The sequence below is a fragment of the Pseudovibrio sp. FO-BEG1 genome (assembly GCF_000236645.1).
In the GTDB taxonomy this organism is placed as follows: domain Bacteria; phylum Pseudomonadota; class Alphaproteobacteria; order Rhizobiales; family Stappiaceae; genus Pseudovibrio.
Genome location: NC_016642.1, coordinates 1,840,012 through 1,896,812, shown reverse-complemented (window position 1 = coordinate 1,896,812; position 56,801 = coordinate 1,840,012). Strand labels below are relative to the sequence as shown.

Genomic DNA, 56,801 nt, shown 5'->3' with positions numbered 1-56,801 from the left:
GCACAGTCAACCGCAATATTCAGGCGCTGGAGGCGAGCTATGGGGTGGCGTTGTTTGTGCGTTCCACCAAGGGCTTCAAGCTGACGGAGGCTGGCGAGGCTGTGCTGCCGTTCGCCGAACAGGCTGAGCAGGTGATCATCAATGCGCGCAAACGGGTTGAAGGGCTGGACAAGACCGAGGCAGGAACGCTTCGCTTTTCCGTTACGCCTACATTTGCCTATGATGTGATTACGCCGATCATCAGTCGCTTTCAGGAAGCTTATCCGGATATTCAGGTGGCGCTGCGATTGACCTCTGCGGTTGAGAACATCAACAAGGACGAGACGGATGTATCACTGCGGGCCGCCTATGATGTGAGCGGGGATGTGGTTGCGCGCAAGCTCTATCCGATGGCGATGGGCATTTATGCCAGCAAGGCTTACATCGACACTACGTTTGCAAAGGCTGGTCCGCAAGGCGCAGGTCTGTCGTGGATCGGATGGCCGGAGAATGGTCCATTCAGCAACTGGATCTCACAGTCTGCCTTTCCTCAGGCAGATGTGCGGCATAGCGTTTCTGATGGATACATGCGGCTACAGATGCTTCGGGAAGGCTGTGGCATCTCACCAATGCCGGTGGTGTTTGAGAAGTACTTTCCAGACCTGTGCCGTGTGCCCGGTACGCCGCTGGAGTTTGGGCAGACACTCTGGATCGTGCTGCATGCTGATTTGCGCAAGACCGTGCGGATCCGCCGCTTTGTAGATTTTCTGGCAGATGCGCTTATGGATCTGCGGCCAGATATGCAGGGCGAGCTTTATCGGCGCTAGAGCAGGTTGCGTTCATCTGCATTCACGCATCCAGCTCTAACCTTTTGTTTTAACGCGTATTCTTATCCGAAAACCGGAACCACTTTTCGGGAATACGCTCTAAAGGATGCCAGCTTAAGTGCTGGTCACAATAACCTCAATTGCAGGTTGGGGATGCTACGTATAGTGTGCAAGCATCCTATCATTTCAGCCAAGCAAGTGATCTATGAAACTGTTTTACGCTCCCGGCACCATCTCGATTGCCGTTGCCATTGCCCTCGAAGAATCCGGCGTGCCGTACACCACGCACAAAATCGACTTCAAGAACCCAGAGGTCAGCCGTCCACAGCTGTTGGAGGTAAACCCGAAAGGCCGTGTGCCTGTTCTGGTGACAGACCACGGTATTCTGACGGAAGCCGGAGCTCTGCTGGATTACGTTGCCGACCTTGCACCAGATGCGAGCCTGAAGCCCTCTGATCCTTACAAGGCCGCCAAGATGCGCGAGGCTATGTACTATCTGGCGTCCACCATGCACGTGAACCACGCTCACAAGCTGCGTGGTGCCCGTTGGGCGGATAAGGAAGCCAGCTGGGATGACATGCGCGCCAAAGTGCCGGAAACCATGACAGCCTGCTGCGCGTATGTGGAAGAGAACATCGTCACCGGCCCTTACGTGCTTGGCGAGACCTTCAGCATCGCCGACGCCTACCTTTACGTGGTCAGCACCTGGCTCAAAGGCGATCAGGTCGACATCACGCCGTTTCCAAAATTCCACGCTTTCCAGAAACTGATGGAAGAACGCGATTCCGTGAAGGCGGTGAAAGCAGCCGGGATGCTGGGGTAGACGATAAGTTATCCGTTTTGGACAAAACACCCGCTGATGAACGTCATCAGCGGGTGTTTTGTCATCTTTTTAGTTCCCTAAAAGAATTTAGTCCCTTGACCGCCTTAAGAAACTTGTCAGCATCACGTTTTGAGTTCAAATAAAGCAACTTAGAAAATACCAACACAAATCGAGATAATGACCACTCTTCGATTGCTTGCTCTATTATTAATCCTAGCGTCCCCCCATAAAGCGTTTGCGGGTGTAAACACTAATATTTATAAGAAAAATAACGAAGTAAGGATCACAAAAGTACAAGATCTCTTGCTAGAAAATTTCTCTTCAAAACAATATCTAGCTGCACTGTTTGTATACTTTGAGCAATACGCTTATCCAAATCCAGTTCCAAATGAGATAAGAGACCTTTTACATTTTATAGGCCCACTCAACAATATGAATGTATTTTTCGGATTTGCTAAGGAAGATGCAAATTTCATTATTGAGTTCACTAATGGCAAAACCTGCCATTTGCATATCGAGAAGTATCATGCCCGCTTAACTCTGACCAAGCAAAACACCTATGCTGAAAACATTCAATGTATGAAAGACAGCTACCTCGTTGTTTCTGGTATACCGAACTCCCTTGATGCCAATTATGAGGAACTTAAAACGGCATTGGCCATCAAAAAACTCTGTAAAACAGGACATCTCGATGATGAAAATGTCTCCTCGTGCATAGATAAGCAGTTAGCCAAAATTCCTGAGTTTAAGTAAGTGTCTTCGACCTAAGAAAGCGCTCCCCGCTAGTAGGCTATGTCAGCGGGTGCTTTTGTTATGAAAATAGCCACCGTGAATGCCAGAGAGGGCCATACGGTTGACGTAGGTGGGTAGTTGGTCTCATAAGCCCTCCCTGTCCTTGTACTTGTCTATCTTCAGGGTGCCTGAGATTGAGAACAGCTTTATGAGGTCCGGTTTATCGGCGGGTGTTGGTTTGGCGAGGATGCAGCGGGGTGTTTGGATGGTTGTTTCCAGCATTCCCATTTTCTCCCTCATGGCCCAATGTAGCGCCGATTGCATGCGAGACATCTCAGATCAGATGCAAACTTGAATCGATAGTCGTTGTGCGCGTTATCGGGCTGATAACAATAGATAATGTTCCTTGGTTTTATTATTTCTGCAGTGAGCGCTGCGAGTCATAATTGGTCAGTTGATTAAGATTGTCGGCAAGAAGGGCAAGCTTATGGCTCCTGGCAACAATAACGAACAACAGCCCAATGAAAATCCTGCTCCGGATCATGAAAACTGGATACAGGCCATGGGGCAGGAGTTGAACCTGCAGTTTGATCCAGCGGATCTGGCTGGAGAGAGACCCGTTGGACAACCAGAGAACCAGGCTCCGCCAGAGGTGCGGGTCAACGATGCTGATGCCCAGCAGCCTCCTCAACCGGGCCAGCCCATGATGCCGCCGCTGGCTGTTCCGATGCAGAACCGCCCCAATGAGCAGCCTAAGGCAGGTAGCCGGATGCAAGTGGAGTACAAGGACAATGGCACCATGGTCATTGACCCCTACTCCGTGCCCCGCACCATCGCGACAGCTCATGGCGCTGGACTGGATGGCGTGCGCCACGCCGTTTACGCGCCGACCAGATATTCAACCGATGTGGAAGGCAAAATCACACCGCCGCTTCAAGGGGATGCTCTGGCACAGCAAGCTCTTGGCCGTGGTGGTACGGGATACCTGCAGACCTACCCCGACATGGAAGATGCCGTCATCAAACGCCCTTACAGCTATGGTGAGGGAGAGGACCAGCAGTTTCTGGGGATGGAGTCGATCATTCACGAAACAACCATTCTGTCCGCTCTTGGCGAGTTTGAAGGTGCCAAAGGCGTTGAGAACATCATCAAGGTGAAAGGTTCTGGCGTGACTGGCAGCGGCGAACCTTTCGTGATCATGGAGAACCTGAAGGGCGGTACGCTGGATGATCGTATTGCCAATGAGGGGCTGCCTCCAGAACAGCTGGATCAGTTTGCGGAGGGGTTGCTCTCTGGCATTTCCTTCCTGCAGAACCGCAATGTGATCCATCAGGATCTGAAGATCGACAATATCATGTTCCGTGATCAGGGCAGTGTTGAGCCGGTGATCATCGACTTCAACGCAGCCTCTGCCACAGAGGGGATTGCGGCGGCAACGGATGATTATGAAGAGTTCCGCTACGAGCGGGATGGCGAACCGAACATCCAGCCCCCGGAAAAGCAAGGCCAGCAGATCAATCTGGCCAAGATCACGCCAAAGGCAGATTCATGGACTGGCGGGCTTTGTCTGGCAGCGGCAGTGATTGGCAAGCAAAGCCAGCAGGCGTTGGTGCAGGAAGCCAGACAGGCCGAGGGAAATCAGGCTGTTGTTGATGAGGCGCTGGATCGTCGGTTAGGCACTGCGCCTGAGCACATCAAAATGGCCATCAAAGGCATGATGCGGGTTGAGGTGGGCGAGCGCCTGACAGCTGAGCAGGCTCTTGCGCTGATGCAGCAGAACAACCCGAACTTTGTGCCGGAAGAGCAGCCTCAGGTACAGGAACCAGAGCCACAGCCGCAAGAGCCGGAGCCACAGGAGCCGGAACCGGTCTATAGCGACGAGCCCAAGGAAGGCAGCCCTATTCGCGTTCAGAGAAAACGCAATGGCACTCTGGTGATTGAACCGGACAGTGTGCCAACAGGCATCGAAATGGTGCCTCAACGCGGACGAGACGCCCGCCAGTATGGCAACCGCTATCGCGCAACACGGCACAGCCTGCGCATGAACCAACATGTTCCGCCCCCTATCGTCGATGGAGAACACGATCAGCCGGGTGTTCTTGCCCATGGTGCAACAGGTGTGCTTCAGGACTTCCCGGAGATGGAAAATGCGGTTTTGAAGCGACCCAATGCGGTGCAGGTGGAAGCGGGAGAGCCGTTGACCTATATCGGCATTCCGCAGCTTTTACATGAAGCGAAGATCCTGACGGCACTAGCCGACTTTGACGAGGCGAAGGGTTACGAGAACATTCCGCAGATCAAAGGCACCGGCATCACCGAACAGGAAGAGCCTTACATGGTGATGGAGAAGCTGAAGGGCGGAAACCTGACAGAGCGTATCCCAGAGGAACGTGGTATGCCTGACGAACAGGCCGAAGCGTTCGCTAATGGGCTGCTGAACGGCCTGTCCTTCCTACACAAGCGCAACATCATCCATCAGGACCTGAAGCCCGACAACATCATGTTCCGCGAGGAAGGTGATGAGGTGCCGGTGATCATCGACTATGACCTTGCCACCGCCCATGAAGGTGTAGCAACGGGCACAGGTGAAGGCGAGCCCGACGGGTTCGACCTGAGCGGCACCCCGGACATCATGCCGCCGGAAGCCAAGAACCCCGGCCCCAACAAGGAAAATCTAAGCGAAAAGATCGATGCATGGTCAGCCGGTATTTTGCTGGTGACAGCTGTTGCCGGGAGCCGCACTGCAAATCTTCTCAAAGAGGATCTGACGGACTTCCGCAATGGTGCCAACACGGATTCCAACCAGCTGCGCATTCTGCTGGAACGACATCTGGCAGGTGTTCCACAAAACATGAAGGAAGCCATCATCGGCCTGCTCAAACTCAACCCCACCACCCGCCTCTCCGCAGATCAGGCCCTAACCCTGATCAACTACGCGAAGGGTGGCCCGGGCGGTACCGGGTAGGTTGTAGCTGGTATCAAGTTAGGTATTCGAACTTAAGGGCCTCGCATTTAGCTGCTTGCTTGCGGGGTCTTTGCCTATGCATGGTACTTCTAATTTATTATGCTTGGATGTTTACTCTGCAAAACTTCCGGTCCAAAACTGAGCAACTTCCCAATGCTCAAGGTCACCAAGTTTTCCTAGATAGCTCCTTGCGAGTTCCAGATCTTTCTCAACATAGATACCTAGCCCATACATTACGCCTAACATCAGATTTGCTCGTTTAGGGCTATCCAAGAGACTTGGAACACTTCCACGTATTTTCTGGATATAAAGCGCAGGGCTTCCGAAAGGAGGGTTTGGGGGAAAAGAGAGTTTCTTCGCTTTTCCGCACTCAATCAAAAAATTCAGACTTTCTCTCAACACTCCAGTATCAGTAGCCTCAAGAAATGACGCCATCTGGTTATCTGAAGAGTTGAGAAATGCAGATGGCTTCATTTGAGAGATGAGTTTTCTCATAGGCCCAAAGCCAGTTAAGCCTGCTTTACAAACTGCAGCAATTCTTCCCTTCTTTGCAGCTATACGTGTCCACTCAGCTTTAGGATACTCCAGTAGATCTGCACGACTTACTGGATAATCCCAATCTCTTATGTTTCTAACGCTACCCAGCCGTTCCGCTGCGACTATGGATCCGCGCTGATATGCTCGCTTATACATTTTGATTGCATTGGCAATCATTGCGGCATCCTCAAGCACGAAACCCTGAACTTCCAGTTCTTCAGCATACTGGCGCAAATAGTCCGGATCATCGGTATCAGCCGCAACTTTCAGAACTTCCAATTTCTTCTGTTTGTGGTTTGCCAGTATCTTCTCCACCCTCACAAAATACAAAGTATCAGCAAGAAGTAGATGTGAGGGGATATCTCCCAAACTCACATTTGCCAAAAGGAGATGAACTTTCTCACGAAGGATATGTTCTGGAGTTTTAGAACGCGATGGAAGGGTCTTCGCTAAGTTGAACCTTGCAACGACGTGACCTCGAGCTTCTGCTTTTGCCAAATAGTACTGCGCAGTTTGGCGGCTCCGCTTAACTCCAAGCCCGCGGATGTAAAGCACACCCAAATTATTCAGCGCATCCAGATTATTGAAGACACTCAAATACCGGAAAACGTAAAACGGTACCGTGTAGTTTCCGTTTGTTACGCTTCTCGCAGCCAACGTGTTCACATGGCGTGCGCCGTAGGGCGTTGTAATGAAAATGGGAACCGCAATTACTAGAAATATAATTGCGATCCCAAAACGGGAGAGTTTTGACATGCGTAAACCCAAAATAACTTAATAAACAATTTTAGGTTTATGCCAGATGTCTTAAAGTAAACAGGCTAGAAAGCTCTCGCGCTTAATTTTCCATGAACAGCATGATCAGGGATACCTTTATCCCCCTACACTCCCAGCTTCACGACTACGTTGAGGAGGGTGTCGCGGAGGGATTGGACTTCTTCTTTGGTGAGGTTCTGGTAGATCACGCGGCGGTCGCCGGCCATGACGCTTTCCATGGCTTTTTCGACGGTGGCTTTGCCTGCTTCTGTCAGTCGTACGATCTTGCTGCGTTTGTCGGTGTCGTGGTCGATGCGCGTGACGAGGCCATCTGCTTCCAATTGCTTAAGAATTTTGGTCATGCCGCCTGATGTCATCAGCAGTGCGCGGTACAGATCACTGGGGGACATTTCCCAGGGCTCTGGACGGCCACGCAAAGCCACCAGCACCTCAAAGGCGCCATTGGTCAAGCCATAGACTTCCAACTCTTTGGTGCAGTTCTGGTCGAGGATTTCGGCGAACCGGTTCATGCTGAGAAACAGCTCGGTTTCAACGGAGACGGCTTCCGGCCAGTTCTGGCGCATTAGCTCAAGGGCTTTGCCCATTGGGTAGGCTTTTGACATGAGATCCTCATCACAACTCTACCGGTTTTCTAAATTAAACCTTGCTAGAAAGATAGTTTGAATATATCTATCTAGAAAGCTACTTAGATAGATAGGTGTGACATGAGAAGTTTCTGGGACAGAGTTCGGCACTCCGTGCTGTTTGAAGGGATCGCCCTTTCAATCGTCGCAGTGTTCGGAAGCTGGATTACGGGTCATTCCCTCGCAGAGATCGGTGTTCTCGGACTGATCATGTCCCTGATCGCCATGGGTTGGAACTTTGTTTACAACTGGCTCTTCGACAATTGGTATGTGGCCAACCGTGGTACCCAGCCAAGAACTATCGCCTTGCGCGTTGTGCATGCGATCCTGTTTGAAGCCGGACTGCTCGGCTTCGGCATCGTTGCAATCATGTGGTGGTTGCAGATGAATTTCATTCAGGCATTGCTGCTTGATATCGGCTTTGCGATGTTCTTTCTGGTTTACGCCTTCATCTACAACTGGGCTTACGATCTGGTGTTCCCGGTTCCGACGACAGAGGCGGCCTGAAAGCGCGACGCTGACATATAAACGCAAGAAAAGCCGGAATTACGCAAATTCCGGCTTTTCCTTTCAAACCAACGCAAACAGGTGGTTTGTCTGATCAGATGTCGTCGTAATCGACTGTAACATCATCTGTTTTTGGTCTGGATTGGCAGGTGAGCACGTAGCCTGCTTCGACTTCCCATGGTTCCAGTGAATAGTTGACGGCCATGTCCACTTCGCCGGAGACGACCTTCGCACGGCAGGTGCAGCACATTCCGCCCTTACAGGAGAATGGTGCCTCAATGCCTGCGCGCAGAGCGCCATCGATGATGGTCTCACCCGGCTCCAACGTGATGTCGTGACGGGCTCCGTCGACGATCATGGAGACTTTGGCGTTGTGGTCTACAGCGCTGGAATCCTTAGCTTTATGGGCTGCATGCGGATCACCGCCGTCTGCTGGAACGAACAGCTCGTTATGAATGTGTTCCAGCGGGATGCCGTGGTTCTGGCAGGTCTGCTTGGCTACTTCAATCATGTCGCCGGGACCGCAGAGGAAGATATGGTCGATACTGTTTTCACCGACAGTCTTGGTGATGAATTCCTCAATCTTTTCAGATGTTAAGCGACCATTGAAGAGGCTCAGTTCCTGCTCTTCACGGGACAGAACATGGTAGACACTCAAGCGATCGAGGAAACGGTCCTTCAGGTCATCCAGCTGGTCCTTGAAAATCACACTCTGAGAGTTCTTGTTGCCATAGAACAGGAAGAAATGACTGTTCGGCTCATCTTCCAGTACTGCCTGCACCATGGACATGATCGGCGTGATGCCGGACCCTGCAGCAAAAGCGGCGTAAACCCTTGCATCTTCAGTGGTTCCTCGTGGCAGATTGAAGCGGCCCATTGGGGTCATCACGTCAATCTCGTTGCCAACAGCCACGTGGTCGAGCGCGAAGCTTGAGAAGCGCCCCCCCTCCACTTTCTTGATCGCAACGCGGATATCATCATCCTTCGGAGAGGAGCAAATAGAGTAAGAGCGGCGGGTGTCTTCACCGTTGATAAATTCGCGCAGTGTGAGGTACTGCCCTGGAATAAAAGAATAATCTTCCTTCAGATCCGCAGGTATCTCGAAGGCGATGGAGACAGCCTCCTCCGTTTCCTGATGGACTGACTTGATCTTCAATCTATGAAACCGTGGCGACATGGTTTCCTCCCTTGCACCTGAACCGGTCAGATGCACTTGAAATAATCAAAAGGCTCAGAGCAATCATTGCAGCGGTACAGCGCCTTGCAAGCGGTTGAGCCAAACTCGGAAATACGACTGGTGTTGGCAGAGTTGCACTTGGGGCAACGGACTTGCTCCTCCCCGAACAAAGCTCGACGCGAGGCCTTGCCATTGGGTGGCGCAATTCCGTAAGCCCTTAGCTTTTCACGCGCTTTTTCTGAGAGCCAATCTGTGGTCCAGGCCGGATTGAGGACGGTTTTCACCTCCACCTTGTCAAATCCAGCGTTGAGCAGAGCTGCTTCGATGTCGAAGGCGAACATGCTCATGGCCGGACAACCGGTGTAGGTTGGTGTGATGGTCACTTGCACAGAGCCATCCGCCTGCACGTGCACATCGCGCAGAACACCAAGGTCCTCAATGGTCAGAACCGGCACCTCGGGATCCGGTACATCGCACACCGCATCCCAGGCTTTTTGGTCCAGTTCAGATCTCAGAATTTTCGCTGCAACTGCCATGGGTTAGCTCCCGATCACCACTGGGCCTGCGGGAACGAGCGCTGCAGGTACTGCATTGGCGACAGGATATGTCCCAGATGCTCACTGTGTTCGCCCTTGCGGCCACCGGTTTGCATCCAGCTTTCCGTTGGACGTTCCAGATTGGCCCGGACCAGCACCGTGTTCACTGTCTCATCCCATAAGTGCTTGATAGACATGTGATCTACGGCAATGCCTTTTGCAACAAGAGATGATACAACCTCGTCACACTCGAACATCTCTCCGGTGTACATCCAGAGGAACTCCAACGCATCACTGATGCGGTTGTGGCTTTCCTCGGTGCCGTCACCCAGACGGATCACCCACTCAGCAGAATGGCGCAGATGGTAGGCAGCTTCTTTTTCTGCCTTGGCTGCCAGACCGGCCAACAGCTCGTCTTCCGATTTCATCATGGCTTCCCAGAAAGGATGCATGAACGCGGAGAACAGGAACTGACGCATGATGGCATAAGCGAAATCATCATTGGGCTGTTCGACAAGCAGAAGGTTGGTGAACTCGCGCTCAACCCTATGGAAACACAGGGCATCTTCATCGCGGCCTTTGCCTTCAATCTGACCTGCGTAGGTGTACAACTCGCGGGCATGACCAATCAGATCAAGTGCAACGTTGGTGAGTGCGATGTCTTCTTCCAGGTGGGAAGCATGGCCACACCATTCGCTCAAACGCTGGCTTAGGATTGCGGAATCGTCTGCCAGTCGCATGCAGTATGTAAATAGTGCCGGATCTTTCATCATGGCCTCCTTACATATTCGCGACTTCGTCAGGGAGCTCATAGAAGGTTGGGTGGCGATAGATCTTCGAGGCTGTTGGCTCAAACATCTCGCCCTTCTCATCCGGATCGTTTGCTACAATCGCTGCAGACGGCACAACCCAGATGGAGAGGCCTTCTCCGCGGCGGGTGTATACATCCCGCGCCGCCTGAAGCGCCATCTCTGCATCAGCTGCGTGGACTGAGCCCGCATGACGGTGAGACATGCCATTGCGTGCTCTGATAAATACTTCCCAAAGTGGTGTTGCTTGTTCGCTCATGTTCCGCCCTCCCTTAAGCAGCTGATTTCTTTGCGGCTTGCTTTGCAGCGTACGCCTGCGCAGCCTCGCGCACCCAAGCACCGTCCTCATGCGCCTTGATGCGGTCTTTCATCCGCTGCTTGTTGCAGATGCCATTGCCTTGAATGGTGTTGTAAAACTCGTCCCAATCCGGTTGGCCGTGTTCCCAGTGGCCTGTTTCCTCATTGAACTTGAGGTCCGGATCCGGCAGCGTGATGCCAAGAACCTTTGCCTGTGGCACGGTCGCGTCCACGAACTTCTGGCGAAGTTCATCGTTGGTGAAACGCTTGATTTTCCACTTCATGCTGGCTGCAGAGTGCTTGCTGTCCTTGTCGGAAGGGCCAAACATCATTAGCGCTGGCCACCACAGGCGATTGACGGCGTCTTGCACCATCTCCTGCTGTTCTGCAGTGCCTTTCATCATGGCCACGAGAAGGTCGTAGCCCTGACGCTGGTGGAAGCTTTCTTCCTTACAAATGCGGATCATCGCACGGGAATAAGGGCCGAAAGAGCAACGACAGAGCGGGATCTGATTCATGATGGCCGCGCCATCCACCAGCCAGCCAACAGCCCCAACATCCGCCCAGTTGAGAGTTGGGTAATTGAAGATGGAAGAGTATTTGGCCTTACCGCTGAGCAACTGATCCACCAGCTCCTCGCGTGAAACACCCAGAGTTTCTGCGGCGGAATAGAGGTAAAGGCCGTGGCCACCCTCGTCCTGAATCTTGGCAAGCAGGATGGCTTTGCGCTTCAGGGATGGAGCGCGGGTGACCCAGTTTCCTTCCGGCAACATGCCAACCACTTCAGAATGCGCGTGCTGAGAGATCTGGCGGACCAGCGTCTTGCGGTAGGCTGCTGGCATCCAGTCGTTGGGTTCAATCTTCTCTTCGCGATCAATACGGGCTTGAAAAGCAGCAAGCTTCTCTTCGTCCTCAACACCAGCTTCGATAGCTGGGTTGTTCAATGCTTGCGTGTACATAGGTTACGTCCCTCCCAAGAGCACACCAATGTTCGTCTCCGCTTCAATATGTCACAGAATATCATTCTCACAAGTTTTTTCTGTAACATTTAAGGGCGCATTTTAGGACAATTCTAAATTCGCTAATGATTACAAAGGTTGGAACCGTTCAAAAAAAGCAGGCTCAGGAGGCGGCAAAGTGCCCTCTGCATTCTTGGCGTAAGAATCAAGCCAAATCTCACCGCGGTCTCTCAATGCGCTGTAGATGCCTGCCGCCAGCTCCCGAGCGATGCTTCCTGCCCAGTTGCCTGGCAAGGCCTGAAGAGGCAGCTCTGGATCTCTCAAAACGAGCCTTCGCAGGTCGTGGATGAGCATGATGCGGATGACCAGCGCATCTTCCGGTGAGATGACCGGCTCGCTCTCTGAAGCTTCTGAAAGGCATGCGTGGAGACCGTGGTAGTTCTCGATGAACTCGCTGTAGCCTTGTTGCAGACTATCCAGGTTCCAGGCTTGTCGTGCCAATTGGAGCGCTTTGTCTGCCGGAGCCTTAGACTGCATGTAGACGATCTTGCCAGAGGACCTGGGAGTGCCCTGCCCGTTGTCTGGCTTGATCAGCACATTGGGCGCGATGACGCCGTAGCCTTGCTCCATCAGTTGCTCGCGGCGGTCTGCCCGGTCGTCGCCCTCGCTCAGGATCGCGGTGATCCAGCTGCCATTCCCCTTGGCCGGGCCTCGGGCATAAATGCGCGGGGTGGCTTGACCGAAGGCTTCACGGCCCATCTTGGTGAGGCGGTAGAAAGAGTTGCGGCCTATGCGGGTGCGTTCCAGCCAGCCATCAGAGGCAAGGCGTGACATAGCAGTGCGGACGACACCTGAGTTGATGCCGATCATCTGCATGATCTCGGTGATGTTGCCCATCCAGAGCTCTCCGCCGCGCTGCGCAACGCAGTCACCAAAGATGGAGATGATCATAGACCATGAGCGGATTGGCTTTTGCGCATGGAACCTGTCGATGAGCTTTTGCTGCTCTTGCTCTAGATTGCCCACGTCCACGCGCCTCTTGAGATTTGGAACCCACATAGTTGTAAGGGCTTCTCACTGCCTCATGCAAGTCCCTGTTTGCAAAGAACAATAGGAACGGCAGCAGAGGATGATGGTTTTGGTGCCAGAGAGGATGGCATGAAAAAAGCCGGAGGCAGAACCTCCGGCTTCAAATCATCTGCTAAGCAAGATCTGCTTATTTTGCAGTAACTTCGGTGATGCGACCATCAACGTATGGCTTGTATGCGCCACCCTGTGCTTTCAGGTAGTCCGCAACAACAACTTCAAGGCCTGGACCGTAGTCGTATGCGTTCATGCCTTTTTCAGCGAAGATCTTGTAACCGTCGCCGCCGCCGCGCATGTAGTTGTTGGTTGCTACTTTGTAGACCTTGTCTGCATCAACTGCAGAACCGTCTGTCAGTGTCAGTTCAACAACGCGCTCACCAGCTGGCTTGGATGCATCGAAGGAGTACTTCAGACCACCGACCTGAGGGAAGCGACCAGCGCCTTCTTCAAGCTTGGACAGACCGTTTTCAAGCGCTTCTTTGATGTACTTACCTTCCATTTCGAAGGTAGCCAGAGTGTTTTTGAATGGCAGTACGGTCAGTACTTCGCCCATGGTTACGTCGCCAGCATCGATAGATGCACGCAGACCACCACCGTTCTGGATCACGATCTCGATGCCCTGATCTTTGGTAGCAGCGAAGATTGCGTCTGCAACGAGGTTACCCATCTGACATTCCTGCGCGCGGCAGGTGGTGCGGGAACCGTCGATTGCTTCAGCAGAAGAACCGATCACAGCGTTGCGGATTTCATCAAGCGGAACAGCCAGTTCTTGCACGCGAGCTTTGATTTCTGGATCTTCAGCTACGCTTGCGTCGAGCAGGATTGGCTCACCAACTGCTTCAAGCAGGTTACCATCGTCGTCAAACTTAACTTTCAGCTCACCAAGGAACTTGCCGTATGCGTATGCCTGAACGATTGGAGTTGGCTTACCGTCTGGACCGTCGATCCATGTTGGGTAAGGACCCTTCGCACGCTTCTGAGTGTTGGACAGCAGAGTGTGTGAGTGACCACCAACAATCACGTCAACGCCAGGAACTTTAGCAGCAAGCACTTTATCCTGTGTCACACCAACGTGAGACAGAAGGATGATTTTGTTGATGCCTTCAGCTTCCAGCTTTGCAACTTCAGCTTTTGCAGCTTCAACAGTGGATGTGAAGTGAACGTTGTCACCTGGGCTGGAGGTTTCGTCGGTGTCTTCAGCCAGAACGCCGATAACGCCAACTTTTTCACCAGCAACTTCGATGATGGTTGTGGAGATCAGCTGACCTGCCAGGTGTTCGTCTTTGGAAACTTCAGCGTTTGCCAGCAGAACAGGCAGATTGGTTGCATCCATGAACTTACGAAGAGCTTCTGGGCCATCGTCAAATTCGTGGTTGCCAACAGCCATTGCTTCGTAACCAAGAGCGTTTACGAACTCAGCAGCAGCCTGACCTTTGTAGTAGGAATAGAACAGAGAACCCTGGAACTGGTCACCAGCGTCCAGAAGGATTGTGTTTTCATGTGCTGCACGGCGATCTTTAATTGCCGTCGCAACGCGGGCGATACCCCCAAAGCACTTGCCTGCCGCGTTGTCTTCTTCTTTACAGCCAGAGTCATACTTGGTGATTGGCTCAATGCGCGAATGAATGTCATTCGTATGCAAAATTGTAAGATCAAATTCTGCCATAGCCGGCGCAGAAACGCCAAAAGACAACAAAAGCGCAGTTGCGCCCAAGAGATGCTTTTTCATAGGTCTTGCCTTTTTTCAATTGCCCCAAGCAATTTAACGAGACGGCTACGCGAGAATCTCTATATCCGCGCAAACCTCCCAAGAACACGCTCGGTACAATTGCCCATAACTGTGACAGGCACAAGACTAAAGCAGATATATTTCGCCATCTAATTGAAAAAAAATTCAGAGCCTGACTTTTTTATCGCTTACCTATCCGGCACCTGTTGCAAGGGGTAAGATTGTTGAGAATCCTTTTAATATATCAACTTCTTGGCTCAACAAATCAGAGGTAGAAAACACCGAAAATACGTAAAAATTGTCGAAAAAATCTTCAATTTTTCGAAATATTTATCCCCAAATGCTCAGTGCAGAATACGTGGATCTTCTAGGTCAGAGATATCAGATTCACTGAACTCTTCCTCAACTGCAGGTACGGAATAATGACCACTCAACCACTTGTTGAGATCCACTTGCTTACACCTGTCTGAGCAAAACGGCTTTGTCGCTTCCTGCGTCGGCTTTTCGCAGATCGGGCATTTTGCGGATGGCTTCTTCATCATCTCTCTCAACTGCTGGTTTGGGTCTTCGCAGATATGGCTGTTTACCTCTCCGGCTCAGCGGAGCATCTGCCAGATGCCTCTAGCCAGAATTCGCGAGGACATCAAGAGATAAACTCAGGCCACTTCCGAGGTTTTGTCGATTTCGGAATAAAGACAGCCTCGCGACCTCTTCACAACTGCAAATTATCTCCTAAATTTAAGGTGTTAATCAGTTTAGGTGCAAACAACTTTGCAGCTGCTAAAGTTCGGACTAAGATTACTCATAGGCAGGCACTTTTAAGTATGCGCGTATCCTTGCCCAACAACCGGAAGCACTTTGTCGGGATACGCCATGAGTTCTTTATCTATTTGAAAGTATCTCGCGAAAACCGGGGAAGCGTATAATGAATAACGAAGTTTCTTGGATCCTTACAGCGCGCCTGGCCACTGCAGAACCAAAGGTCTTTGAAGGACTGATGGTTGAGATGGTGAAATCCGTCCAGCAGATGCAAGGTGATACTACAGCCTATGTCTGGTACCTGTGTGAGGACGGGCAATCCTGCGAGATCTTTACAAGCTTCAAGGACAGCAACTCTGCCCTGCTGCATCTGACGTGGTTTTCTAACACCTATGCCAAGCAGTTCATGGATACGCTGCATCCAACAGGCATGACCGTCTATGGCAAGCCAACACAGGAGCTGCGAAACGCTCTTGCGAGCCTTTCACCTCGATATGTGCAGACTGTCGGAGGGTTTGCGCGTTAGCCCTGCTTTAAGCAGCAGGTACGGCGTCTTCGTCCCAGGTCTTCTGCGTCGGGTAGCCAGCGGACTGCAGAAGGTTTGCGGTCTCCAGCAGCGGCAATCCTACCACGCTGGGGTAAGACCCAATCACACGGGCGATAAACGAACCGGCAAGGCCCTGAATGGCGTAACCACCGGCTTTACCACGCCACTCACCGGAGGCGAGGTACTTGTCCGTATCATTTGCAGACAGACGACGGAAACGAACACGAGTTTCGACCAGCTTGGTGCGCACCACACCATCCGGCATGTTTACGCATACGCCGGTGTAAACCTTGTGCATACGGCCAGACAGCAACTGGAGGCAGACACTGGCCTGCTCTTTGCTCTCGGCTTTAGGAAGGATGCGGCGCCCGACTGCAACTACTGTGTCAGACCCCAGGATGATGGAATGTGCTTTTTCTTCATCCCGGTCGATCAGGACACGAGCAGCGGCGGCTTTGCCGCGTGCAAGTCTTTGCGCCAGCGCGCGCGGGCTTTCCCCACGCACAGGCGTCTCATCAATGTCTGCAGGTAGAAGGAAATCCGGTTCAATACCAATCTGCTGAAGTAACGCCAGACGACGTGGTGACCCGGAGGCCAATACTAGCGGCAGTTCTTTGGTCATATGCCAGTTCCCCGATAGAATTACAGACCAGAGCTCAACCAAGGCAGGTTCATCATGAACCCGCGCTCAGTGGATCGCTTACTTGTAGCGATAGGTGATACGACCCTTTGTCAGGTCATATGGTGTCATTTCCACGAGCACTTTATCGCCAGCCAGAACGCGGATACGGTTTTTGCGCATACGACCAGCAGTGTGAGCGATAATTTCGTGATCGTTTTCAAGTTTCACACGAAAAGTCGCATTAGGAAGGAGTTCGACGACGACGCCTGGAAACTCCAGCATTTCTTCTTTAGCCATTAGGATTCCTGATTTGTTAAATGGAATTTTCGCGGAACCTACCGGATAACTCGTCAAAAGTGAACAGGCTACCTCCATTTCTTGGAGGGCAGTTTCACGAGTTTTACCGCATATTTCTTGTTTTTGGGTGGAAAACACATGCAAAGGCCACGCGTAGAGCGTTTTCAGCAGCTTATTGCATGCGCTGTTCGATCTTCCGCTTCAGTGTGTCACGCACTGCACGATAGGCATCCATGATCTGTGCGCGGCTGCCTGTTGCCACTGTGGGATCGATTGTGGGCCAGTACTCAACATCGACGTGCTGCGTGCGTGTCAGCTCCAATGCCATGTGGTGAGCCTCTGGTGCGAGGGTTACAATGAGGTCGAACCCCTCCTCCGCCAAGTCCTCGAAGGTCTTGGGATGGTGGTTGCTCAGATCCATACCCAACTCATCCATCACGGAGTCTACGAAGGGATCTCGTTCGCCAGCAAAGACGCCGCAAGAGCGCGTGTAGACCTGTTTTGGATACAACAGCTTGGTCAGCCCCTCTGCCATCGGGGAGCGTACGGCGTTCATTCTGCAGATAAACAGGATCGAACTTGGCCGTGACATAAACTCGGCCATCCTTACCCCCGATGCTGCAAGGCGCAAATAAGCGTAAACAGACGTCGGGCGGTTTGATGGTCGATGGTGATTTTCCCCTTCAGGCGCTCTTCCAATATGCAGGCACCGTCGTCATGCAGTCCGCGGCGCCCCATATCGATGGCTTCAATCTGCTTGGGAGAGGCACTTCGAATGGCATCGTAGTAGCTCTCGCAAATCATAAAGTAGTCTTTGATAATCTTCCGGAAAGGTGTGAGCGAGAGGATATGAGTTGCGATTTCGCTGCCCATTTCATCTCGAATTCCAAGCACAAGCTTACGCTTGATCATCGCAAGATCCAGTCGGTACGGGCCCAGATCGGGCCCGACCGGAGAAAACATGTTTTCCTCTACCAGATCAAAGATCGCAATTTTCCGCTCGCGCTCAACGTCTTTGTCGGCGCGCACAATCGAATCCCGGTCGAGAACCACCTCAAAGAGGCGTTCTCCTCCTTGTTGTCTCTGTTCTTCGTTTACAGGGACTTCCTTGTTCATCGAGCGATCTTTTCCCTACTGGATCAAGTGACTAGTGATTTAAGCGAATTGAGACTGAACGTCCATGTGCCTGCAAGCCCTCCACCTCTGCAAGGGTGACGGCTGCCGGGCCAATCTGCGCCAGATTTTCCGGATTACAGCGCAGGAGCGATGTTCGTTTCACAAACTCCAGCGTGGAAAGACCAGAGGAGAAGCGAGCAGAGCGTGCCGTTGGCAACACGTGGTTGGAGCCGCCGACATAATCGCCGATTGCTTCTGGTGTGTAGCGACCAACAAACACAGCGCCAGCGTTTCTCATCTTCGGCAGAAGCGCATCTGGATCATCAACGCAGAGCTCAAGGTGCTCTGGAGCGAAGCGGTTGGACAGCACCATGGCATCGTCCAGATTATCGACGGTGATGATGGCGCCGAAGTCATTCCAGCTTTGACGGGCTACATCTGCCCGTGGCAGTGTGGTCAGCTGACGCTCAACAGCTTCTTCAACGGCTTGTGCCAGTTCTTCACTGTCTGTGATGAGAATGGACTGCGCGACCGGATCATGTTCAGCCTGAGACAATAGATCGACAGCGACCCAATCCGGGTTATTGTCTTTGTCTGCTACGACGAGGATCTCGGAAGGGCCAGCGATCATATCGATGCCAACAGTGCCAAACACACGGCGCTTTGCTGCGGAAACGAATGCGTTGCCTGGGCCAACGATCTTGGAGACCGGCGCGATTGTTTCCGTGCCATATGCCAGCGCACCAACAGCCTGAGCACCACCGATGCGGTAAATCTCAGAGACGCCAGACATTTTGGCAGCGGCCAGCACAAGTGGGTTCAGCACATTGTCTGGGCTTGGAACCACCATCACGATGCGCTCAACGCCCGCCACCTTTGCAGGAACAACGTTCATGAGAACGGAGGATGGATAGCTTGCAAGGCCGCCTGGTACGTACACGCCAACAGCTTCCACTGCAGTCCAGATGGCACCTAGCTCTACGCCGATTGCGTCTTTATAGGTGTAGCTTTCCGGCAGCTGCTTTTGATGGTGGGAACGAATACGATCATGGGCAAGCTGCAATGCTTCCAGTGTTTCAGCAGGGATCTGAGCAACAGCTGCTTCGATCTCCGCTTCAGTTACTTTTAGCTCGTCCATTGATTTGGCCGACATACGGTCAAACTTGTTGGTGTACTCGAGCACGGCCGCATCACCGCGCGTTTCGACATCATGTAGGATGTCGCGCACGATATGATCCACATCCTCTGAAGTTTCCCGCTTGCTTCCAAGCAGGGCACGAATTTCTTCTTCGAAACCTTCAGACTTTGAGGAGAGCTTTATCGCCACGTTATCGTTCCCAATTTACTTTTGTTCTCAGAGAACTACTGCCTCTGAGGTGATGTTCCATTTTTTCGAATTACGGTCCAAGCCTTTAAGTTGTGTCGGGATTTTACGAAACTATCCCGCGCTTTCCAACTAGCCTTCCAGATGATGTTCGGGTCTGTTATCGGTTTCCCAGACAGAGCCCAGATCAGCAAGCTGTGCTTCGATGCATTCGATGTTTGCTGCAATAGCAGCCCCACCGGAAAACTCAAGCTTCAACTGACCAGCCGGCGCATTTGTCTCTTCAAACAACACACAGAGCAAAGACAGGACCATGTCTTTGTTTGTCTGGTTGATTTTTTGTGCTTTGACAGCATCAACGCGAGAGATGGAGAGCACAGAACGTGCGCGCATGCGTCTCTTCTGGTTATTTGCGTCTGTTTCCCAAAGGTATCGATTCATTGTGAGAACCAGACGACGTTCGCCAGGTAAGTACTTGATATCCGCGAGTTTCAGAACACTGTCCTGCACCATGGAAGAGATGACTTGCAAGTCTTCCTGATCCAGTGCCATCAGCTTCATCGGTTTTACCTGTTCCATATCGATCCCTTGCAGAATTTCCTACGCCCGCGCACCGTACATAAGCGCGAGACATCCTTACTATTACAACAATTTACAGAAAAACATCTATGAATGAACGCAGCAGATTTCAAGCTTGAAGGTACGGTCCGTCTTCTTTGAGAAATTCTCCATGAAAAAACCCGGCCTGAAACAGACCGGGTTCACATCTTTTGCGCTCTGACGATTAAGCAGAGATGCGCTCAATGACTGCGCCGCAACGAGAGAGCTTGTCTTCCAGACGCTCAAAGCCACGATCAAGGTGATAGACACGGCTGACCGTGGTCTCACCTTCAGCTGCAAGGCCTGCGATCACGAGAGAAACGGAGGCACGCAGATCGGTTGCCATCACTTGCGCACCGCGCAGAGTTTCTACGCCCTCGATGGAAGCGACCTGCCCGTCCAGAGTGATCTTGGCACCAAGGCGTGCCAGCTCCTGAACGTGCATGAAGCGGTTTTCGAAGATGTTCTCTGTGATCTTGCTCACGCCTTTGGAGCGTGTCATGAGCGCCATGAACTGTGCCTGCAGGTCCGTTGGGAAGCCTGGGAACGGTTCTGTGGAGATATCAACCGGGCTGATACCTGCACCGTTGCGGCGTACTTTGAGACCCATGTTGGTTTCAGTGATCTCAGTACCGGTCTGACGCAGAACGTCCAGCGCGCTTTCCAGCAAATCGCCGCGTGCACCTTCCAGCGTGACTTCACCACCGGTCATCGCAACAGCCATTGCGTAGGTGCCGGTCTCAATGCGGTCAGGAATAACCGGGTGACGATGTGCGCCGAGGCTATCCACGCCCTGAATATGAATGGTGTCTGTTCCAGCGCCTTCGATCTTAGCGCCCATACCAATCAGGCAGTTTGCTAGATCTGTAATTTCTGGCTCCTGAGCCGCGTTTTCGATCACGCTCTCGCCTTTTGCCAGTGTCGCAGCCATCATAACTGTGTGGGTTGCGCCAACAGACACTTTAGGGAAGACAACACGGCCACCCTTCAGGCCGCCTTTTGCTTCTGCCTGAACATAACCACGGTCCATTTCAATATCCGCGCCGAGTGCTTTCAGGCCATCGATAAAGAAGTCTACCGGACGAGTACCAATTGCACAGCCACCTGGCAGAGAAACGCGCGCGCTGTGCATGCGGGCGAGCAATGGACCGATGACCCAGAAGCTTGCGCGCATTTTAGAAACCAGCTCGTAAGGAGCCGTGGTGTCGACAATGTTGCTTGCATTCAGATGAATGGTCTGGCCGGTCATTGTGTCCTGACCAGCGCGCTTGCCATCTACAGAGTAATCAACGCCATGGTTGGAAAGAATCTGTGTGAGGAGCGCGACATCGCGCAGGCGGGGCACATTCTCGAGTGTCAGTGTATCTTCGCAGAGCAGTGACGCGATCATCAAAGGCAGCGCAGCATTCTTCGCGCCTGAGATCGGAATAACACCATTTAGCTGATTACCACCAACAATACGAATTTTGTCCATATTTCATAACCCCAATAAAGCCCGCAGAGGGAAACGCAAATTTGAAGAGGAATTGATTGTGCCCACTAACATCAGCGCTATGGCATAAACAAGGCGTCACTTTCGCCCTGCTGCTTCCCCAACGGTTTTCCCCAATAGATCCTACTGATATTTCGCAATTAGCAGGATATACGAAGTCCGCAGCGTCTTACCTCGTCAAAACCCTTCAGTTTCTGACGAGTTTTACATGTATTTCTAATTTAGCGAAAAATGCTAGATTTTTGCTTAACGCCCTTTTTCACGCCCAACGGGCATGGCAAGCAAGCTCAATCTTCGTCAGCGCTTCGCTTTGCAGCTTGTTTTCTGCGGCGCAGATTTGCGCGTAAGGCTTCAGCCAACCGATCAGCCTTCGGATCGTTTTTTGGCTTGGATGCAGACTTTACCGCCTTATCCTCGCCTTCTGTTTTCTTTGAATCTGTCATGCGCAACAGGTACACGAGGTCGGGAATGAAGCCAAGTGCCCTAATATACGACAAGTACATGGCAATGCTCTCATTTCGCTGTGTTATTCAGTTTCCACAGAACTGCCAATAAAACCTCTTGCAGGTTTAAAAAGGTTATGACATAAGCCTCCTCGTTCCGAGGGCAGCGCCCACGGAGCACTTACCTCGTTGCAAAAACGCTGGTTTGGAAGATACAAGAAGCGCTTAACAGCTTCATATTTATGCGATGCTGCCGTAGCTCAGGGGTAGAGCACTCCCTTGGTAAGGGAGAGGTCGAGAGTTCAAATCTCTCCGGCAGCACCATTCTTCTAAAGGCGATGCACACATTCGGCGCGCTGCCGTAGCTCAGGGGTAGAGCACTCCCTTGGTAAGGGAGAGGTCGAGAGTTCAAATCTCTCCGGCAGCACCATTCTTCTTCTACATTGTTAGATTTTACGTGCTGAAGTCGCTACGCCTTGATTTTGCATTTCCCCAAAACGAGAAATTAGATTTTAAAAAATCACAGATTTTTAGAACAGCTTGCAACTCTGCCGTGAGCAAATGCTGCTGACCGCATAAGTCTTCCAGATACGTGCTAGCACTTATCAACGCTAATCCATCGATAATCCAAAGGCCCTGCGAAATATTTGAACTTTGCAGGAGACTTAAATATCACCGTATGGAAATAAAATTCCACCGCGCACAGCTGTACCCTGACTGCCTCAACGGCACTGTGTCTCAGATACAACGTGCCACAATTCTACCAAATTTCATCTTGGGGTTGGTTTACATATGGCGGCGGTCCTGCGACGTTTCTGTGGTCTTGGGGGCGTATTGGGGTAGTTTTCCAACATCCGTTTTTGCGGAACCGGGGAAGAGGATATGCCTCCCAAGCGCACTTGCGCGAGCTCTTGTGCGAGTGTCCACTGATTTTCATTTTGTTGGAGTTTCAGGAGGTGAAAATGGATCAGGCAGTCATCGAAGCGGATGTTCCCGCAGCTGCAACCGGCAAGTTTACTGAGGCAGAGCTGCAGATGCTCCGCTACCAGCTCGAAGAAGCAGAGTTTGCGCAACTTATTCGACTGGTTTCTAGCCTACCCTCAGAAAAATGGGAAAAGGCAGTCGAGGCCCTCTCCTCACTTTAATGCCCTTCGCGTTTATCTCTTTACACGCGCTGCACATCCGGCCTTAGCACCCACCTATCCCTCTCCGAATATCGGAGTTGCTGTCAGGGGTATATGGATCGCATTACAGGCTACCTACCTTGGAGGCAGGCTGACGCCTCCGAGGAGGCACTTCAAATCTCATAGATTTTTGGAAAAGCTGATCAGACCATTGCAGAGTTGGCGTCTGTCAGAACCTTGTTTCCATCCCAATTCTTCTTGTGCCCGCGGATTTCGCGCGGAGCTGGACCGAAGTAACCAGCTGTTTTCACAAAGTCTCTTGGCTGCAGGATGATTGAAGCGATGCGCTGGTAGAGTGCTTTTGCCGAGATCGGCTTGCAAAGCAGCTCATGTATACCCAGTTTTCTAGCTTCAATAATACGGCTGCGCTCTGTGTGCGCGGTCACCATAATGATTGGGATATAGGCGTATGGATTGTTCTGGGTACGGATCATACGAACCATATCTGCACCATCGAGGATTGGCATAACCCAGTCGAGAATCAGGATATCCGGGTTCGCGCGATCCATCGCCTCAAGGCCTGATGCACCGTCTTCCGCCTCTACGATCTTACGGGCACCAAACCCCTGAAGCATTGTCCGCAGAATCGTGCGCATGTACGCACTATCTTCAACCACCAGAAATGATAAGGATGAAAGGTCTATACTCACGCAGTCATGCCCCGGTCACTTGACGCAACCCAATTTAATTAGAACAGAAATTCAGTTATTAGTTACAAGGTGTGGCAGAGAACATAACAAATTGCAAGACTGCCCAATTATAGTTCTATGTCAAAGACTGTCTCTGCGATATAGATAGGCTGATATGCGTTAGGTGAAAATATCCTTTGATAAATCCGCATTTCCATGGACCGCGTCAATGTGTCCTTCGACAGGGATAAGGATTATCGCTAAGTTTAGGCTAACTCTAAAGTATCGCCGAATAATACCGCCGCAATATAAGGGGCAAAAAATGGACTACCAAAATATCTTCAATGAGGCGATTGCTTCTTTGAAGGATGAAAAACGGTACCGCGTATTTGCTAATCTCGAGCGCATTGCAGGGCGTCACCCACACGCACTCTGGCGTAAAGAAAATCAAAACCTCCGTGAAATCGTCATTTGGTGTTCGAACGACTACCTGGGTATGGGTCAACACCCTAAAGTGATTGAAGCCATGACAGAAACCGTTCAGCGCATGGGAGCAGGCGCAGGCGGTACGCGTAACATCTCGGGCACGAACTACCCTCTGGTACAGCTTGAGGAAGAACTCGCTGACCTGCACGGCAAAGAAGGCGCTCTGGTGTTTTCAAGTGGTTTCGTTTCCAACGAAGCATCCATCTCCACCATTGCAAAACTTCTGCCTGATTGTCTGATCCTGTCCGACCAGCTGAACCACGCTTCCATGATTGCGGGTGTTCGCGGCGCAGGTACGTCCAAAAAGGTATGGCGCCACAATGATCTTGAGCACCTTGAAGACCTGCTCAAGGCTGCTGGCAACGACCGCGCAAAACTGATCGTGTTCGAATCCGTGTACTCCATGGATGGCGATATCGCACCGATCGAGCGCATCTGTGACCTTGCAGACAAGTACAATGCGATGACTTACATCGACGAAGTGCATGCTGTTGGCATGTACGGTCCACGCGGGGCAGGTATTGCTGAGCGTGATGGTGTGATGGATCGTATCGACATCATCGAAGGTACTCTGGCAAAAGCATTTGGTGTGATGGGTGGTTACATCACCGCTTCTCAGACCATCATTGATGCGGTTCGCTCTTATGCTCCGGGCTTTATCTTTACCACTGCTATTCCTCCAGGACTTGCGGCAGCTGCAACAGCTTCCATCAAGCACCTGAAAGAATCTGGTGTTGAGCGTGAAGGCCAGCAGCGTCAAGCACAGCGCACCAAGGACGTACTGAAAGCAGCAGGCCTTCCTGTGATGCCTTCTGACACGCACATCATTCCGGTCCTCGTGGCTGATCCTGATCTGTGTAAGCAGGCAACCGACCTTCTTCTTGATAAGCATGGCATCTACATTCAGCCAATCAACTATCCAACCGTTCCACGCGGCACAGAACGTCTGCGTATCACTCCAGGTCCTGTCCATAACGACGCCCTGATTGATCACCTGCGCGACGCCCTGGTTGATGTATGGCAGACCCTTGAGTTGCCATTCACTGACGCTCCAGCGGAAGAAGAGCTGGATGCTGCACAAGGTCAGGCCGTTTATCAGTTTGCTGGCGGCTAAGCGCCAACGCATAGAAACATCAAAAGGCCGGCGCTTTCGCCGGCCTTTTTTGTTGCCCTCACCCACCAATAAAAAGAGGCCTGAAGCGGATCGCTCACAAGCCTCTCATTGATCTGTTCTTTTTGCTAAATGCAAGCTGATTACTGATCAGGATGCCTTGCGCTTGGCAGCTTCAACAGGTGTGCTGTTTTCCTGCAGATCACCATCATCAAGAATGCGCCACTTCGGCCCTTCCATATCATCGTACTGCCCTGCACGCAGAGACCATAGGAACGCTACCAAACCTGCGCCACCAAGAACCAACGCAACCGGGATAAGGTAGATTAAGACTTCCATAGTGCTGCTTAGGCCTCCTGGCTTGGCTGGGATGATGTGCCTGCAATCATTCTCAGGCGTACTGCATTTAGCGTCACGATAATCGAAGAACCCGACATAGCCAAGGCTGCAACGAGAGGTGTGACAAAACCTAGCACCGCAAACGGCACTGCGATCAGGTTATAGATGACAGAGATGGCAAGATTCTGGTTCATTACCCAGCGCGCTTTCTGGGAATTTTTCAGAGCGCTCATGACGGGTGCAAGACTATCCCCCAGGAACACAGCATCAGCTGCGGCCTGACTGACATGGACAGCAGATACCGGTGAGATAGAGACATTTGCAGCTGCCAGGGATGGCGCGTCGTTAAGGCCATCACCAACCATCAGCACTTTCTTGCCTTGCGCTTTCAGCTCTTCAATGCGGTCAATCTTTTCCTGAGGTTTCAGACCTGCTTTCCAGCTCTCAACGTCGAGTAGATCAGCAGCGTGTTTTACTGCACCTGCATGGTCACCGCTGAGGATCTCAATCGCAAAGCCAGCTTCTTTCAGCTTCTGAATGGTCTCAACGGCCCCTTCCCGCATGAACTGGCCAACAGGGAGAAGATGAGCTGTTTCATCTCCCCTCTGGAACGCAACGAAGGATGCATCCGGATGTTGCTCTTTCGCCCGTGCAAGCTGTTCTTCCGAAACATTGCAGAATGCCGGAGAACCTAACTTCACCTGCAGGCCGTCGATCTGTGCTTCAACACCTTTACCCGCGAGCTCTTTTGCATCTGGCAAGCTTTGCTGTGCGCTGGTGGCTCTTGCAATGGCCTGAGACAGTGGATGTGAAGAAGACAATGCCAGACGACCTGCCAGCTTCAACTGCTCTGCTGAGAGCCCATGCTTTTGTGAGAGCGATGCTTCCGGGAGGGTTAGCGTGCCTGTCTTGTCGAACACGATGGTGTCGACACTTGCGAGGCGCTCGATGGCATCGCCAGCATTCAGCAAGACGCGCTCGTTAAAGAACAATCCGCTGGCAACAACTTGCACCGCAGGGATCGCAAGGCCAAGAGCACACGGGCATGTAATGATCAGAACCGAGATGGCGATGACCAGTGCTGGCTGCCACGCCATGCCGAGCATGATCCAGCCGATCAGCGTCAACAATGCGGCTGCATGAACCACAGGCGCATAGAGCTGAGAGGCACGGTCAGCGATGTGAACGTACTTGGAACGGCCTTCCATGGCTGTTTCGAGAAGTTTGTTCACCTCATCCAGCAATGTGCCTTTGGCAGCTGCGGTGACTTCAATCTCCAGAACACCATATGTGTTCATGGTACCTGCGTAGACGAGATCCCCTCCCCCGACTGCTTGCAGCAGAGTCTCACCTGTTACGAGGCTCTGGTCCACTTCAGACGTGCCTGTCGCAATCCGGCCATCTACGGAGATGCGCTCACCAGCGCGGACAAGTACACGATCGCCAACAGCCAGTTTGGATAGTGGTACGTCGAGCGTGCTGCCATCCTCTTGGATCTTCGCTGCGCTCTCTGCTTTCAGAGTCGCGAGATTTTCTGCAAAAGAACGCGTTTTTCTGCGCATCAAATGATCGCAGTAACGGCCCACCAACAGGAAGAACAGGAGCATTACTGCGCTATCGAAATAGGCGTGCTCAGCCTCCGAAATGGTTTGCCAGACTGAAAGGCCTGTTGCGAGCAGCACTCCGATCGTGATCGGCACGTCCATGTTCAGGCGGCTGGTCTTGATTGCCATATATGCACTGCGGAAGAAGATGCGTCCGGAGTAGACCACCGTTGGCAGTGCGATCAGAGCTGAGATCCAGTGAAAGAATGCGCGGGTCTCATGATCGATATCAGAGGCATTACCGGACCAGACGGAGATCGACAGCAGCATGATGTTCATCGCGGCAAAGCCGGAGACCGCAAGGGCTCGCAGAATCTCTTTACCAACAGCATCGCCGCGGGATTTCACCTGTGCCGGATCAAAGGGATATGCCTTGTACCCGAGCTTCTGCAGCATATCGACGATGGGAGACGGGTTTGTCTTTTCCTCATCCCAATCAACGGAGAGCCGGTGGGATGACAGGTTTATGCGTGCTTTTTCAACGCCATCCAGCTTCTGGAGGCCGCGTTCAATTTCGTACATACATGCAGCACACGTAATACCGTCGACAGCAAGGTCCATATGAGCCTTGCCATCGTCCGTATTTGTTACGAATGCAGCCCAATCCCTCTCAGGCGCAGACATAGCAATACCGCCTTACTCAGCGAAGAAAGTCTTGTTTTTGGAACGGAAAATCGGCAGAGCCTTATCGTTTCGGTCTGCGATTTCTACGATGACGTTCCAATGGCCAGCACCTACACCAGATGCATTGGCGACATATTCACCCGCTGAACGCTCTGACAAAACGAGATCCTGATCAGCAGCGGTGATTGTTGGGCGATGCAGTTTTACGGTAACGGCTTCACCGGTAATTGGTGCACCAGCCTTGTCTTTTGCAATTACCCGAATGTGTGCGGAGCCATCACCATTGCGTTCAATGACGGCATCTACGCTCCAGTTGAGTGCGGCCTGAGCTTTCGCCTTGGCAATCTCTTTATTGTAGCGTTGGCTTACTTTGTAGGAGCTATCTACTTCCAGCCCAGGAAATGTATCGATCGCGATATAGATCATCACGGCATTCATAGCAGCAATTGCACCGAAGAATGCGATGAGGCTGAACAGAACCGTGCGGCCAGTAATCTGCCGAGGTTTGCGTGGAGACTTTTGGTCTACAGCCATTGTCATATCCTAGCTCCTTCTTGGCGGCTCTTATGATGGGGAGAGTCTCGCCATTATGACCATTTAAGTGATAAGGGGCGTACCCCTCATCACGCAAGTTTAAATAGGTAGTTTTACCTCAAAGGACTTCTATTTGCCCGGAGCCCGGAAAAAGTCGCTCACAACAGTGGTTTCACCGGTTTCGCTGTCGATCAACTTGAAGCTCATCGGCTTGGAACCTGGGAGCTCAACACCTGCAGGTGAGAACACAAGAGCACGAACAGAACGCGTAGTATCCGCATCCACCGTAAGGGTTATCTGCGTGTCCTTGGTAAGGTCCGCAGCACTCTTGTGAATGCCAACAACTTCAAGTGTTGTACCTGCTGGCATGCCTTCAACGCTCAGAGTGAACGCCTGTTCCTTGTTGTGCTTGTTCAGGAGACGGAGTGCATAGCCGTTTCTGAAGCCGCCATCACTCTGCTGAACGTAGAGCGGGTTACGATCGTGCACGACGGACAGGTCTGTCATAGAGCGGTTGAGCTGCATGTACAGCATCACACCAGCGATCGCAGCAATGATTGCAGTGTAGATCACGGTACGTGGACGGATCAGGCGATAGACTGCCTCTTCACCTTTCTCACGGCGCTCAATGTTGATGTCAGTGTCATACGCAATCAGGCCAGTTGGTTTGCCAACCTTGGTCATGATCGAGTCACAGGCATCGATACACAGGCCGCACTGAATACAGTCGAGCTGCGCACCCTTACGAATGTCAACACCGGTTGGGCAAGCGTAGAAGCACTGGTTACAGTCGATACAGTCACCAGCTGGCAAACCTTCTGCCAGACGCTTCTTGCTTTCTTTGAGGTGTCCACGTGGCTCACCACGGTCGTAACGATAAGTTACGTTCAGCGCATGCTCATCAGTCAGAGCGGCCTGAATACGTGGCCAAGGGCACATGTAAACACAAACCTGCTCGCGCATGTGACCTGCCAGCGAATAGGTGGTGAAGGTCAGAATTCCGATCCAGACATATGCAGACATTGCTGCCTGTCCGGTTGCCAGGTCATAAACAAGGGTTGGTGCGTCAGCAAAATAAAGAACCCACGCCCCGCCGGTCCACCAGGCAATCATCAGCCAGATAAAATGCTTTGTCCCCTTTTTGAGAATCTTTTCAGCATTCCAAGGCTGCTTGTCCAGTGCGATCCGTTTGCGGCGATCGCCTTCAATCATGCTTTCTACGCGGAAGAAAAGGTCGGTCCAGACCGTCTGCGGGCAGAGGTAGCCACACCAGAGACGACCTGCGATTGCGTTCATCAGAAACAAGGCAACAGATGCAATGATGAGCAATCCGGCAAGGTAATAGACTTCCTGAGGCCAGATTTCGAGAAAGAAAAAGTAACCTCTTTTACGTTCGAAATCGACCAGAACAGCCTGATCCGGGAGCAAAGGTCCCCGGTCCCAACGAATGAAGGGGGTAAAGTAATAAATTCCAAGGGTAATAAAGAGAATTGCCCATTTGATCTTACGAAAACGGCCTTTTACCTCCATAGGGTAAACTTTGGCAGCTGACGCAAACCAGGACTCATCCTCTTCGTTATCGATGGGTTCAACTTGGCTAGACATAACGTCTTCCTCAGTTGGCGATGTATTTGTGCAAGTGAAGCGAGGGCACTTGCGCGTCCTCGCTTGTTTTTTATTTTAGTAAGTAAAGAGAGTTTACTGACCGCCGCCGAGAGAGTGAACGTACACAGCCAGAGACTTGACTGTTGTTTCACCCAGACGATCGATCCATGCAGGCATCACACCGTGGCGCGGTGCATTTACCTGCGCAATGATGTCATCTACAGATTTGCCATAGAGATAAGTAGGTGCCGTCAGGTTTGGAGATCCTGTTTCTATATCACCCTTAAGATTATCCATATGACAAGCTGCACAGTTCTCTTCATAGATAACTTTACCAGCTTCCAGATCTACGCCGTCTTGCGTTGGAAGACCTGCAACTGAACCAACATAGTTGGCAACCTGAACGATCTCTTCTTTTTCGAGCAGTTCATCACGACCGAATGCAGGCATTTCTGCAAAGCGGGATTCGTCATGTTCTGAACGAACACCGTAAGAGATGGTGGTTGCCAGAGTGTCCAGATCGCCACCCCAGATCCAGCTGTCGTCCTGAAGGTTTGGATAGCCTTCAAAGCCAGTTGCGCCGGTGCCATGACAAGGTGCGCAGTTGTCACCGAATGCCACTTTACCCTGAGCGCTCGCATACTCGAGCAGTTCTGGTGTGTTGAGGATCTCATCCAGAGACGCTTCAAGAAGCATCTTACCGGTTTCGGCACGTTCTGCAGCAGCTACATTGAACTCTTCAGTCGCAACAGCACGCTGGCTGTAATCCAGAAGACCCTTTGTGTAACCGTTGACCAGTGGCCAGCTCGGCATCAGGACCCAGTAGATCACTGACCATACGATGCTGCCGTAGAACATGTAGAGCCACCACTTCGGAAGCGGGTTGTTCAGCTCTTTCAGGCCATCCCATTCGTGACCAGTGGTTTCGACACCCGATACCTGGTCAATTTCCTTTTTATGTTCAGCCATTAGTCGTCCTCCCGAAGCGGGATCTGTGAAGCATCGTTAAAGCGCTCCCCATTGCTTGGCCAGCAAGCGTAAAGAATTACGCCTGCGAAAATGGCCATGAAATAGAGGAGACCACCAGTTTGCGCGAAGTGTGCGAGGGCGGTGTAAGTCGCGTCCATCATCGCCTCCTTAGCGCAAGTTTGCTTTTTCGTCGTAGAGGCTAAAGTCTACGAGTGTGCCAAGCATCTGAAGGTAAGCCACCAGTGCGTCCATCTCAGTCACTTCTTTAGCATTGCCATCGAAGTCACGGATGAGAGCACCTGGGTAACGCTCTTCGAAGCCTTCTGCCGCATCGCTGTCAGGCTGAGCCTGAGCCATGAGGTCTACTTTAGCGCTTGCGATCTGCTCTTCAGTGTAAGGAACACCGTAGAGTGCATTCACTTTGAGGTGGTTTTCGATCTCGATTGTAGAAAGCTTAGCGTCCATCAGGAATGGGTAGCCAGGCATTACAGAAGTCGGAGATACAGAACGTGGATCAACCAGGTGATCACGCTGCCACTCATCAGAGTACTTGCCACCTACGCGAGCGAGGTCAGGACCAGTACGCTTAGAACCCCACTGGAATGGGCGATCGTACATGGATTCCGCTGCCAGGGAGTAGTTGCCGTAACGCTGCAGCTCATCACGCATTGGACGGATCTGCTGTGAGTGACAAGCGTAGCAGCCTTCACGCACGTAGATATTACGTCCAACAAGCTCAAGCGGGGTGTAAGGGCGCATACCCTCAGTTTTTTCGATCGTGCTCTTCAGGTAGTAAAGAGGAACGATTTCAACGAGACCGCCGATTGAGATCATGATGACGATGCCAATAATCAGGATCAGCGAGTTTTTCTCGAAGATTTGGTGTTTTTTCCAAGCAGACATTCGTGATCTCCCGATTATTCCGCTGGCGCCATTGCAGGCTGGCCTGCAGCTTCGGTTTCAACTTCTTCGCCTGCACGAACTGTCATCACGAGGTTGTAAACCATGATGAGAGCACCAGAGAGGAAGAGAAGACCACCGAATGCACGCATGACGTAGAACGGATACATCGCATCCACTGTTTCGATGAAGGAGTACTCAAGGAAGCCCAGCTCATCGTACGCACGCCACATCAGGCCCTGCATGATACCGGATACCCACATGGAGCAGATGTAGAACACGATGCCCAGAGTAGAGATCCAGAAGTGCCAGTTAACGAGACGCAGAGAGTACAGAGCCTTCTTGTTGTAGAGCCAAGGAACCAGGCAGTACAGAGCACCGAAGGAGATGTAGCCAACCCAGCCGAGCGCACCAGCGTGTACGTGACCAACAGTCCAGTCAGTGTAGTGTGACAGACCGTTCACAGCGCGGATGGACATGAGAGGACCTTCGAAGGTCGCCATGCCGTAGAACGCTACAGACACAACCATCATACGCAGAACAGGGTCAGTACGCAGTTTGTCCCAAGCACCGGACAGGGTCATCAGACCGTTGATCATACCACCCCAGGACGGCATCCAGAGGATGATGGAGAAGGTCATACCAAGAGTAGACGCCCACTGTGGCAGTGAGGTGTAGTGCAAGTGGTGAGGACCAGCCCAGATGTACAGGAAGATCAGTGCCCAGAAGTGAACGATGGACAGACGGTAAGAGTATACCGGACGCTCAGCACGCTTCGGAATGAAGTAGTACATGATCGCCAGGAAGCCAGCTGTCAGGAAGAAGCCCACTGCGTTGTGGCCGTACCACCACTGAACCATCGCATCCTGAACACCAGCCCAAACGATGTAGGACTTAGTGGAGTAGATGCTTACTGGCAGGGATGCGTTGTTGAACAGGTGCAGAACTGCAATTGTTACGATGAACGCAAGGTAGAACCAGTTCGCCACATAGATGTGGGACTCTTTACGACGCCAGATGGAGCCGAGGAAGGTGAGCAGATAGCCGACCCAAACGATGGTCAGCAGCCAGTCTGCATACCACTCTGGCTCAGCGTATTCTTTACCCTGAGTTACGCCGAGGAGGTAACCGGTACCTGCAACAACGATAAAGAGGTTGTAACCGAGGACTACAAACCATGGGGCGATTGTACCAGGCAAACGGGCCTGACAGGTGCGCTGCACAACGTAGAATGAAGACGCGATAAGAACGTTACCGCCGAATGCAAAAATAACAGCTGAAGTATGCAGCGGACGAAGACGCCCGAAATTGATCCATGGCAGGTCAAAGTTCAAAGCTGGGAATGCCAGCTGAGATGCAATGATCACACCTACCAGGAAGCCCGCGATACCCCAGAAAACAGATGCCCACGTTGCAAATTTAACAGGAGCCATATTGTAGTTTGGCTTACCGTTAATTTCCAGCGGTGCAGGCGTGTTGTTTCCGTCGAAGTATCGGCGAAAAATGAAGAAAATACCGGCCAATGATGCTAGTGCAATCAATGCGGTATGAAATGCCAAGACCTGATCCCAGGTTTTCCCTGCAATGACCAGACAGAAAATCGCTACCGCGAGAAGAAGGAGGGAAAATCCGCCTTCCTCGAGCGACAGATATCTGACTTTCCGCTCACCCATGATGTTCGCCCCATATAAAGTAAACAAGTTCGTCCAGATAGGACTACCTGACCGTAGTTCTATGGGTGGCAAATTGCCCCGCCCTTGATACATGTCAAAAAGAACTCGAACAAAAAAATAAAATTACTCTAATTCGCAAGTACACCCCTTATTTTGGGGTTTTCGTCATATATTACATATAATTAGCCCAAGATGCGTTGTTTTGGCGCAGCTTGAAGCGTGTTTTGGCGGGCTCGGTATAAATTAGCGTATTTTGATAGGTAAATCAGCGTAGGCACGCATACATAGAATCATGGTGAGCTGGATAAGTTCCTCGCGATATTCTGCAGCGCACAAAAGCACCGCTGCGATATGCGTCTTAGGTCGCACTCTGCGCCCTCGCCTCATCTGCCTGACCAGCAGAAACAGGCCCCAGCACATATCTTGTGACGATCGGCATGAAGGCCAGAAGCCCCATAAAGCGAGCCAACTGATGGGTGGCCACAAACACCGGATCGATATCCAGCAAGATCGAGATGAGAAGCATGGCCTCCATGCCTCCGGGCGCAAAGGAGAGAAAGACCTTATCGAAGGAAATCTCCAGCGCCCATGAGGTGACTACAGCTCCACCCAAAGCGACTGAGAGGCTGATAGCGAACACGACAAGTGAGGTGCCGAGCATTGGCTTTAAGGTGTTGCGGTCCATCTTGCCGATGTAGAGACCTACGTTAGTTCCCATTAATACATAGCAGGGCGTCGCCAGCCATACTGGAAGCGCGAACTCCAACATACCTGTTGAATTGAGAGCAGCACTGGCGAAGAAGGCGCCGGTCAGCATTCCCGCTGGCGCTTTTAGCTTAAGAGCAGCATACCCGCAGACTGCGCAGATCAGCAATGCGAGGACGAGTTGGAGCCCGTCTATCAAGCTCATTGCATCATTTGCCTCAGTGAAGACGACCTCCTTGCCCTCGACAACACTGGAGATGATCAGAGGCATAACTGCGATCAGGAGAAAAAGGCGCACGAGTTGGACGATCATGATGCGATCCATGGGTGCTCCCCTTTCCTGTGCAAGAGCGGCAGTCATTCCCAGTGCACCCGGCAGACCTGCAAAGAAGGCTTCATCCCGACCCCAGCTACATTTTTTATAGGTGTAGAGGTAAACGCAGGACGTAATGCCACTCACGACAGCAACCAGTGCCAACATGGAGAGCGGCCATAAGGCAGCACCTGCCCAGAAGTCAGGTGAGACAGCGGATCCCATCGCCGCACCGATGAAGATGTAATTGGCAGAGATCAGGCCGCTTGGGAATGTGAAGCTGTTGTCTTTGAGCAAGGGAAGAGAAATAGATTTGGCGAGAACAACAGCTACCATCGGTCCAGCGAGAAAACCGGCAGGTAGTGACAGTGCCTCAAACGCAGCAGCCCCTGCTCCGCCGAGCGCCAAAACTCCTAGTAATGTCAGAATGTCGTTTTTACTCACTAGCTTACCTCTCTGCACGGATCATTACAGCAGAGGTACAAAGCGAAATTCATATGATCAATCTTGATTCAATCAATCAATATATCATTTCAATCATAGAGTTTAGAACTGTTCGCAAACAGCTGCGAATTGCTTGAAGGGACTTGAGTTTTTTAAAAACTCAGTGTTGTTGACAGGGATCAAAGTTCAATTAGTCCATTTGCGTATGGTAGCGTCATGACCGATCTAGAGCAAAAATATGCGTCTTTGAACGTACCTCGTTATACCTCCTATCCAACTGCCCCTCACTTCAGTGAAGCAGTGACGCCATCTCTCTATGGAGAATGGCTGGAGAGTATTCCTCGTGACACCCCACTGTCGCTGTATCTGCACGTGCCGTTTTGTCAGGAAATGTGCCATTACTGCGGATGTAACACCAAGGCGACGCGCAAGATGGCGCCGGTGCTTGCGTATGTGGAGTTGATGCTCAAAGAGATCGACCTTGTGCTGAAGCGCTTGGGCACAGGTCGTGAGGTTCACCATATCCATTGGGGGGGCGGCACTCCAAGCCTTGTCCCTCGTGAAGCTTTTCTGAAGATCGTCGACAAGCTGAAAGCCAACTTTGTCTTCTCAGAGGATATTGAGCACGCAATCGAGCTCGACCCAAGAACAGTTGGCGACTATCTAGCTGAAACCCTCAAGATGGCTGGCATCACACGCACCAGTCTGGGTGTTCAGGACTTCGATGAAGACGTCCAGAAACAGATTGGTCGTATCCAGCCCTACAACACAGTGAAGAAGGCCGTGACTGCCCTTCGCAATGTTGGGCTGCACGATATCAACTTCGACCTGATGTATGGTCTGCCAGGACAGTCTGAAAAGACGATCCGCGAGACTGTTGAATACACCAAGGAACTCGCACCTGGCCGTGTTGCTCTGTTCGGTTATGCGCACGTTCCGTGGTTCAAGAAGCATCAGCAGCTGATCAAAGAAGAAAACCTGCCGGGTGCCAATGAACGCATCCGCCTTTCTGACGTTTCCCGCGATGCACTCGTTGAAGCTGGCTATGAAGTGATCGGTCTGGACCACTTTGCTCTACCAACTGACGAAATGGCTATCGCTCTGAAGGAAGGCCGTCTGCGCCGTAACTTCCAAGGCTACACAACAGATACGGCTGACACTTTGATCGGTTTTGGCTGCAGCTCCATTGGCTTCCTGCCACAGGGCTACATTCAGACAACTCCATCTGCTCGCGAATGGGAGCGTATGGTGGTTGATGATGTTCTGCCGATCAAGAAGGGCATTGCTGTCGATAAGGTCGATCTGTGCCGCGCAGAGATCATCATGCAGCTGATGACCTACTATGAGGTCGATTATGCAGCCACTGCTGAAAAGCATGGCCTGCCAGTTAGCGAGTTCGCTAGCATTCCAGCGGATATGCAGGAGATGATTGCGGACGGTGTGGCGACGTTGGAAGGCACTGTTGTGACTGTGACAGATGCAGGCCGGCGGTATGTGCGCGTGGTTGCCGCCGCGTTTGACACTTACCTAGCCACCCAGCAGGCACGGCACTCTGTCGCAGTTTAAAAGCGACGACATACCGGAATGAAAGAAGCGGCCTTAACGGGCCGCTTTTCTTTTATGCAGACATGCTGACAACAAAAAAGGCGCTGAGAGTGCAGCGCCTGTTTCCTTATCTTATTATCGATGCTCTATAGTGAGCGCCCTGCACCTAAGCTCAGCTTAGTGCATACCGGTCAGCTGACAGATGCCACAAATGTTGGTGATGTGGATGCTGTCCTGCTTTTCAACTTTGATCAGACCGCGACGCTTCAGCTGAGAAATCACACGACTGACGGTTTCGATGGTCAGGCCAAGGTAGTCTGCAATTTCCTGACGGGTCATGGACAGAGCAACGGTTTTGGTATCTGGCTTACCTTCTTCATTCGGGCCTGTGCAGCCGTGTCCACCACGGTTTGGCACCAAGCTCATCAGGAAGGTAGAAACGCGCTCCAGAGCAGACTTACGGCCCAGCAGAACAGTATGCTCGTGGAGGATTTCCATCTGAGAGAGCAGACAACGGTTTACGTAGTGCTGCATCATCGGAGAAGTAGATATCTCACGACTTTCAAAGACCTGAAGCTCAACTTCAGTCAAAGCTTCTGCAGTGCAATCAAAGAAGTCACGGTTGGAGAAACCGAGCATATCCCCTTCGCGCAGAATGTAGACCACCTGGCGGCGACCATCTGGGAGCAGTTTGTAGAGCATCATCACTCCACGAACGACTTCATAGAGGCGCTCTGCCTTATCACCTTCATAGAAAAGTACATCGTGCGCGGACAAGCGCTGCTTACGACCCAAGTGCTTTTCCATTACTTCTGACTGCCTGAAGTTTTCCTGACAACCGTTGAATGGTGCCTGGCCATCAAGGTCGCTAAGCTTTGTCAATGTGGCCGATACCATAATCCCTCCTCGCGGATACCTCCGCAAACATCGTGCCTGGGCAAGTAGCGAGAACTATTCGTTTATTCTCTAAATGCCTCTTGGCCATGACAAGCATCCGTCATTGCTTGCCTGACCTGTTGATGCAGATTTACTGATTAGAATGCAACGCCTAAATACGCATTAAAACTTATGGAGCAGGTTCATATTTCAGTAATTTGATCTGAAACAAATGAATTTTTGCGTTAGATCAAGTTTACACGTAATCCAATAAATCCTGTTCTTTCAATGGCTTACGAACAACTGGTGTTGAGCTTATTTTTGGCAGTTCCCGCGTGATCTTCCAAAGAGGCTGACCGCTGATTGCGACAATTTGTGGCGCCTCATCCAAAGCGGCAACCTTCTCAATCAGGTCAGATCCGGCCAGTCCAGGCAGGTGTAGGTCAACGAAAACGGTGTCATCCACACGCGGTGATGCATCTGAGAGAAACGATTCTCCGTCTGCAAACGCGGTGCATGTGAGATCAAGGCTCTCAAACATTTCCGCAATTGCATCGCGTACAGATACATCATCTTCAACGATATAGATCACAACAAACCCCAGCGTTGTTCTCGTAGCTCGAGAGACAAAGCACAATAGGTGCAGCACTTTGTCTCACCAGCCACCATAAACAAGCGCCGGGGTCTTGTAATGCGTAGTAACACGCGGGAATAACAAGATTGGCCGAAAGTATAGCCGATCATTCCCTATTAGTTTGCGCTACATCAAGCAGCTGGAGGCTCACCTGTGAGGACGATGCGAACGAGGTCCGCAGCATTACGTGCACCAAGTTTTTCCATGATGCGTGCACGGTGAACTTCAACAGTACGTGGAGAAATCTTGAGGTTTCTGCCAGCTTCCTTGTTGGAAGATCCTGCTGTGATTTCGGTCAGAACCTGACGCTCACGAGGTGTCAGGGTTTCTGCACCCGGGAAGGTCATTGTGTTCGCACCACTCGCCTGTGCAGTTCTGGAAACTGCTTCACGAACGCGAGAGATGATGGATTCTACGTCGAATGGCTTTTCAATAAAGTCGTAGGCGCCAGACTTGATCGCCTCAACAGCCATTGGAATATCGCCCTGACCGGAAATAATAAAGATCGGTGCCGGGAAGTTCTCGCCGTTCAGGCTTTTCAGAATATCAATACCTGACCGTCCTGGCATATGAACATCAAGAAGTACGCAGTTTGGCGTCTCTTCTTCTACCCCACCAAGAAACTCTTCAGCGTTCGCAAAGGATTTTACGCGAAACCCTTCTGTTTCAAACAGTAGAGAAAGCGCGTCGCGAACCGCTGGGTCATCGTCAACAATATGGATCACAGACGGCATTGTCATGATTGCTCAGGTCCTTATTCTTGTTGTTCTAAACAACAGCTTCAGCTCAGCTCGTTGCTTTTGAGTTTACCGGGAGCCGCAAAGTGAAGGTTGCACCTTTACCTTCCTCATATGGTTCTACAAGTAAATCGCCACCATGGTTTTGGGCTATACTACGAGAAATCGCAAGTCCAATACCCAAACCGCGCCGCTTTGTCCCAGTAAAGGCCTTGAAAAGGTGCGACACTGCTTCCTCATCCAGGCCTGGTCCAGTATCCGTAACCTTAACAAACACATTGTCCTCGTCCCGTTCGACAGAGACAACTACTTGCTTAACAGGTTGATCCTTTACGGCTTCCCCTGCATTTCGGATCAAGTTTACAAGAATCTGTTGTATTTGTACGGAGTCCAACTCAAGCTGGTAATCGTAGTCCACGAAAGTAGAGATGAACTCGACATCATCAGCTTCGTGGCCCACGCGAACCAACTCAAGACAATCATCAATCAGTGTTGCCAGCCCGGTTCCGATGCATTGCGGCGCCTGCCGTTCAACAAAGTTGCGCATGCGCTGAATGATCTGCCCTGCCCGCTCTGCTTCAACGACTGCCTTGTCCATCAAACTGATCATGGCATCATCTGGTTGCTCTGCTGCGCGCGCTCTGCGAGCGGCGGTTTGCAGATAGAGCATCAGAGCTGTGAGAGGCTGGTTGACTTCGTGCGCAATTGCAGCGCCCATTTCGTCGAGGGCGTTCACACGGGTCATTGTCACCAGGTTGGACTGAAGCACGCGAAGGCGTTCTTCATATTCCTTCGTGGCGCGAAGATCCTTCAAAACACCAATGAACTGGTGCCCGCTTTCCGTCTGCGCTTCGCCAACAGAAAGCTCTATTGGAATTTCGGTGCCGTCCTTATGGCGACCGACAACTTCACGACCAATACCAACAACCTTCGCATCACCGGATTTCAGGTAATTCTGGATGTACTGGTCATGCTGCTCAGCAACGGCGCTCGGCATCAGCGTATTGACGTTCTTGCCAACCACTTCGGCGCTCTTGTAGCCAAACATGTTCTCGCAAGCACGGTTATAGATCAGGATCGTTCCGTTATCATCAATGACAATGATGCCATTAACGGCTGTATCCAGAACACTGTGCAAGCATGAAGAGGAGACCATAGTAGTTTCCTAGTTGTTGTAAGCGTACCCGCACGCTTATCTAAACGGGTATCTAGATGGGTATTTTGACTAATCAGCTATCCCATGGCCTAAGCTAGGTCAATCACCTAGCCTGCGACTGATTTAACGATTAATTCCCTTAAATTTGTTGATATATTAAGTAGGAGACATGCGTTCTCTAAACCTAGGCGTGCAAACTTAGAGCTGTAAGAGGTCTCAAACACAGCACGCATGCCTACCGATTGACCGCGTAAGCGCTACAAAACCCTGAGAACCCTTAGGTTAGTTTATGGAAAATATTATTTTACAATTCTCAGGTGCTCACGCAAAATCATTGCCAAATTTGGAATAAGACTAAATAGAGTAAACCAAAAGTAGTAAGCGTGTTCACCTATACGGCGCGTATATGTCGCAGGATATATCTTCCCCAAAGCCTAGGTTTTCCACCGATGCAGGCGGTTTTCATTCCAAAACACACGGTATCGAAGGCAGTAGTTTGAGTCGTCAGCGCTGTTTGAAATAATATTTCGCTGATCATAAATCGGGATCTGGAGAGCGCATCTGATGGTTTTTTGCCAGTTCTGAAAGCGCCTTGCAATTTGCGCGGATAGAAAACTCATGTTGCAGCTGTAGCAGGTTCAAACGCAGACCATTCAACAGCAGCAGCTCGTCGTGACCGTGCAGCCGTTTATGGATCGGAAGACTGCAGAAAATCTTCGAGACATGCATGGCCGCAATGTCCGCAACGTTTCTGGATGGCACTAGGGCGTCTGTTCGCATTTTGGTTTGCATGTTGAGTGCTGCTGCATTCCACTCCTGCGATGAGCAAACTGAGGCTTCCTGATGCTCAACGATGATCTCTTTGAGCAACTGACCGATCATTCCTGCCAAATCCTGAGGATCTATTCTGGTTTTCTGGCGCAGCACGATGAGTGCCATCTCACCAACCAGCTCGACAGTGATTGAAAACGAGTTCCAGCGGGAACTTTCCAAGGCTTGTTGGAACTCTTCCTCATCCAACAAAGCCTTCCAATGAACACCGGCGCGAGAACGTGAATATTCCTGAACATTCTTATGTGTGAGGTAGGCCGCGCTGCGCCCTAAATACCCCTTTAATTTATCGAGGGTATCAAGGTCGGATCTATAAAAGAAGAACGCATAAAGGCGCTTCAGCCAGCTTGGACTATCGAGAGAAACTTTCTCAATATTTTCAAAGGCCCCTTGCCTGTTCTCTTTTGTAGAATTGCGTTGTTGTCCCAACTCATAGCCTTTCGTCGAGGTCAGAAAATTCTACAGTTACAAAGACGCAATAACTCGTATTGAACTCTTGCCTTTCGCAAAAGATCGGTCAACTGTGCAATATTGAGAGACAAAAAACATTTAATGGAAGTAACGGACGCACCAGTCCGGCGGGGGAAGCATGCTTCAAGGTTGGATCGTAGTCCTTGTCGCTTTGGCATACATACTGCTCTTATTTGTTATCGCGAGCTACGGTGATAAAGTCGCAAAAACCCGCGTTAAGAAGACCAGAGGGCGGCCACTGATCTATGCCCTCTCGCTGTCGGTCTACTGTACATCATGGACATTTTTTGGATCCGTCGGATCTGCTTCCTGAAATGGTTTCGAGTTTATTGCTATCTACCTCGGCCCCATTTTGATGTTTGCTTTTGGGTACCCGTTGATCCTGCGGGTCATCCAGCTGGCAAAGGCAGAAAAGATCACTTCCGTTGCTGACTTCATCGCTGCTCGTTATGGCAAGAACCCGATGGTTGGTGCGATCGTTACGCTGATCGCTTTCATCGGCATGATCCCCTACATCGCGTTGCAGCTGAAAGCACTGGACCTTTCTGTGGGCACTATTGTTCTGCACCCGTTGCTGTCGCTAGATGATGCTGAGATCTCGATTTTTGGCGATGAGACACTGATGATCGCCATCTTCATGGCGGTGTTCACCTGGTTGTTTGGTACTCGCCATATCGATGCGACAGAGCACCAGGAAGGCCTGATGCTTTCCATTGCAACGGAAGCGGTCGTCAAGCTTGTGGCCTTCCTCGCAATCGGTATCTGGGTCACCTTCATGCTCTTTGATGGCCCGTGGGATCTGCTGCACGCCTCCTTTGCCAACACCAACAGCTCGCAGGATCTGTTCACAAACATCAATGCTAGCAAGTGGGCAGTGATCACACTGCTCTCTTTGTTCTCAATAGTTCTGCTGCCACGCCAGTTCCATGTGACGGTTACTGAGTACAACAGCGAAGCGGAACTGAAGCGGGCAACGTGGCTGTTTCCAAGCTACCTGATCGCCATCAACCTGTTTGTTGTTCCTATCGCTCTTGCTGGCCTGACCATTCTGGGCAACACAGTTGATCCGGACATGTTCGTGTTGGCCCTGCCTCGTGCATATGATGCTGACTGGCTGACCCTTCTTGTGTTCATCGGTGGTCTATCAGCCGCAACGGCTATGGTGATCGTGACCACTGTTGCGCTGTCGATTATGGTTTCCAATGACCTTGTGATGCCGATCATTCTGCGGCGGCGCAGTGAAGATGAGATCATCTCCACCTCTGGCGAGGATATGAGCCAGTTGGTTCTGGGCATTCGACGCATGTCCATCTTCCTCGTCATTCTGGGAAGCTATGTTTACTACCGTGTTGCTGGTGACAGTGCCGCTCTTTCCAGCATTGGTTTACTTTCGTTCGCAGCCATTGCGCAGTTCGCACCGTCCTTCATTGGTGGACTGATCTGGCGCAGAGCAAATGCACGTGGTGCAATCGCAAGTATGATCGCTGGCTTCACAGTTTGGTTTTACACCTTGCTGCTACCGGTATTTGCACGGGAGAACATCTTTGGCGCCACCATTTTGAACAACGGCCCATTTGGCATTGAGATCCTCAAGCCAGAAGCGCTGCTTTATCTGGATGTAGATCCATTCGTTCATGGTGTGCTGTGGAGCATTGTCGCCGGTCTTGTATTTTATGTGGTCTTCTCTCTTACACGTCAGCCAACCGCCATTGAGCGCATTCAGGCAAACACTTTTGTGCCAACCGGCATCACACAGGCCCCTGCCCTACGGAAGCTGCGCACGACTATCACTGTAGGTGATCTTCAGGCGACCATCTCCCGCTATGTGGGCGAAGAACGGACGCAGCGCTCTTTTGATACGTATGCTGCTGAGCACCGCATCACGATCGACAGTAAAGAAGAAGCCGATGCTGTCATTTTGAGGTTCTCAGAGCAACTGCTCGCTAGTGCGATCGGTTCGGCCTCTGCCCGCCTCGTCTTATCTTTGCTGTTGAAACGCCGAGATCCGGGTACTCAAGAAGCAATCAAGCTGCTCGATGATGCGACTGAAGCCATTCAATATAACCGCGACCTTCTGCAAATCGCGTTGGATCAGGTTCGTCAGGGTATCTCTGTTTACGACAAGGATCTCCGGCTGATCTGTTGGAACCGGCAGTATCGCGAAATGCTCATGTTGCCAGCCAAATTTGGGCAAGTGGGGACATCGCTTGAAGAGATGATCCGACATATCGCTGAAGCTGGTGAGTTTGGGGACGGTGACGTCGATGAAATCGTCGGCCTGCGCATGCACAACTTCATCAACCGACAGGAGACTTATCAGGAGCATCTAGTGAGTGCTGGTACGGTTCTGGAAGTTCGGACAAGCCCAATGCCCTATGGCGGATTGGTGACCAGCTACACGGACATTACAGAACGCGTGTTGGCAGAAGAAGCATTGGCACGTGCGAATGAGAACCTGGAGCAGCGCGTTCGGGATCGTACCGAAGAGCTGACCAAGGTTAATGAGCAACTGGAGGCAGCCAAAAAGACGGCAGAGCTGGCCTATCAGGACAAAACCCGCTTCCTCGCTTCTGCCAGCCACGATATTCTTCAACCGCTCAATGCTGCGCGACTCTATTCTTCTACCCTTACCGACCGTTTCACGGATGGCGATCCTGAGGACCGGAAGCTCGTAAGCAATATTGAGGCCTCTCTTGAGTCCGTGGAAGAGATCATCGGTGCTGTGCTGGATATCTCACGGCTTGATACGCGAGCCTTCAAGCCTGAGATTTCAACTTTCCGTCTTGATGACATACTAAATCCGCTGCGGGTTGAGTTCACGCCGATTGCTAAAGAGAAAGGTCTGAAGCTCAAGATCCGGAGTACAGATGTCTGCGTCCGTTCTGATCGACGCCTGTTGCGCCGGTTGCTGCAGAACCTCATCTCCAACGGCCTGAAGTACTCCACGAAAGGCGGCGTTGTTGTTGGGGTTCGTAAGACCAAGAACAACATGGCGAACATCGAGGTCTATGACAGCGGCATCGGCATTCCGGAGAAACAGCAGGAGCTGATTTTCAAAGAATTCCGCCGTCTTGATGATGGTGCTCGCATTGCATCCGGCCTCGGCCTTGGCCTCTCCATTGTTGAGCGGATCAGCAAGGTGCTGGGTTTGAACGTTGCGCTCAAGTCACAGGATGGCAAGGGCTCCCGTTTCTCTGTCGCCATTAAAGAAGCGATGAGTGTGCCAGTGGCTGAGAAGCAGGCACAGCCGCGGGCTATCGTCAGCCAGCTGGCCGGACTCAATGTTCTGGCCATCGATAACGAGCCGCAAATTCTGGAAGGCATGGAGTCGCTGCTGCGCACATGGAAGTGTAATGTGGTGACGGCTCCGAATGCGCAGGAAGCGGCTAAAGTGATCTACTCCAGCAAAACACAGCCGGATATCATTCTAGCGGATTACCACCTGGATCAGGGCACCGGCATTGAAGCAGTGGTGCATTTGCGCTGGAAGTTTGGTGTCCACTTCCCTGCTATGCTGATCACAGCTGACAGAACAGCTGAGGTTCGCGCGGAAGCAACGGACAAAGATATGGAGATGATCCATAAGCCATTGAAACCAGCAGTCCTCCGCGCGCATCTGATGCGCTGCAAGGCGGCGCTTGGAGATAGCTGATCAGCGATCGTTTCCATCATCAGCTCAACAAAAAAGGCGCTCAGGGGAGCGCCTTTTTTCGTAATTCATATCAAAGCCTGATCAGCCAGCAATACTTTGCCACTGACCAGCTTCAATCTTCGCCGCTGCGATCACTGCCTGCGTACGGCTTTCAACGCCCAGCTTCTGCAAGATCGCAGAAACGTGTGCTTTGACAGTCGCTTCAGATACGGACAGTTCGTAGGCGATCTGCTTGTTCAGCAAACCTTGCGAAAGCATCATCAACACGCGCACCTGCTGCGGTGTCAGCGATGCAAGACGCTGAGCCATTTTGGTTGCTTCATCAACGGTGTTCAGGTCGATGTCCGGTGGAATCCAAACGCCTCCCTCCAGAACAACAGAAACACCATCCTGAATAACATCAATACCAAGTGACTTTGGAATATACCCGGACGCGCCAAACTCAATGGCACTGCGAATTGTAGTCGGATCTTCTGTTCCTGAAACGACGACAATTGGCACACCCACATATTGAGCACGCAAGTACATTAAACCAGAGAACCCTCGCATGCCCGGCATGGACAGATCCAGAAGGATCATGTCTACGTCTTCCTCCCGATCGAGAGCTGCGGTAACTTCATCAAGGCTCCCAGCCTCAATAATCTTTACCGACGCGAATTGCTTCTCTATTGTTTGACGCATTGCACCACGGAACAGCGGGTGGTCATCAGCGATAATAAAGCGGTGGACCGCGTTGTGCACGCTGTGCTCCTCCATTTCTTGTCGTGGACTGTTTCCAATGGTCTTCGATCCGTCTCATCGAAATACGATCATCAGACATACAGTTTTCGACGCCTCAGGAGCATGAGCGAGAATTTCGCAGCTCTCCCAAAACGCCACGATAGATTTTTCACAACCAGTGAACTCCGCAGAGTCTCATTGATCGCAACCCCCTATACAAAAGCATTATGCTAAACAAGGAGGTGCTGGCAAGCATGAAGTTGATTGTTTTCACCCATCTCATGCACTTTTACGACAAAACAACCAGTAATCATTAAGATATTGCAAGAAGGCATGCACAGATCTCAATAGTTGCGCCCAAAGTATGGGTCGCAAATTGTCGATGTTTTTCTGCTTTCAGTGCTTCGAGGATTGGGGATTAGTATTAGGTAGTAGAATTTTAGTCTAGCGGTTCGCTTTGGGCACTGTAGAGTATGTATACGTTGAGTAAGCATTACTGGAGGTGGGAGTGCGTACACCAAATAGAGTCGCCTATTGGACCAAAACCCGTGCGCTCATGGCCGCAACCCTCACACTCTGGCTCATCTTCTTCTGTCTGGCGATTTACTACGGCGCTCCGTCCAAGGGGCAAGGCGCATCCCAAGAGGCGTTGAATGGACTTTTTGGTTCTCTTTCAAACAGCTATGTGTGGGGATGCATCCTGTTTTTTGTCGCCAGCATTTTAATCTCCTGGTTCTGCGGTGCACAAGATCGGCTTGATGAAGGCAGTACTGGCGCTTCCAAACGTGCGGGAGGCAAGCCATGAGTCTTTCAAGCCTTGATCCTCATCCTTCGCAATACAAAGGCATTCCGCTCGCACTTTCCCTTTTTGCTCTGGCCCTGTTCCTGCTGACAGGTCTCTTGGCCGTGATGGAGAAAGCAGGTGTTGTGGTGGTGCTGATCGAAGCGCTGATGGCCCTGTTGCCTTTGCTGGTGTTTGCCATGGTTGGTATCCTTGCTAGAACCATGAAGCTCACCGAGTTTCACTGGGGTGGTAAAAATGTACCCGCAGGGCTGACCGGCATTACTTTGGCAGCTTGTTTTGTTGGTGGAAGTTTCTTTCCGCTCTTTCTCTCCCTGATTTTCCTGCCGGAATATGTGAGCTTTCCAATCATCCTCGGCTGGGTGAGCAGTCTGGTTCTGTGCGCAGTCTTGTTTGCATCGCCGCTCAGAAGGTTTGGTTCTGCGACCATTCCTGAGTTTCTGGGTGTGCGCTTGCAAAGCAATCTGGTGCGATTGGTTGCAAGTGGACTGCTTATTCTGGTGGCTGTTCCTTTACTGTGTGCTGAAATGCTTATTGGGGGCCAAGTGCTTGCCACCTCTCTTGGAGCAACAGCAACAACAGGCATTCTTCTCTTTGCAGCTGTGCTGCTGATCTCAGTGGTCTTGGGTGGTGTAAGCGCCGCTGTATGGACACAGGCACTTCAGGGCGTGCTGATGCTGTTTGCCTGCCTTTCTCCTGTCATCCTACTTGTTTTGGATCAGCTCACCGCTCCTTTAGTGGCGGAAGGTGCTGAGTTTACGAGTGTCGTTGGAACATCGTTGAACACTCAACTCGCTGCAATTATCGATATCGAAAACACCAGCATTGGTTGGTTCCTGTCCCAAGGCCCCTATGCAGGTGGCCTGTGGCCTCTGATCGGTACAGCGCTGTTCTTTGCTGTTGGAATGGCGAGCTTACCGCATCTACTCAACAAGTTTCAGGGGACGGAGAGCTCATCGGATTCGAGGAGAGCTGCCGGTTACTCTCTTTCTTTCCTCCTTTTGCTGATGGTGATCGGCTCGGCCTACTTCCTGCTTCTAGCTGATGAACGACTGCAAAGCCTGCTTGGTCCCAATGCGCTTGATCAAGGCAGTCAGAGTGGTCTGATCGCAGCCTTGATCCGCTCTGGCATTGTCGCAGCGGCATTAGCAGCCAGCTCTGCTTTGCTGATGGCTCTGTCCACCAGCATCTCTAGAGATCTGATTGAAACATTTGCTTTACCAAAAGCTTCATTGAGCCAGAAAATCGTGCTGGCACGCCTTGTGGTGCTGGGTGTTTGTGCCTTTGTCACCTATCTCACATACAGCCAAAGCCTACTCTTCCTAGATATGTTGGCTTTTGCGTTGTCACTTGCAGCTGCGACCTTCTTCCCGGTTCTGATCCTCTCATGTTGGTGGAGCCGCTTCCATGCGACCGCGGCTTACAGTGCAATGCTGGCAGGTAGTCTGGCGACTGTGCTTTATGCGATTGCAGTGAAGAGCGGATCGACAGGGTTCTGGTTTGGCTTCCCTGCAGAAATGGGCGGTTTGCTTGCTGCCTTCTTAAGTTTTGTGGTTGGCATTTCACTCAGCTACGTCACTTTTTCTGAAGATGAACGCCATTTTCACCTCGCAAGTTTGCTTGAGCAACCAGATGAACGAGATCTTACGATAGATATCCCTGAGAATTCTGACGAGGATGAACCAGAAGAACTCATAGAGATTAAGACGTAATTTTCAGAAAGTTCTAATCAAACCATTACAACTACTAGAGGGCGTTTGCAGTCCATTTACGCCAATTCCAGTTTGCAACTTGCGATAAGTCGAATTCAATAGAGCTGCGTTTATAGTTTATCTCCAATAGAAGCCTAGGAGAAACCTATGGACGCTTTACAACGTGCTGCCCGTGCCAGCGTTGCCCGTATTTGCGGATTTTACTGCCTTGGCGTGCTTTTCATTATGGCTGCGCTCAGCTTTGATCCGGCCAGTTCATTTCGCGCAGGCGCTATGCTTGCAATCGCTTTGAGTGCTGCTCTTATTTACAAAGCCTGGAACATGCCGTTCAACAAGAATGATGGCGATGATGCGTGGGCTCTGATCAAAAGCCAGGACAGCAACAGCCAAGACCCCAACAGACTGCACAGCGATGCATTGCGCACGGCTTACCATGAGTATTCCAAGCGCGCGATGGTGGTTGCTTTGGGGCTTTGGTTTGTCAGCGTTGTTGCCAGTTTCTCAGATTGATCTGAAACTGGGGTTATGAGCCAAGATAATGCAGGGTCATTGAGCGTCGGTGTGGCGCTCTTCTATGCTCGATCAGGTAAATACCCTGCCAGGTGCCCAGATCCAGATCCCCATCAACCACTGGAATTTGCAAGGACACTCCAGTCAGCATGGTTTTGATGTGGGCGGGCATATCATCCGGGCCTTCATAGGAATGAAGCCAACCACCATTTTCCGGCGCTACGTTTGCAAGGGCCTTTTGCAGGTCCTGCAAGACGGTTGGGTCAGCGTTTTCCTGTATGGTGACAGATGCAGAGGTGTGGCGGACAAACAAGGTGAGCAGGCCATCTTTGAGCTGAACAGACTTCGCCCACTCGCGGATCTCGTTGGTGACTTCATAAAAGCCGAGACCTTGTGTCATGAAGACCAGTCTTCCCATGGACTGGGAGAGTTGCGTCTGGCCGCTGTCAATTGTCCAGACCTCGCAGCTATTCTTTGTTTTCGACCAACCCGACATGCTGGAAACCCATCCCCTTATTATTAGTTAATTAAGATCGTGTCGTTGTCTTTGACGCGAGATTGCGCGACAACTTCTATAACAAACATATTGGCAACTGTTTATTGTCGCTTCCGGAGAAACTACATGGCTGAGAATTTCGCCCCTCTGTCGATAAGTCAAGAGGCTGCCGCAGAAGCAAAGGCATTTAACAAGGAAATGACGGAGCAGCTGAGAGCGCTCCCTGATCAATGGAGTTTTCCCCCTTCTGTTACCCGTGAACGCCGCCTGCAAGGGCTGGGCGCCTTTCCGATCCCTACCTACTCAGAGAATGCAGAGGAACTGGAGATTGAAGGACCACACGGGCCAATCTCACTGCGCTTATTCAGAGCTGACGAAAATTCATCAAAGGGCGTTATTGTCCATTTTCATGGTGGTGGGTTTGTTTTTGGTTCGGCCGCTTTTCAGGATCCCTATCTTGAAGAGATGGCAAAAAACACCGGATTAGACGTGGTTTCCGTTGAGTATCGACTTGCACCGGAGTGTCCTTTTCCGCAGGGACCGGATGATTGTGAGGCGGCCTGTCATTGGATTTTGAATGAAGGGGCAAGCAGATTTGGATGGAGTAGCTTTGGCCTGACAGGGGAAAGCGCGGGGGCAACTCTGGCCCTGATAACCGCATTACGGCTGCGTGATAAACACGGCATGGTTCCCTTTAAAGCATTGGTTTTACTAGCAGGTTGGTATGATATCGGCCTGACGCCCTCTGCTCGTTTGTGGGGAAATGAAGTCTTGTTTCCAACCACGCGGGATATGCGGATGTTTGGAAAGCACTTTTTGATGGGAGAGGAAAGCCCTGAAGATCCTCAGATCTCCCCACTCTATGCCCGGCTGGAAGGAATGCCGCCGACACTGTTAAGTGTAGGTACAGAAGATCCCCTACTGGATGATACTTGTTTTCTCGCGTCCAGGTTGAAATCAGCTGGAGTGGACGCCTCACTTGAGGTTTATCCCCATGGATGTCATGTTTTTCAAAGTTTTGATCTTGCTCTTGCCAAGCTGAGCACCCAAAGGATAGATAGTTTTTTTCGGACGAAATTCGGTTCGACCTGAGCTAATTGTTAATAATTAGTGGGGTATCGCAGTAGCGCTTATGGACCGAGGCTGCACAAAGGGTTGGATATGGCAAGCTTAGAAACACTTCTCTCGTTTGTGAATACATGGGAATGCGACGAGAACGACCATCTGAACGTGCAGTTTTACTTCTCCAAGTTTGAAGAAGCTGACCGTCAATTTAGAATGCTGACCGGATTTAGCGAAGCACTGGTTGGTGCGCGCCGGGTTCGGCATGTGCGTTATCATGCAGAGTTGGTTGCTGCATCATTGATTACAGTTAAGTCATACGTGGCTTTCGATGGTCCTCACATGCTCTCCGTTGTGCATGAAATGATTGAAGGCTCAACCGGGGAAATCTGTGCGACCGCGATTGACGGCTACACGCCAAACCCTTCCTCTGCAAAGCAGCTTCGTGCTCGCTTTAAAGACGTTGAAGAGAATATCTCCAAGCCAGCGGTTCCACGTGGCATCTCTCCTAGCCCGTTTTCCGGTAAGCCGACCGTTGATGATTTGCTGAAGAGTGGTGCGATGATTACTGGTCGCTCTACTGTTCTGCCGCGTCATCTGAACGCTGAGCAGAAAGCGGAAGATGCGTTTGCACTTTCTTGCTTCTCTGATGCTGCTGCCCATGTTTGGGAGCGGACGCCGATGAATACGGCGTGGCTGGATGAGAACGAATATGGCCGTGTTGCGCTGGAGCAGAAGCTTTCCTGGATCAGCCCGTTGAAGCTGGGTGATATGGTGCAGGTGATTTCTACGCTGACCAGCGTGCAGGAAAACACGTTTACAATCCGTCATCATTTGTTTGAAGCGCGGACTAAGCGACTGGCTGCGGTGTGTGATCAGGTGTCCATCAGCATGGACCTGAACAGCCGCAAGACTGTTCCGCTGACTGAAGATTTCCGCACTGCTTTGGTGGCATTGCAGAGCCAATAAGCTTTGTGATCAAGGAATTAGAAACCGCCTTCTTGTGAAGGCGGTTTTTTTATGCCCGCTCAGTTGGCAGAGCCGGATTGCTCATTTTTTTGGAAATCATCCTTCATTTCTTCGACAACAGAGAAGAAACGGCGCATGGCGTTTTCGGTAAACTCCAGCGCTTCATTGAGCTTTTGCTCTTCCTCTTTACCGAACCAACCTTCTTCCTGGGGTTTGGCGAGGGAGAGGTCGAGGCCGGCTTCGGGTTTGATAGCGGCGATGCTGGCGTCTTCGGTCAGGGTAGCAAGTGCTTCGGAGATACGTCTAAGTTCCTGACGCATCTTATCGTTTTCTGCTTCCAGTCGGGTGATTTCGTCCTCATAGACCTTAATGCCATCAATCGAGGGCTGGCAGACAAGTTTGTCGCCTTTGTTGGAGCATAGGGAAACTATCCCCGTGCGGGTGTCTAGCCGCAGCAGTCCGTTATCCGTCTCCTGCATTTCGAAGCGAACGGGAACTTCCGGCTCACTTTCGGCAAATGCGCTTGGTGCACCCGTCGCGATTGCGAGGGCGAGAATTCCACTGGCCAGATAAGACTGTTTCACGACTTCTTCCCATCTCTGTTTCAAATCAATGAGTTAAGGTGTCAGATGCTTGCAGTGCCACACCTGCTGGCAGGTATGGCTTTCAGTTTAGCAGCAATCAGAGCGCCTTGACCATCCGATCAGACATAGGAGTGAAATGGGGACTACTCGAGGCTTTCGTAAGGGCCGCGTCCACTTTTCAACGCATCTTCCAGCAGTTCAAGGCGATCCTGTCCCCAAAACGGCTCGGAGTTGAGCAGATAGGTTGGGGAACCGACGGCATTTGCCTTTTCTGCCATGCGGGAGTTGACCGTGTAGGCTTCCAGCATATCGGCGGATTTTGCCGCTTCGAGTAAGTTATCCGCATCAAGGCCAAGCTCTTTGAGAATATCAGAGAGGACGTTCTCCCCGGCAGCATCAAGGTCTTTTTGCCAGACGGCTTCGAACACTTTCTGGGAATAAGCACCGACCGGGCCGCCCTGCTCCTGCAGCAGAATTGCGATGGCGTCTGCCAAAGCAATATCCGTTGGGAAATGGGCTGGTTTGTAATTCATTGTCACGCCACGCTTTTCTGCCCAGCGCTGAAGCTCGATGAAGCGGTACTTCTGGCGGGCTGGATGGCGTTTGCCCAGTGGCAGACCACCGGTGAGCGGGAACAACACAGCAAGGTTGACCGGGCGAAAGGTCACGGTGACATCATACTTTTCCGCAATGCGCAGGAACTCCTGATGACCCAGAAATGCCCATGGTGACAGGTGCGTGTAAAAGTAATCGATCTGTGCTGTCATGATTGTTCCCCACTGTATACAGTCGAGCTTATCCTGTTGCAAAAAAAGCCGGATTTCAATGGGTAAGCCCTGCACAAGCGTTCACAAAAACGCGCATTACGTATGAGGCCTGCAAATATCCGTTTACGCAGTCTAATCCCGTTTGCGTTCTTTGGTGCGTTGGTTTGCGTTCTTTATGGTTTTGGTGCGTTCAAATGCAAAAAAGCCCCCAAACCTGAAGGATGGGAGCTTCATTCTTCATTCCTGAGAGGAATTCAATCAGGCAGGCTCATTCACGATGCTTGCGATTTTCCACTGGCCTTCGATGTTGATGAGCAGGTAGTGGCAGGTGAAATCGAAGATGGTTTCGCCTTCGTCATCTTCCTGCTGCCAGTCGAGGCTGACGCTCGCGGTGGAGCCTGAAATGTGGGAGGAGACGACTTCGTAGATGGAAGAGGTCACATAATGCTCGCGGTGCACTTCGAGGAGCGCTTCGATGTTCTCGCAGAGTTCGGCCTTGTCGTTGAAGACGTGGCCTTCTTCCAGCTGCCAGATCACGCATGGAAATGCGAAGCAATCTGCGATCTGCCCGGCGTCATAGTCCTCATAGGCATCTGCATAGCTATCAAACAACTCGGAGAGCATTAGTTCTGTTTCGTCCTGAACACTCATAGTGACTGCCCCTTTTCCCAGCTTATTGATGTGCCAGCATTTTTCACGTAGGTCGGGCTCTGAAGCCCGTTTTCCCTTATATGCCGTGGATAGGGCTTAGTTTGCCAGTCCTTTTTTCAGAAGGAAACAAAATTCATGGGTATTTTCCGCTTTTTATGCCGGTTTCCCAACCACATCACAGAATAAATCTCATGGTTTGACAGTCCTGACTTGAGCAGGATCGATTTATCCCCCTCCCTGCGGGCTTGCGCTAAAGTAGTTCTCCTTAAAACCTAACCGTTTGAGCTGCTTTAGCTGTTGTTTCACGCGTATCTTTATCCGAAAACCGGTGCCCACCTTTCGGAGATACACTGAATATGTTCTTGGTTTGCCCCATTTCTGATTGGCACATGTGATCATTGGTGGCAAAGTGCGCTCAACTGTTTTCAGGATCGGACATTTCGTTGTTGGCAGATACCTCTCACCTTCCTTCCGTCTTCACCAACTGGTTTGACAGCCGTGGCTGGGCACCACGTGTGCACCAGCTGGAGTTGTTTGAGAAAGTGACCGCTGGCAACTCCGCGCTTTTGATCGCGCCCACCGGGGGCGGTAAGACTCTTGCGGGCTTTCTGCCCAGTCTGGTGGATCTGCACCAACGCACGAAGGCTGAGAAGCGCCAACCGGGGGCAGCTGCGTCCTCAGGCTCAGGCGGATTGCACACGCTTTACATGTCTCCCCTCAAAGCTTTGGCGACGGATATTCATCGGAACCTTGAAGTGCCGATTGAGGAGATGGGTCTTTCCATCAAACTGGAGACCCGCTCTGGCGATACGCCAAGCCACAAGAAGCAGCGGCAGAAGCGTATTCCGCCGGACATTTTGCTGACCACGCCGGAACAGATCTCACTCCTGCTGTCTGACAAGAACGCCGAGCGGCTGTTTGCTGATCTGCAGTATGTCATTCTGGATGAGCTGCATGAGTTGGTGACGTCCAAGCGCGGTGACTTGTTAGCTCTGGCTTTGACGCGTTTGCGCAAGCTGGCGCCAAACCTACGCTGTATCGGGCTTTCCGCTACCATCGCGCATCCGGATGATCTGCGGGCGTATCTGGTGGAGCAACCCCTGTCGCAACAGGTTCACCATGCGGAGATTGTGCAGGCCAAAGGTGGAGCCAAGCCGCATATCAGCATTTTGGAAACGCAGGAGCGTTTGCCGTGGTCTGGTCATTCCTGCATTTATGCCCTGCCGGAGATCTATGAGGAGATCAAAGCCCACAACACCACGCTGGTGTTTGTGAACACGCGCTCTCAGGCTGAGCGGTTATTTCAGGAGCTTTGGCGCATCAATGAGGAGACACTGCCGATTGCCCTGCACCACGGCTCGCTGGATGTGGGCCAGCGCCGCAAGGTGGAAGCGCATATGGCGGCAGGTCAGCTGAAGGCGGTTGTCTGTACCTCCTCGCTGGATCTGGGCATTGACTGGGGTGATATCGATCTGGTGATCAATGTGGGGGCGCCCAAGGGGGCAAGCCGTCTGGCACAGCGCATTGGCCGTGCCAATCACCGTATGAATGAGGCGTCCAAGGCGATCCTGGTGCCGTCCAACCGATTTGAGGTGCTGGAGTGTCAGGCAGCGCTGGAAGCTTCAGAGGCTGGAGAGCAGGATACCCCTCCCCTTCGTCAGGGCGGGCTGGATGTTCTGGCCCAGCACATCATGTGCGTTGCCTGTGCAGCTCCCTTTGAGCCTGAAAAGCTCTATGAGGAAGTGATCAGCAGCCAGTCCTACCGCTATCTAGACTATGATCTTTTTGTGAAGGCCGTGGAATTTGTGGCCACTGGTGGTTATGCGCTGAAGGCTTATGACAGATACGCCAAGCTGCGCCCGACCAAGGAGGGGCTGTTTCGCGTTTCTCACCCTCAGTTTGCCCAGCAGTACCGGCTCAACTCCGGCACCATTTTAGATGCGGCCACGCTTAAAGTGCGGCAGGTGAAGCCACGTGGCCCCAACAGCAAACGCCCCTTGGGATTTGGCGGCAAGATGCTGGGTGAGATTGAAGAGTGGTTCATTGAGCAGCTGGCGGTGGGTGATACATTCGTGTTTGCCGGACAAGTGCTGAAGTTTGAAGGCCTTAAAGAAAGTGAGGCCTATGTGTCTCGCAGTTCCTCACAGGATCCGAAGATCCCCAGCTATCAAGGGGGCAAATTCCCTCTCAGTACTTATCTAGCTGAAGGCGTTCGACATTTTGCCTCTGATCCTAACACTTGGTCATCTTTACCCGGTCAGGTTCGCGAATGGTTGGAGCTACAAAAAGATAAATCACAGTTACCAGATTATGAACGTCTACTGGTAGAGACCTTTCCGCGGAACGATAAACACTATCTGGTGTGCTATCCGTTTGAAGGCAGATTGGCTCACCAAACGCTTGGTATGCTGCTGACACGCCGCCTTGAGCGCGCTGGCCTGCACCCCTTGGGGTTTGTGGCCACGGAGTACTCTCTGGCCCTGTGGGGCCTGCGGGATATGGGGCTGGCGATTAAAAGTGGGCGCCTGCGGCTGGATGAGCTGTTTGAAGAAGATATGCTTGGAGATGACCTTGAAGCGTGGCTTGCTGAAAGTAGTTTGATGAAACGTACCTTTAGAAATTGTGCCATGATCTCTGGTCTTGTTGAAAGACGCCACCCCGGTAAAGAGAAAACCGGGCGGCAGATAACTATAAATACGGATCTTATTTATAACGTACTGCATGAACACGAGCCGGAGCACCTGCTTTTACAGGCGACATGGACAGATGCAGCAACAGGACTTTTGGATATCTCTCGTTTAGGTCACTTTCTTTCTCGTATCGACAAAAGAATCACGCATAGTGCTTTGGGTCGTGTTTCCCCATTGGCTGTTCCGGTTCTTCTTGAGATTGGGAAAGAGCCTATCTTTGGAAGTGCGACAGAAGCGCTGCTGGCGGACGCAGCAGATGATTTGATACTGGAGGCCCAATTGTGAGACTTAACAGTCAGTTGCAGCCACGAGTAGAACCGAGTTATCGTCAACCTATTCCTGTATGCCATGACTTGTCTCTCGCAAGAGAACTTGTTGGCCTTCACGACAGTGGAGCCCTGTGGTGGCCAGAAGAACGGACCCTTGTGGTCTCGGATCTTCACCTGGAAAAAGCAGCCAGTATTGCCAAGAGTAAGGGGCTTATGCTGCCCCCTTATGACACGGCTGCCACGCTGGAAAAGCTGGCAGCTCTTATTGACCTGTTCAATCCAAGCCGTGTCATCTGTCTGGGTGACAGCTTCCATGACAGTGAAAGCTCCGAGCGCATGCCAGCGGCGTATCTTGCCATGCTGGCGACCATGCAGCTGGGGCGTGAGTGGATCTGGATCACCGGCAACCACGATCCTGAGATTGCCAGCCACATTTGTGGTGAGCGCTATGAGGAACTGTCCATCAGTTCCCTCAGCTTCCGCCATGAGCCGAAGGAAGGCGCAGAACGTGGCGAGATTTGCGGACACCTGCATCCGGCAGCCAAAGTGCGCCGCATGGGCCGCACCATTCGCAGAGCTTGCTTTGCGACCAACGGCAATCGCCTTGTGCTGCCAGCCTTTGGAGCCCTGACGGGTGGCCTGAATGTGATGGACACAGCCTTTACTGACGTGTTTGCGCAGAAGCGGTTCTCGGTGTTCATGCTGGGTAACGGGCGATTATTCCCGTTCACGGCTTCCAAGCTCTTAAGCGATTAACAAAAAAGGCCCTTCTGAGTTGAGGGCCTTTTCTTTTATCTGCAATGGCTGAGCTTGTTGCTTCCTAGTCTTTCTTGAAGATAACGCCTGCGATCCAGCCGGTGAACAGGGCCAGAATGATGGCCAGTGCGCCGTAGACAGCTGGGTATTGGCGAGACAGGTTGAAGGTCACCTGCTCAAAGCCGATCTTGGCCACGGTCAGCACCTGCTCCTGACTGTCCAGCAGCA

General features: G+C 51.6%; 56 protein-coding genes and 2 tRNA genes (2 of these 58 only partly in view). 19 read left to right on the top strand and 39 right to left on the bottom strand.

Annotated elements, in window-relative coordinates; all coding sequences use genetic code 11:
* The 4 genes from PSE_RS08725 to PSE_RS08705 form a co-directional block, all read left to right on the top strand.
* Positions 1 to 806, top strand: the 3' portion of a protein-coding gene (locus PSE_RS08725; RefSeq protein WP_014284503.1) for a LysR family transcriptional regulator. 97 nt of this gene lie to the left of the window's left edge; only the last 806 of its 903 coding nucleotides appear in the window; its start codon lies off the left edge, out of view; the stop codon is at positions 804 to 806.
* Positions 807 to 1,011: 205 nt separating this feature from the next.
* A complete protein-coding gene (locus tag PSE_RS08720) occupies positions 1,012 to 1,629 on the top strand; it encodes a glutathione S-transferase family protein (protein WP_014284502.1) in 618 nt (205 codons plus the stop codon).
* Positions 1,630 to 1,806: 177 nt separating this feature from the next.
* Positions 1,807 to 2,382, top strand: a complete 576-nt coding sequence (locus PSE_RS08715) for a hypothetical protein (protein ID WP_041768173.1) — start codon at positions 1,807 to 1,809, stop codon at positions 2,380 to 2,382.
* Between the two features lie 433 nt (positions 2,383 to 2,815).
* Positions 2,816 to 5,326 carry a protein kinase gene (locus PSE_RS08705; RefSeq protein WP_014284499.1) on the top strand — a complete coding sequence of 837 codons (2,511 nt, stop codon included), beginning with the start codon at positions 2,816 to 2,818 and terminating at the stop codon, positions 5,324 to 5,326.
* A gap of 111 nt (positions 5,327 to 5,437) precedes the next feature.
* Here PSE_RS08705 and PSE_RS08700 read toward each other — a convergent pair whose 3' ends face one another.
* Both PSE_RS08700 and PSE_RS08695 read right to left on the bottom strand, forming a co-directional pair.
* Positions 5,438 to 6,619, bottom strand: coding sequence for a sel1 repeat family protein (locus PSE_RS08700; RefSeq protein ID WP_014284498.1), 1,182 nt, complete (start codon positions 6,617 to 6,619; stop codon positions 5,438 to 5,440).
* Positions 6,620 to 6,744: 125 nt separating this feature from the next.
* Positions 6,745 to 7,242 (bottom strand): MarR family winged helix-turn-helix transcriptional regulator, encoded by a 498-nt coding sequence (locus PSE_RS08695; RefSeq protein ID WP_014284497.1) that lies wholly within the window; start codon positions 7,240 to 7,242, stop codon positions 6,745 to 6,747.
* A 102-nt stretch (positions 7,243 to 7,344) separates the two neighbouring features.
* On the opposite strand from PSE_RS08695, the gene PSE_RS08690 reads away from it, so the two are divergent.
* A complete protein-coding gene (locus tag PSE_RS08690) occupies positions 7,345 to 7,770 on the top strand; it encodes a PACE efflux transporter (RefSeq protein WP_083841557.1) in 426 nt (141 codons plus the stop codon).
* Positions 7,771 to 7,864: 94 nt separating this feature from the next.
* Here PSE_RS08690 and paaE read toward each other — a convergent pair whose 3' ends face one another.
* The 8 genes from paaE to yacG form a co-directional block, all read right to left on the bottom strand.
* Positions 7,865 to 8,947, bottom strand: coding sequence for a 1,2-phenylacetyl-CoA epoxidase subunit PaaE (gene paaE, locus PSE_RS08685; RefSeq protein WP_041768169.1), 1,083 nt, complete (start codon positions 8,945 to 8,947; stop codon positions 7,865 to 7,867).
* A 26-nt stretch (positions 8,948 to 8,973) separates the two neighbouring features.
* Positions 8,974 to 9,483, bottom strand: a complete 510-nt coding sequence (gene paaD, locus PSE_RS08680; protein WP_014284494.1) for a 1,2-phenylacetyl-CoA epoxidase subunit PaaD — start codon at positions 9,481 to 9,483, stop codon at positions 8,974 to 8,976.
* A 14-nt stretch (positions 9,484 to 9,497) separates the two neighbouring features.
* Complete coding sequence (gene paaC / locus PSE_RS08675) at positions 9,498 to 10,256, bottom strand: 1,2-phenylacetyl-CoA epoxidase subunit PaaC (RefSeq protein ID WP_014284493.1); 759 nt, start codon at positions 10,254 to 10,256, stop codon at positions 9,498 to 9,500.
* 7 nt (positions 10,257 to 10,263) lie between these two features.
* On the bottom strand, positions 10,264 to 10,551 hold the full coding sequence (gene paaB / locus PSE_RS08670; protein WP_014284492.1) for a 1,2-phenylacetyl-CoA epoxidase subunit PaaB: 288 nt from the start codon (positions 10,549 to 10,551) through the stop codon (positions 10,264 to 10,266).
* A 13-nt stretch (positions 10,552 to 10,564) separates the two neighbouring features.
* Positions 10,565 to 11,548 (bottom strand): 1,2-phenylacetyl-CoA epoxidase subunit PaaA, encoded by a 984-nt coding sequence (gene paaA / locus PSE_RS08665; protein WP_014284491.1) that lies wholly within the window; start codon positions 11,546 to 11,548, stop codon positions 10,565 to 10,567.
* A gap of 129 nt (positions 11,549 to 11,677) precedes the next feature.
* Positions 11,678 to 12,574 (bottom strand): PaaX family transcriptional regulator C-terminal domain-containing protein, encoded by an 897-nt coding sequence (locus PSE_RS08660; protein WP_014284490.1) that lies wholly within the window; start codon positions 12,572 to 12,574, stop codon positions 11,678 to 11,680.
* Positions 12,575 to 12,764: 190 nt separating this feature from the next.
* Entirely contained in the window at positions 12,765 to 14,363 is a 1,599-nt protein-coding gene (locus PSE_RS08655) for a bifunctional UDP-sugar hydrolase/5'-nucleotidase (protein WP_041768167.1), read from the bottom strand.
* A 344-nt stretch (positions 14,364 to 14,707) separates the two neighbouring features.
* Positions 14,708 to 14,905, bottom strand: a complete 198-nt coding sequence (gene yacG / locus PSE_RS08650; protein WP_008549890.1) for a DNA gyrase inhibitor YacG — start codon at positions 14,903 to 14,905, stop codon at positions 14,708 to 14,710.
* A 383-nt stretch (positions 14,906 to 15,288) separates the two neighbouring features.
* Between yacG and PSE_RS08645 the strand changes: the two genes are divergently transcribed.
* Complete coding sequence (locus PSE_RS08645) at positions 15,289 to 15,648, top strand: hypothetical protein (RefSeq protein ID WP_008549628.1); 360 nt, start codon at positions 15,289 to 15,291, stop codon at positions 15,646 to 15,648.
* A 7-nt stretch (positions 15,649 to 15,655) separates the two neighbouring features.
* Here the strand turns inward: PSE_RS08645 and PSE_RS08640 are convergent, their stop codons facing one another.
* From PSE_RS08640 to PSE_RS08605, 8 genes are all read right to left on the bottom strand, one after another.
* Complete coding sequence (locus tag PSE_RS08640; RefSeq protein ID WP_014284486.1) at positions 15,656 to 16,291, bottom strand: Maf family nucleotide pyrophosphatase; 636 nt, start codon at positions 16,289 to 16,291, stop codon at positions 15,656 to 15,658.
* A gap of 78 nt (positions 16,292 to 16,369) precedes the next feature.
* Positions 16,370 to 16,588 (bottom strand): translation initiation factor IF-1, encoded by a 219-nt coding sequence (infA, locus tag PSE_RS08635; protein ID WP_008549604.1) that lies wholly within the window; start codon positions 16,586 to 16,588, stop codon positions 16,370 to 16,372.
* Between the two features lie 172 nt (positions 16,589 to 16,760).
* The gene (locus PSE_RS08630; RefSeq protein ID WP_037036921.1) at positions 16,761 to 17,192 is read right to left on the bottom strand and encodes a low molecular weight phosphatase family protein; all 432 of its coding nucleotides are present in this window, start codon (positions 17,190 to 17,192) and stop codon (positions 16,761 to 16,763) included.
* Between the two features lie 2 nt (positions 17,193 to 17,194).
* Positions 17,195 to 17,704: a UPF0262 family protein gene (locus PSE_RS08625; RefSeq protein WP_008549968.1), complete on the bottom strand. Its 510-nt coding sequence runs from the start codon at positions 17,702 to 17,704 to the stop codon at positions 17,195 to 17,197.
* A 31-nt stretch (positions 17,705 to 17,735) separates the two neighbouring features.
* A complete protein-coding gene (gene hisD, locus PSE_RS08620; protein WP_014284484.1) occupies positions 17,736 to 19,031 on the bottom strand; it encodes a histidinol dehydrogenase in 1,296 nt (431 codons plus the stop codon).
* Positions 19,032 to 19,160: 129 nt separating this feature from the next.
* On the bottom strand, positions 19,161 to 19,607 hold the full coding sequence (locus PSE_RS08615) for a DUF2948 family protein (RefSeq protein ID WP_014284483.1): 447 nt from the start codon (positions 19,605 to 19,607) through the stop codon (positions 19,161 to 19,163).
* Between the two features lie 205 nt (positions 19,608 to 19,812).
* Positions 19,813 to 21,102: a UDP-N-acetylglucosamine 1-carboxyvinyltransferase gene (gene murA / locus PSE_RS08610; RefSeq protein WP_014284482.1), complete on the bottom strand. Its 1,290-nt coding sequence runs from the start codon at positions 21,100 to 21,102 to the stop codon at positions 19,813 to 19,815.
* A gap of 305 nt (positions 21,103 to 21,407) precedes the next feature.
* Complete coding sequence (locus tag PSE_RS08605; protein ID WP_041768164.1) at positions 21,408 to 21,623, bottom strand: hypothetical protein; 216 nt, start codon at positions 21,621 to 21,623, stop codon at positions 21,408 to 21,410.
* A 189-nt stretch (positions 21,624 to 21,812) separates the two neighbouring features.
* On the opposite strand from PSE_RS08605, the gene PSE_RS08600 reads away from it, so the two are divergent.
* The 3 genes from PSE_RS08600 (at position 21,813) to PSE_RS08590 (ending at position 22,708) form a co-directional block, all read left to right on the top strand.
* Positions 21,813 to 21,887 (top strand) — tRNA-Thr (locus PSE_RS08600).
* A gap of 31 nt (positions 21,888 to 21,918) precedes the next feature.
* A tRNA-Thr gene (locus PSE_RS08595) sits at positions 21,919 to 21,993 on the top strand.
* A gap of 532 nt (positions 21,994 to 22,525) precedes the next feature.
* A complete protein-coding gene (locus PSE_RS08590; protein ID WP_041768163.1) occupies positions 22,526 to 22,708 on the top strand; it encodes a hypothetical protein in 183 nt (60 codons plus the stop codon).
* A gap of 182 nt (positions 22,709 to 22,890) precedes the next feature.
* On the opposite strand, the gene PSE_RS08585 is transcribed toward PSE_RS08590, so the two are convergent.
* Positions 22,891 to 23,364, bottom strand: coding sequence for a response regulator (locus PSE_RS08585; protein ID WP_014284480.1), 474 nt, complete (start codon positions 23,362 to 23,364; stop codon positions 22,891 to 22,893).
* Positions 23,365 to 23,698: 334 nt separating this feature from the next.
* Here PSE_RS08585 and hemA point away from each other — a divergent pair, with 334 nt between their 5' ends.
* Positions 23,699 to 24,976 (top strand): 5-aminolevulinate synthase, encoded by a 1,278-nt coding sequence (gene hemA / locus PSE_RS08580; protein WP_008550049.1) that lies wholly within the window; start codon positions 23,699 to 23,701, stop codon positions 24,974 to 24,976.
* A gap of 147 nt (positions 24,977 to 25,123) precedes the next feature.
* On the opposite strand, the gene ccoS is transcribed toward hemA, so the two are convergent.
* From ccoS to PSE_RS08535, 9 genes are all read right to left on the bottom strand, one after another.
* Entirely contained in the window at positions 25,124 to 25,312 is a 189-nt protein-coding gene (ccoS, locus tag PSE_RS08575; protein ID WP_008550004.1) for a cbb3-type cytochrome oxidase assembly protein CcoS, read from the bottom strand.
* 8 nt (positions 25,313 to 25,320) lie between these two features.
* Positions 25,321 to 27,540, bottom strand: coding sequence for a cation-translocating P-type ATPase (locus PSE_RS08570; RefSeq protein WP_014284479.1), 2,220 nt, complete (start codon positions 27,538 to 27,540; stop codon positions 25,321 to 25,323).
* Positions 27,541 to 27,552: 12 nt separating this feature from the next.
* Positions 27,553 to 28,080 carry a FixH family protein gene (locus tag PSE_RS08565; RefSeq protein ID WP_051125892.1) on the bottom strand — a complete coding sequence of 176 codons (528 nt, stop codon included), beginning with the start codon at positions 28,078 to 28,080 and terminating at the stop codon, positions 27,553 to 27,555.
* A 123-nt stretch (positions 28,081 to 28,203) separates the two neighbouring features.
* The gene (gene ccoG / locus PSE_RS08560; protein WP_008549705.1) at positions 28,204 to 29,604 is read right to left on the bottom strand and encodes a cytochrome c oxidase accessory protein CcoG; all 1,401 of its coding nucleotides are present in this window, start codon (positions 29,602 to 29,604) and stop codon (positions 28,204 to 28,206) included.
* Between the two features lie 168 nt (positions 29,605 to 29,772).
* Entirely contained in the window at positions 29,773 to 30,648 is an 876-nt protein-coding gene (gene ccoP / locus PSE_RS08555) for a cytochrome-c oxidase, cbb3-type subunit III (RefSeq protein ID WP_008550041.1), read from the bottom strand.
* Positions 30,648 to 30,809: a cbb3-type cytochrome c oxidase subunit 3 gene (locus PSE_RS08550; protein ID WP_014284477.1), complete on the bottom strand. Its 162-nt coding sequence runs from the start codon at positions 30,807 to 30,809 to the stop codon at positions 30,648 to 30,650. The genes ccoP and PSE_RS08550 overlap by 1 nt, the downstream gene beginning before the upstream one ends.
* Positions 30,810 to 30,816: 7 nt before the next feature.
* Positions 30,817 to 31,551 (bottom strand): cytochrome-c oxidase, cbb3-type subunit II, encoded by a 735-nt coding sequence (ccoO, locus tag PSE_RS08545; RefSeq protein ID WP_008549544.1) that lies wholly within the window; start codon positions 31,549 to 31,551, stop codon positions 30,817 to 30,819.
* Positions 31,552 to 31,565: 14 nt separating this feature from the next.
* A complete protein-coding gene (gene ccoN / locus PSE_RS08540; RefSeq protein WP_008549666.1) occupies positions 31,566 to 33,221 on the bottom strand; it encodes a cytochrome-c oxidase, cbb3-type subunit I in 1,656 nt (551 codons plus the stop codon).
* Between the two features lie 358 nt (positions 33,222 to 33,579).
* Entirely contained in the window at positions 33,580 to 34,683 is a 1,104-nt protein-coding gene (locus PSE_RS08535; RefSeq protein WP_014284476.1) for an AbrB family transcriptional regulator, read from the bottom strand.
* A 216-nt stretch (positions 34,684 to 34,899) separates the two neighbouring features.
* Between PSE_RS08535 and hemN the strand changes: the two genes are divergently transcribed.
* Positions 34,900 to 36,249, top strand: coding sequence for an oxygen-independent coproporphyrinogen III oxidase (gene hemN / locus PSE_RS08530; RefSeq protein WP_008549883.1), 1,350 nt, complete (start codon positions 34,900 to 34,902; stop codon positions 36,247 to 36,249).
* A gap of 156 nt (positions 36,250 to 36,405) precedes the next feature.
* On the opposite strand, the gene PSE_RS08525 is transcribed toward hemN, so the two are convergent.
* From PSE_RS08525 to PSE_RS08505, 5 genes are all read right to left on the bottom strand, one after another.
* Positions 36,406 to 37,125: a Crp/Fnr family transcriptional regulator gene (locus PSE_RS08525; protein ID WP_014284475.1), complete on the bottom strand. Its 720-nt coding sequence runs from the start codon at positions 37,123 to 37,125 to the stop codon at positions 36,406 to 36,408.
* 235 nt (positions 37,126 to 37,360) lie between these two features.
* Positions 37,361 to 37,696, bottom strand: a complete 336-nt coding sequence (locus PSE_RS08520) for a response regulator (protein ID WP_008549773.1) — start codon at positions 37,694 to 37,696, stop codon at positions 37,361 to 37,363.
* A 173-nt stretch (positions 37,697 to 37,869) separates the two neighbouring features.
* Complete coding sequence (locus tag PSE_RS08515) at positions 37,870 to 38,472, bottom strand: response regulator transcription factor (protein WP_014284474.1); 603 nt, start codon at positions 38,470 to 38,472, stop codon at positions 37,870 to 37,872.
* Between the two features lie 52 nt (positions 38,473 to 38,524).
* Positions 38,525 to 39,631: a nitrogen regulation protein NR(II) gene (locus tag PSE_RS08510; protein ID WP_014284473.1), complete on the bottom strand. Its 1,107-nt coding sequence runs from the start codon at positions 39,629 to 39,631 to the stop codon at positions 38,525 to 38,527.
* A gap of 534 nt (positions 39,632 to 40,165) precedes the next feature.
* On the bottom strand, positions 40,166 to 40,651 hold the full coding sequence (locus PSE_RS08505; protein WP_208609078.1) for a hypothetical protein: 486 nt from the start codon (positions 40,649 to 40,651) through the stop codon (positions 40,166 to 40,168).
* Between the two features lie 637 nt (positions 40,652 to 41,288).
* On the opposite strand from PSE_RS08505, the gene PSE_RS08500 reads away from it, so the two are divergent.
* Positions 41,289 to 44,585: a PAS domain-containing hybrid sensor histidine kinase/response regulator gene (locus tag PSE_RS08500; RefSeq protein WP_014284471.1), complete on the top strand. Its 3,297-nt coding sequence runs from the start codon at positions 41,289 to 41,291 to the stop codon at positions 44,583 to 44,585.
* Between the two features lie 81 nt (positions 44,586 to 44,666).
* Here the strand turns inward: PSE_RS08500 and PSE_RS08495 are convergent, their stop codons facing one another.
* Entirely contained in the window at positions 44,667 to 45,341 is a 675-nt protein-coding gene (locus PSE_RS08495; RefSeq protein ID WP_014284470.1) for a response regulator transcription factor, read from the bottom strand.
* Positions 45,342 to 45,813: 472 nt separating this feature from the next.
* Here PSE_RS08495 and PSE_RS08490 point away from each other — a divergent pair, with 472 nt between their 5' ends.
* The 3 genes from PSE_RS08490 to PSE_RS08480 all read left to right on the top strand — a co-directional run bounded on the left by PSE_RS08490 (position 45,814) and on the right by PSE_RS08480 (position 48,329).
* Positions 45,814 to 46,110 carry a hypothetical protein gene (locus PSE_RS08490; RefSeq protein ID WP_041768161.1) on the top strand — a complete coding sequence of 99 codons (297 nt, stop codon included), beginning with the start codon at positions 45,814 to 45,816 and terminating at the stop codon, positions 46,108 to 46,110.
* Complete coding sequence (locus PSE_RS08485) at positions 46,107 to 47,819, top strand: sodium:solute symporter (RefSeq protein ID WP_014284468.1); 1,713 nt, start codon at positions 46,107 to 46,109, stop codon at positions 47,817 to 47,819. The genes PSE_RS08490 and PSE_RS08485 overlap by 4 nt, the downstream gene beginning before the upstream one ends.
* 147 nt (positions 47,820 to 47,966) lie before the next feature.
* On the top strand, positions 47,967 to 48,329 hold the full coding sequence (locus tag PSE_RS08480) for a hypothetical protein (RefSeq protein ID WP_014284467.1): 363 nt from the start codon (positions 47,967 to 47,969) through the stop codon (positions 48,327 to 48,329).
* Between the two features lie 13 nt (positions 48,330 to 48,342).
* On the opposite strand, the gene PSE_RS08475 is transcribed toward PSE_RS08480, so the two are convergent.
* On the bottom strand, positions 48,343 to 48,747 hold the full coding sequence (locus PSE_RS08475) for a secondary thiamine-phosphate synthase enzyme YjbQ (RefSeq protein ID WP_014284466.1): 405 nt from the start codon (positions 48,745 to 48,747) through the stop codon (positions 48,343 to 48,345).
* A 204-nt stretch (positions 48,748 to 48,951) separates the two neighbouring features.
* On the opposite strand from PSE_RS08475, the gene PSE_RS08470 reads away from it, so the two are divergent.
* Positions 48,952 to 49,917 (top strand): alpha/beta hydrolase, encoded by a 966-nt coding sequence (locus PSE_RS08470; protein ID WP_041768157.1) that lies wholly within the window; start codon positions 48,952 to 48,954, stop codon positions 49,915 to 49,917.
* Positions 49,918 to 49,986: 69 nt separating this feature from the next.
* Positions 49,987 to 50,856, top strand: coding sequence for a thioesterase family protein (locus tag PSE_RS08465; protein ID WP_014284464.1), 870 nt, complete (start codon positions 49,987 to 49,989; stop codon positions 50,854 to 50,856).
* A 59-nt stretch (positions 50,857 to 50,915) separates the two neighbouring features.
* Here the strand turns inward: PSE_RS08465 and PSE_RS08460 are convergent, their stop codons facing one another.
* The 3 genes from PSE_RS08460 to PSE_RS08450 form a co-directional block, all read right to left on the bottom strand.
* Positions 50,916 to 51,440, bottom strand: coding sequence for a hypothetical protein (locus tag PSE_RS08460; protein ID WP_014284463.1), 525 nt, complete (start codon positions 51,438 to 51,440; stop codon positions 50,916 to 50,918).
* 143 nt (positions 51,441 to 51,583) lie between these two features.
* Positions 51,584 to 52,207 carry a 2-hydroxychromene-2-carboxylate isomerase gene (locus PSE_RS08455; RefSeq protein ID WP_014284462.1) on the bottom strand — a complete coding sequence of 208 codons (624 nt, stop codon included), beginning with the start codon at positions 52,205 to 52,207 and terminating at the stop codon, positions 51,584 to 51,586.
* Between the two features lie 258 nt (positions 52,208 to 52,465).
* Positions 52,466 to 52,858, bottom strand: coding sequence for a DUF4440 domain-containing protein (locus PSE_RS08450; protein ID WP_008549914.1), 393 nt, complete (start codon positions 52,856 to 52,858; stop codon positions 52,466 to 52,468).
* A 446-nt stretch (positions 52,859 to 53,304) separates the two neighbouring features.
* On the opposite strand from PSE_RS08450, the gene PSE_RS08445 reads away from it, so the two are divergent.
* Together PSE_RS08445 and pdeM are read left to right on the top strand one after the other, a co-directional pair.
* Complete coding sequence (locus tag PSE_RS08445) at positions 53,305 to 55,833, top strand: ligase-associated DNA damage response DEXH box helicase (RefSeq protein ID WP_014284460.1); 2,529 nt, start codon at positions 53,305 to 53,307, stop codon at positions 55,831 to 55,833.
* A 68-nt stretch (positions 55,834 to 55,901) separates the two neighbouring features.
* Positions 55,902 to 56,573: a ligase-associated DNA damage response endonuclease PdeM gene (gene pdeM / locus PSE_RS08440; protein WP_014284459.1), complete on the top strand. Its 672-nt coding sequence runs from the start codon at positions 55,902 to 55,904 to the stop codon at positions 56,571 to 56,573.
* A 64-nt stretch (positions 56,574 to 56,637) separates the two neighbouring features.
* Here pdeM and PSE_RS08435 read toward each other — a convergent pair whose 3' ends face one another.
* Positions 56,638 to 56,801, bottom strand: partial view of a TIGR02186 family protein gene (locus PSE_RS08435; RefSeq protein WP_014284458.1) — the 3' portion only. The gene runs 622 nt beyond the window's last position; 164 of the gene's 786 nt are visible here — the last part of the coding sequence; the start codon falls outside the window, past its right edge; its stop codon occupies positions 56,638 to 56,640.

Bases quoted from the DNA above. Each gene is read 5' to 3' on its own strand.
- PSE_RS08550 (WP_014284477.1), bottom strand. From the start codon at position 30,809: ATGATGGACGCGACTTACACCGCCCTCGCACACTTCGCGCAAACTGGT.
- PSE_RS08645 (WP_008549628.1), top strand. From the start codon at position 15,289: ATGAATAACGAAGTTTCTTGGATCCTTACAGCGCGCCTGGCCACTGCA.
- ccoP (WP_008550041.1), bottom strand. From the start codon at position 30,648: ATGGCTGAACATAAAAAGGAAATTGACCAGGTATCGGGTGTCGAAACC.
- hemA (WP_008550049.1), top strand. From the start codon at position 23,699: ATGGACTACCAAAATATCTTCAATGAGGCGATTGCTTCTTTGAAGGAT.
- paaD (WP_014284494.1), bottom strand. From the start codon at position 9,483: ATGGCAGTTGCAGCGAAAATTCTGAGATCTGAACTGGACCAAAAAGCC.
- PSE_RS08510 (WP_014284473.1), bottom strand. From the start codon at position 39,631: ATGGTCTCCTCTTCATGCTTGCACAGTGTTCTGGATACAGCCGTTAAT.
- PSE_RS08455 (WP_014284462.1), bottom strand. From the start codon at position 52,207: ATGACAGCACAGATCGATTACTTTTACACGCACCTGTCACCATGGGCA.
- PSE_RS08615 (WP_014284483.1), bottom strand. From the start codon at position 19,607: ATGGAACAGGTAAAACCGATGAAGCTGATGGCACTGGATCAGGAAGAC.
- murA (WP_014284482.1), bottom strand. From the start codon at position 21,102: ATGGACAAAATTCGTATTGTTGGTGGTAATCAGCTAAATGGTGTTATT.
- paaA (WP_014284491.1), bottom strand. From the start codon at position 11,548: ATGTACACGCAAGCATTGAACAACCCAGCTATCGAAGCTGGTGTTGAG.
- PSE_RS08590 (WP_041768163.1), top strand. From the start codon at position 22,526: ATGGATCAGGCAGTCATCGAAGCGGATGTTCCCGCAGCTGCAACCGGC.
- ccoO (WP_008549544.1), bottom strand. From the start codon at position 31,551: ATGTCTGCTTGGAAAAAACACCAAATCTTCGAGAAAAACTCGCTGATC.
- PSE_RS08525 (WP_014284475.1), bottom strand. From the start codon at position 37,125: ATGGTATCGGCCACATTGACAAAGCTTAGCGACCTTGATGGCCAGGCA.
- PSE_RS08640 (WP_014284486.1), bottom strand. From the start codon at position 16,291: ATGACCAAAGAACTGCCGCTAGTATTGGCCTCCGGGTCACCACGTCGT.
- PSE_RS08565 (WP_051125892.1), bottom strand. From the start codon at position 28,080: ATGACAATGGCTGTAGACCAAAAGTCTCCACGCAAACCTCGGCAGATT.
- PSE_RS08715 (WP_041768173.1), top strand. From the start codon at position 1,807: ATGACCACTCTTCGATTGCTTGCTCTATTATTAATCCTAGCGTCCCCC.
- PSE_RS08450 (WP_008549914.1), bottom strand. From the start codon at position 52,858: ATGAGTGTTCAGGACGAAACAGAACTAATGCTCTCCGAGTTGTTTGAT.
- PSE_RS08720 (WP_014284502.1), top strand. From the start codon at position 1,012: ATGAAACTGTTTTACGCTCCCGGCACCATCTCGATTGCCGTTGCCATT.
- ccoG (WP_008549705.1), bottom strand. From the start codon at position 29,604: ATGGAGGTAAAAGGCCGTTTTCGTAAGATCAAATGGGCAATTCTCTTT.
- PSE_RS08630 (WP_037036921.1), bottom strand. From the start codon at position 17,192: ATGGCCGAGTTTATGTCACGGCCAAGTTCGATCCTGTTTATCTGCAGA.
- yacG (WP_008549890.1), bottom strand. From the start codon at position 14,905: ATGATGAAGAAGCCATCCGCAAAATGCCCGATCTGCGAAAAGCCGACG.
- infA (WP_008549604.1), bottom strand. From the start codon at position 16,588: ATGGCTAAAGAAGAAATGCTGGAGTTTCCAGGCGTCGTCGTCGAACTC.
- PSE_RS08515 (WP_014284474.1), bottom strand. From the start codon at position 38,472: ATGCCGTCTGTGATCCATATTGTTGACGATGACCCAGCGGTTCGCGAC.
- PSE_RS08485 (WP_014284468.1), top strand. From the start codon at position 46,107: ATGAGTCTTTCAAGCCTTGATCCTCATCCTTCGCAATACAAAGGCATT.
- PSE_RS08470 (WP_041768157.1), top strand. From the start codon at position 48,952: ATGGCTGAGAATTTCGCCCCTCTGTCGATAAGTCAAGAGGCTGCCGCA.
- ccoN (WP_008549666.1), bottom strand. From the start codon at position 33,221: ATGGGTGAGCGGAAAGTCAGATATCTGTCGCTCGAGGAAGGCGGATTT.
- hemN (WP_008549883.1), top strand. From the start codon at position 34,900: ATGACCGATCTAGAGCAAAAATATGCGTCTTTGAACGTACCTCGTTAT.
- PSE_RS08480 (WP_014284467.1), top strand. From the start codon at position 47,967: ATGGACGCTTTACAACGTGCTGCCCGTGCCAGCGTTGCCCGTATTTGC.
- PSE_RS08495 (WP_014284470.1), bottom strand. From the start codon at position 45,341: ATGGAGGAGCACAGCGTGCACAACGCGGTCCACCGCTTTATTATCGCT.
- PSE_RS08570 (WP_014284479.1), bottom strand. From the start codon at position 27,540: ATGTCTGCGCCTGAGAGGGATTGGGCTGCATTCGTAACAAATACGGAC.
- ccoS (WP_008550004.1), bottom strand. From the start codon at position 25,312: ATGGAAGTCTTAATCTACCTTATCCCGGTTGCGTTGGTTCTTGGTGGC.
- paaC (WP_014284493.1), bottom strand. From the start codon at position 10,256: ATGATGAAAGATCCGGCACTATTTACATACTGCATGCGACTGGCAGAC.
- PSE_RS08625 (WP_008549968.1), bottom strand. From the start codon at position 17,704: ATGAACAAGGAAGTCCCTGTAAACGAAGAACAGAGACAACAAGGAGGA.
- paaE (WP_041768169.1), bottom strand. From the start codon at position 8,947: ATGTCGCCACGGTTTCATAGATTGAAGATCAAGTCAGTCCATCAGGAA.
- PSE_RS08500 (WP_014284471.1), top strand. From the start codon at position 41,289: ATGTTTGCTTTTGGGTACCCGTTGATCCTGCGGGTCATCCAGCTGGCA.
- PSE_RS08690 (WP_083841557.1), top strand. From the start codon at position 7,345: ATGAGAAGTTTCTGGGACAGAGTTCGGCACTCCGTGCTGTTTGAAGGG.
- PSE_RS08700 (WP_014284498.1), bottom strand. From the start codon at position 6,619: ATGTCAAAACTCTCCCGTTTTGGGATCGCAATTATATTTCTAGTAATT.
- paaB (WP_014284492.1), bottom strand. From the start codon at position 10,551: ATGAGCGAACAAGCAACACCACTTTGGGAAGTATTTATCAGAGCACGC.
- PSE_RS08475 (WP_014284466.1), bottom strand. From the start codon at position 48,747: ATGGGAAGACTGGTCTTCATGACACAAGGTCTCGGCTTTTATGAAGTC.
- PSE_RS08465 (WP_014284464.1), top strand. From the start codon at position 49,987: ATGGCAAGCTTAGAAACACTTCTCTCGTTTGTGAATACATGGGAATGC.
- PSE_RS08695 (WP_014284497.1), bottom strand. From the start codon at position 7,242: ATGTCAAAAGCCTACCCAATGGGCAAAGCCCTTGAGCTAATGCGCCAG.
- PSE_RS08605 (WP_041768164.1), bottom strand. From the start codon at position 21,623: ATGTACTTGTCGTATATTAGGGCACTTGGCTTCATTCCCGACCTCGTG.
- PSE_RS08655 (WP_041768167.1), bottom strand. From the start codon at position 14,363: ATGAAAAAGCATCTCTTGGGCGCAACTGCGCTTTTGTTGTCTTTTGGC.